Origin of the sequence: Paenibacillus glycanilyticus (assembly GCF_030161375.1) — a bacterium.
Classification (GTDB): domain Bacteria; phylum Bacillota; class Bacilli; order Paenibacillales; family Paenibacillaceae; genus Pristimantibacillus; species Pristimantibacillus glycanilyticus_B.
The window spans coordinates 173,015-230,685 of the sequence record NZ_BSSQ01000004.1 but is presented as its reverse complement, the minus strand read 5'-3'; the positions used below and the strand labels follow the sequence as shown (position 1 = coordinate 230,685).

Sequence of the window (57,671 nt, the reverse complement as noted above, 5' to 3'; positions counted from 1 at the left end):
AACACATCCGGCGCCCAGACCGAGAACCCGCCTTTGCTGTCAGAATCGTTCTCCCCCGCCCATTTGAAGGAAGTAGCCAAGTTTTGCGGGAGATTGCCGTAAAGCACATTATTCGGAGTGGCATAACCGTTGGTGAACCTCTCCCAGTTCATCAGATCGGTAGATTTGGCCGCTTCGATATGGGAACCAAACACATAATAAGTATCGCCGTCCCGTACGATCGATGGATCGTGCACGGATACGTTGGTAAACGACGGATCAGCTGGCACAGTGCCGGATCCAGCCTTGCTGCCGCTGTCTGCCGAGGCTCCAAACGCCGTGAAAGGCAAGGTTACGGTCAACACTAGCAAGAGCAAACCAAGCTTTTTCAACTTCATGGATTCGAACAAGCTCCTCTCCGTTTATCGAGTGGTCATCACCCTTTCACCGAACCAATCATAACCCCCTTCTCGAAATATTTTTGCAAGAACGGATACAACATCAGAATCGGCAGCGAAGATACGATAATAACGCCGTATTTGATTTGGTCGGCATAACGCTGGGCGTAACCGCCCGAAGCCGCGCCTCCTCCGGTGCCTGCGCCGTTCTGGAATACCTGGTTGGACAGCAAAATATCCCTTAGCACGATTTGCAGCGGCTGAAGATTATTGTCCCGAATGTAGATCAGACCGGTAAAGAAATCATTCCAGTGTCCGACCAGGTAGTAGAGCCCAATGACCGAGATCAATGCCTTGGAGAGCGGCAACGCCACCTTGGCGAAAAACATGAAATGCGAGCAGCCGTCCATCACCGCCGCTTCGTGTAGCTCTGCGGGCAGCGCGGTCTCGAAGAAAGTCCTCGCAATAATCAGGTAGAAGATATTGACGCAAAACGGCAGGATAAACACCCAGAACGTATTCGTAATATGAAGATCCTTCATCAAGAGATAGGTCGGAATCAGACCGCCGTTGAAAAACATCGTCACGACAAACAGGAACATGATCGGACGCCTAGCCTTAAACTCCTTGCGCGACAACACGTAAGCGGCGGGCATCGTAAACAGCATGTTGACCAGCGTTCCAAACAACGTGTAGAACAACGTATTGCGGTAGCCGGTCCAGACACGGCTGTCCTGGAAAATTTCCTTGTAGCCGAACAGGCTGCTTCCCTTCGGAAACAACAGCACTTTCCCGGTAGACACAAGCGTCGAATCGCTAAAGGAAGCGATCACGATAAAATAGAGCGGATACATAATAACGAGAAAAATAACCGCGCATAACGAATATAGCAAAATATGAAAGGCTAGCTCTTTGCCACCCATGCCCTTCAGTGTCATAGGGATTCCCTCCTTTCCGCGTTAATAGAGGCTTGTATTGGACATTTTCTTGGAAGCCGCGTTCATCGCAAACAGGAACACAAAATTAATCAGCGTATTAAATAAACCTATCGCGGAAGCGTAGCTGAATTGATTGGATATGATCCCGATTTTGTATACGTACGTGGCAATCACTTCGGATACGGGCAGATTAAGCGAATTCTGCATAAGGAAGATTTTCTCGAAGCCCGTGCTTAAGATATTGCCCATGCTGAGGATGAACAAAATAATAATCGTTGGAACAAGCGCCGGCAGGTCGACATAACGGATCATCTTCATTCTGCCTGCACCGTCAATCTTCGCGGAGTCATATAGCTGCGGATCAACGGTCGATAATGCCGCTAGGTAAATAATGCTGTTCCAGCCGCAATGCTGCCAAATATCCGACAGGACATAGACCGGAATAAACGTATTGGTCGAGGCAATAAGGTTGATATGGCCAAGTCCCAGCCCCTTCATCATATAACCGATTACGCCGGTCTCCGGCGACATCAGCACGTTCATCATGCCGACAAGCACAATAATCGATATAAAATGCGGCAAATAAACGGTCGTCTGCATCACGTTTTTAAACCGCTTGCGACGGATCTGGTTCAGAATCAAAGCGAGAATAATAGGCGCCGGGAATCCGACGATAATCGTCGCCAAGCTGATCAAGAACGTATTGCGCATCAGATCGGTGAACAGATAGCTGTCAATAAACTGCTTGAAATAATCGACGCCCCGCCAAGCGCCTCCGGTCAAGCCTTTCGCAAAGTCGAAATCCTTGAACGCAAGCTGAATGCCGTACATCGGAATATAGTTAAAGATTAGAACGGCGGCAATCGCGGGCGCGATCATAATCCACAGCTGATAGTCCCGCCTTAATGCCCGAAGTCCTCCTCCTAATATTCGCATCGGCCTATAACCTCCTTTGCCTGCCAGAGGCCGGCATACCGGTTCCTTCAGGGGTATGCCGGCTTCCGCAGCCTCTTATTGCTTCTTGTATTCGTCGTAATACTTCTGCATAATTTCAAGGTTTTGTTTCAGGCCGGCCTTATCGCTTTCCTTCACATAGCTGTCCCATTCCCCTTCAATGCCGCCTTTGGTCACCCATTTCGCAAAGTTGGTATTCGCCAGGTTCATGACGTTTGTATTGTTTAATCCCATCGTGCTATTGTCCGCGCTCGTGTATTTCAGGAAGCCGGGATATACGTCATTGTCCACGTCGATCTGAATCGCGTCGATCGGCTTCGATTGCTCCAATACTTCCTGCATATCTTTGCCAAGCGTCAGCTGCAGCGAATCCGGAATATAGAAAGCTCCGTTATCCGCCATAGTAGATGTCCATTTCCATGTGCCCGGGTCCATCTTCGGATCTGCCGGAGGCAATACGCTATAAGTACCGTCGCCATTATCCTTGATGTTTGGCCCAAGGGAACCGAAGAGCACTTGCATGCCCATATCCGGCGCATACAGCTCATTGATGAAGCGCATAGCGGCTTCTTTGTTTTTCGATTTAGCCGACATAACGATCTGATTAACGCCATAGTTCAAAGAATTGTAGTCATAACTCCAGGAGACTTGACTGCCCGGCGTTGCCATGAGCGGCGACATCGAGGTGTACTGCGGCGCAAGCTGCTCGCCAAACCGGTCGGATGCGACCCATCCCATCGTAAAGCCAACCTTCGCCGTATCCCCTTCGCCGCGGGCAACGGACTGGTATTTCGTATAATCATGCGTAAATACTTCCGGATTGATGAGGCCTGCCTTATAAAGTTTGTTCAGGAACACAACAAGCGACTTGTAACGCTCATCCACCAGGTAATTTTTCACGACTCCGTCTTCTACGAAATAACCTTGCGGGCTGCCGTCTGTCAGCGTCATGCCGGTTCCGCTCAGCAGGTAAGCCGCATTGAAGTAACCGCCGATTCCACCCGGCCAGTCCATTGGAATCTCGTCGTTTGGATCGCCGTTGCCGTTCGCGTCCTGTTCTTTGAACGCTACGAGCACATCGTACAGCTCATCCCAGGTTGTTGGCATTTTCAGACCCAAGTTATCCAGCCACTTCTGATTGATATATTGGCGGGTAGCGGTTGAAGGCCAATATCGTTGGTATTTCGGCAAGCCGAAAATTTTGCCGTCAGGCTGCTTGGCTATTTTCTCCGTCTCCGGCTTCGCTTCAAACATGGCCTGCACGTTAGGCATCTGATCCAAGCTGCCCGACAGGTCTTGGAACAAACCTTGGAACTGAGCCATGTCCGCATCCGTGATTACGTTAGGACCAATAAAGAGATCCGGTACGTCCCCGCTTGCTAGCATCGTTCCTTTCTTCTGATCCCAGTCCGCCGTAATCTCTTGCCATTCGATCTCAACGCCCGCCTTCTCTTCTACCTGCTGCAGCCATTCCATGTCTTTGAGAGGTTTAGTCAGCGGATGTTTGGTCATAATGGCGGTAAGCTTCACTTTCTTGCCGGTGCCGCCGCCTGATGAGCCGTCTGCCGTAGGGCTTGCTCCCGTATTGCCGCTATTTCCGTTGCTTCCGCCCGAATTCGAATTCGAGTTGCTGCACGCCGACATAATGGCCGTTGCAGCAAGCATGACGGTGATGAAGCCGACTACTTTTCTCCGCATGTCATTGCCCCCTCAATAGTATAAAAATGTACGCGCAGCGCATCTCTTGCGATGGGCTGCCCCAAGGCGTCTCGCCCGGTACATCCACAGTAATCGGGATGGCGCAATGCCGTATACGGACAGTTTTCGAACGGTTTGCATTTTTTGAAAGCGTTTAACAAAAAAGTCGTGAAAACGCTTTATTATTGTCGCTTTCAATTATTGTAGATGTTCAATTATTGACTCTTGCCAGGTCAAAACAAAAACCCGCCGAGCGAATCGGCAGGTTGTCTGCGGAGCAGTAGCTGCTTGTTTAGGAGATGAGCCTATGCGTTTCTCTGTATTGGCCGGGTGTCGTACCTACGATTTTTTTGAAGCAGCGGATAAAGCTTGACGTATTGGAGAAGCCCGTCTGCTGCGCAACGCCGTCCAACGTCTGGTCCGTCGTCTTCAGCAGTTGAATGGAGAGTTGAATGCGGAACAAATCGATATATTCTTTAAAGTTTTGGCCCATCGTTTTTTTGAAATGGTGGCTGAAGTTGGACGGAGACATAGCAAAATGGTCAGCGATCAGCTGCAACGAGAATTCCGGCTGCAAACCTCTCTGTTCTATAAAGCGCGTAATTTCATCCTGGGAAGCATGGCGAACTGTCGGCAACGTGTTCTGAATCATCAGGCACAGCCGGGCGCAGCTATCCCCGACTATCTCCGACATCTGATCAACGGTATTGCGGAATTGAAAGGCTGAATCGGATAATCTGAGCAAGTCATCGTCATCAGGGCTAAATCTCTGCAATCCGTTGAGAAGCGCGCTTACCGTGTTCATATATACGCTGCGCACCATATGAGGAGGCATGCCGTCGCTGTTCATCTGGGCAATGATCCGTTCCGTAATGGAACGGACAGAACCGGCATCGTTTTTCAAAATTGACAGTTCCAGCGACTGCAGCAATTCTGCGTAATAGGACACTGAGCTCGCTTTAGGCGTCTCCAGTTCATCAAACACAATAACGGTATGGCCACCGCGAAGCTGAAGATGCTCCGTTGCCCTAACTGCTTGCAAATACGCGACATGAACGGCTTCTGACCGATCCGGCCTGCTGGCCGTGCCAATGCCGATATGAACTTTCGCCCCTGTATTTTCTTCAAGCTTAGTCCCGGTATCCGTTAGGAATTGCTTCACCTGGAAGTCTTCCTCGTACGAGCAGACGTATATCATTTCATGACTGTAAATGCTTTTTAGAAAATACCCCGTCACTTCGCTTGGCTGCCTATCCTCCATGGAACGGAGGAACTCCGCGGCCTTGCATTCTTCGCCTTCGTCCTTCTTCGGGGATTGAATCGACATAACCGCAACGGCCACCGCTTGATGAGGGAAGGTAATGCCATACGCGGCTGCCTGGCTCCTATAAGCTTCGTCATTGCCGGCCTTCCCGCTGACAAGTTCAAGCAGAAGATTATCCCGCATCACCGGCATCGTCTGCTTCACTCTTGCATCCAAGGAGCTGTTCGCGGATACCAGTTCGCCTAGAGCAAAACGGATCATCTCGAATTCATTCATCGGCTTCCTGCCTGCTGGCTCAAACAGATTGGATGCAAAGTCCACGATCCGTTTGATCGGCTGGTAATTCCGGCGGATGGCGATATAGATAACAAGAAGCTCCAGAAGCAGCATAAGCCCAATCAGAATAACGGTATTCCTTTGGATTTCCTGAATGCCCTTCAACATCTCCGTCACAGGCAAGACGCTTGCGTATTGCCATCCGTTCTTATCCGATACGGTGTGCGAAATAATATAAGATCGGCCATCCTTCTCATACAAGCCTGCCCCTTTGCCGTCTTTATCAAGACCGGTCAAGAAGCTTTGCACTTCATTCGTTGGAATATACGAGCCTTTGCTTGAGGTTAGCAGCGGACGCCCTTCCCCGTCCAATATAAAGAAGTCCCCGCTGTACATCTCCGACATCGTATTCAACATCCGGATAATCGTATCTTCCCGGACCATAATAAGAACCGCTCCCGGCGTTTCATAACCGCCAATGGGAAGCGGCAATGCAAAGGTAAGCATCCGAACATGATTGCTTCCCGGAATAATGACATCTTCCACGGGTCTCACGATGGTCCCTTTCAAATGGTTTAATTCATTAAACATGTTCGGCCAGTCTTTATAGTAATACCCGATCCCGGGTTTACCGAAGTCGCCTACATTGTAAGCGCTTCCCGTTTTGGCGAACAAGTAACCCATACTCTCTATGTACAGCAGGGTGTTGTCAATTAATCCGTCTGTGGCGTTATATTTGCGCATTTCATTAGCGATCTGCACGCGCTGATAATCGATATCCTCGGCGTTGTACAACTTGATTTCCCTGTTCTTCAGCAGCTCGAACGGCAGATTGTACACGTAGCGCGTGAACGTATCCATCGACGTTTTGACCTGCTCCGTTAAATGGGTATTCCAGTCCATCTCCTTCTGCTTCACAACCGCCGTGGAATGAGGGTAATAGTAGACCAAGATGATCATTAGAGGGAACAATAGCACAAGAAAATAAGAAACTAGATGCTGAATAAGCAGATTCATGCGGTTCTTCTTCATCCGTTAACCCCTTTCAATCCGGCCAAACCGAAAGGATGGGAAAAGTCTCAATAATTGCTTTATTATACCACTCCCTATAAAAGCAGACCACTGTCCAAAGCAGTAAATGTCGTGATTTTACACACAAAAAAAGAGCCGCCTCTCGGCGGCTCTTCCTATGGTCGTTCTATCCTTCAACGGCAACCTTCTTGGAAGCCGAATTAGTATTTGATTCTTTCTCATCGGAAGCTTGCGCAACGCGTTTCAGGAAGAAGGTCAGAATTAGACCAATAACGCCAATGCCTACGATAACCAGATAAGCATCGTTCATCCCGCTAATCGTCGCATTCGTAATCATTTGTTGTTGCGTCACACCTTCCGTTGCCCCGGCTGCCATGGAATCCTGCAGATGGGACTTCGTCTGAGTCGTCAGAATCGTAACGAGAAGCGAAGTGCCTACCGCGCCGGCTACCTGTCTGATCGTGTTGGAAATCGCCGTGCCATGCGCATTAAGGCGATTAGGCAATTGGTTGAGGCCTGCGGTTTGAACAGGCATCATCAGAAGCGCCATACCGATCCGACGGCCGGTCGACATCAGCACGAGGTACGTGTAGCTCGTTGTATCCGTCAAATTAATGAAGCCAAGCGTCGTTGCAATGACAATAACCATACCGGAAATCGCCAGCCATTTCGCGCCAAACTTATCGAACAACTTACCGGTTACAGGCATCAGGAAGCCCATGATCAAAGCGCCTGGAAGAAGGAGCAGACCCGATTCCATTGCCGTATAACCGCGTGCGTTCTGCAAGTAAAGCGGGAGCAGCATCATATCGGCGTACATCACCATCGTAATTGCAATATTGATAAGCGTCGTCAAGCTGTACATATTGTATTTGAAGGCGCGCAGATCAAGAAGCGGATTGCTCGAAATAAGCTGTCTCCATACAAACAGGGCAAGTGAAACGAGACCGCCGATAATCGTAATCAGCACTTCCGCGCTTTCCCAACCCGCGCTGCCCGCGCGGCTGAAGCCGTACAGCATAGCGCCAAATCCAATCGTGGACAAAATAACGCTAAGAACATCGATCTTCGGATAAGAACGTTCCGATACGTTCCTTAGGAAGATCTGAGCGCAAAGGATTACGATAATGACAAATGGAATCATGCCATAGAACATAACTTCCCATTTGAAATTCTCCATAACCCAGCCGGCAAGTGTTGGACCAATCGCCGGGGCAAAGATAATAGCGAAACCGACCATCCCCATTGCGCCGCCCCGTTTCTCGGGAGGGAACAAGGTCAAGATAACCGTCATAAGAAGCGGCATGATAATACCGGCACCGGCTGCTTGAATCAACCGGCCGATCAACAGGACATTAAAGTCCGTCGCTATTGCCGACACGATGGTACCTGCCAGGAATAAAATCATCGACGTCTGGAACAATTCGCGCGTCGTAAATCTCTGCATTAAAAAGGCCGTAATTGGAATTAAAATCCCGTTAACCAGCATGTAGCCGGTCGTTAGCCATTGGACTGTAGCAGCCGAGATATTGAAATCCGTCATTAACTCCGGGCCGGCTACGCTCATAATGGTTTGGTTCAACGTCGCAAGGAAGGCACCTAAGATCATGACAAATAAAATAGGACCTTTTTTGACAGAACTGTTTGCTTGAAACTCTTTACTCAACCGCTCCATCCTTCTTTCTTGTCTCTCTAGACTAAATTTACAATGTGTCGTATAGTGAACATTGTATAAATTAAATTATAGCTCGCGCCGCATCTTTTACAAGCGACGATTCCGGGCAATACTGTAAATTAATAGACAGTAAATTATTAATGTGTAGCTTATGTAAATAAAATAATACAACAAAAACAAAAATGTAGTTTACTAGTATGCCATTTATTAGTAAAAGAAAGGTTTGTGAGAAATGGATAAGCCAACGACGCGTACGGATCCCCGGATTTTGCGGACAAGACAGCTCTTAAGAGATGCCTTTATCGATCTGCTCGAAGAAATGGACATCGAGAAAATCTCAGTCAACAGGCTCGCAGAGCGCGCGACCATCAACCGGGTTACCTTCTACCTTCATTATAAGGACATTCCCGATATGCTCGAGAAAATGGCGGATGACATGATTGAAGATATCCATCAGGTGCTTGACCGCTCAACCGTAAAATCCGATTCTCCGGATGTGATCAATACAACGATGCTGGTTAAATTGCTTGAGCATATTGCGGCTCACTCGAAGTTCTACAAGATTATTCTGGGCTCGCGGCGCACCCCCATCTTTACGGAGCGATTGCTTCGCCTTCTCACCGGGCTGATCAGTGAAGGAATCGACAAAAGAGGCAACGATTCCGTTATCGCAAAAGCCAATATCCAAAAGGATATTGCCATCTGGTACAGCTCTGCGGCGTTAATTGGTACGATCGTGTCTTGGCTTCGCGAGGACATGCCTTATACGCCTGTGTTTCTGGCCAAGCAATTTTTCTTGCTCCGGACGCTCCAGGATCCCAAAGATTAAAAATAAAATCGCCCTCAACCTGGCATACTACCGGGAGAAGGCGATTTTTTATCGTCTATTCGATTATTAGCCGCGTGCTTTGTCTCACGATAAGCTCCGGTTCCAGAGAATAGATTTTTTTGATCTTTTCCTTATTCATAAGTTCGCGCAACACCTTCACGGCGGTTCGGCCAAGTTGATTCGCTTGCTGGGACACGGTTGTCAGCTCGGGAATCACATGATGAGCCAGCGGAATATCGTCGAAGCCAACAATTGAGATATCCTCCGGCACGCGGACTCCTTGTTCAACCGCTGCTTTGATTGCTCCGATTGCGGTAAAATCGTTCACGCAGCATACGGCTGTCGGCCGGTCCTTGCGGTTCAGCAAAACTTCCATTTGCGTTCTTCCCGACTCGACGGAAAAGCTGTCCGGTAAAATCCAATCTTCCCTCACAGCCAAACCCGCGTCCTTCAACGTCTTCTTAAAAGCACGAAGTTTAACCGCGGTAGTAGACATATGGCTCTCCCCGCCGATAAAACCAATCTTCGTATGCCCAATCTCGATTAAATGCTTAACTCCCAGTACGGTTCCCGCATATTCATCCGTGACGACGCGGGTAATGCCGGAATCCTTCAAATTCCCGTTGACGAGTACCATCGGAATTTTCTGCGAATGCTCAACTACCTCTTGGATCAAGGCAGGATGGCAATCCTTCAGATTAATGCGCCCGCCCATAAACAAAATGCCGTCCACGCGCTTCTCTTGCATAATGGTCAGAAATTCCGATTCCTTATCATGAAGGCCCGTCGTATTGCAGAGGAAAAACGTATGGCCGGATTCTCTTCCTTCCTGTTCCGCTCCGGAGAATACTTCTGGGAAAAACGGATTCGTAATATCAGGTAAAATAATGCCGATAATCCCCGTTTCTTTCTTCAGAAGACTTCTCGCGTTCGCATTTGGCTGAAACTGGTATTTCTGCATAATCGCTTCGATTTTCTCCCGCGTTGAAGCGCGTACGGGAGCTGTGTCATTCAGAACGCGCGAGACGGTTGCAACGGAGACCTTGGCTTCTTTCGCGATATCGTACACGGTTATTTGCTTCATCTAATAGGTTCCCCTCTAGAACAACGGATATATAATTGAGATTATACCAAAGTCAGGTTGCTTATGAAACGGATTTCAACCGCAGCGCTAGTTCATTTTTCCTAAAGGGAAATCCAGCGTTTGCTGGACGCCTGATCATAAAGTAAACGCACATTGGACGGACTTGCGCCGTTCTCGTCGAACAGGACAAGCTCGTTGCGGTCATGCAGCCATGCCATCGGAATCTTATAATCCTCCTGGGGACCGATCTGCCAGTAGCGGCCCAGGTTAATCCCGTTCAGCCACAATGAACCTTTGCTCATGCCTGACAAACGCAGCTTCAGCTTGGCATTGACGTCAAGCGGAAGATCCGGTCTATCAAACTTAACCGCGTGCCATACCGGAGTGCCCGAACCGCCAGCATGAGGCTGACGTTCAAGCTTCTCGACATCAGCAATCCGCCAGCCGTTTAACTCTTGCGTCGAGGAAGCAACCAGCAGCTCCAGACGCTCAAGCGGCGACTTCACGTAAGCCATTTCGATCGCGTTAGTTCCTTCTTGCATATACTCGGAGACATCCAGCGTATGATGCAGGAACCAATCTTGATAGCCTTCAAGCTGAATGTCCTTGCCGTTAATGCTGAGCTTGCCGCTAATCGCGCCAACCAGTATCGCACGGTCATATCCGCCATCCACGGTAAAGGTTCTGCGGATCGTAGTACCGCTGGCAATGGCATTCACTTCGTTCAGATGGATGACGGCATCTTCATGCCTCCAACCGCCAAGCAAGTCAATCGATTGGCCGCCCGAATAGACCGCTCCGGCCATCCCTTTCACTTCCCCCAAGTACGGCGAGAAATTAAGCCTGCCCATATTTTGCACCAGAATTTGCAGGCGGTTGCTGCCGTTTGGCGTCAGTTCCACCTCTACCGCTGCCGCCCCAACTTTGTGCACCAAGGTTTGCTGGATGCCATTCACATATACTCTGGCCGTATCTTCAAGCTTGGAAATGACAAGAGGAATAGAAGTTTCATCCCCCGCTTCGATCTCACATTCGTAAAGCAAATAGCCGTAAGGCTGACCCATCTCGGAAAAAGCTTTGGGCTGCAACGATCGTTGGCCTTGTGCTGCTGACAGCACGCAAGCTTCGGTGTTCCACTCTTCCAAGACTGGAGCTTGCAAGAATACATAAGGCGACTGCAACTCGTTAGATAACTTGCCCCAATCCCCCAAATGGATCGGCTGCACATCGCACTCCGCGAGAGCTGCCCGGCATATTCCGCCCTGGAGCAGATCGAAGTCGGCATAACCTAAAGCCCACTTGGCTCCGTCTTTGCCTTCGATTCGCCATGCGCGGTCCGCATAGTCTTTGTTAATGGCTATAATCCGGTATGGCTTGCCGCCAATCGCTAGGTGAACGAACTGTGCCTCTTGGAAGTGGCAGAGATCAAACATCACTCTGTGCTCTCCGTCACGCTGCTGCCTTCTCACCCCGTCATCTTGCACGAGGATCGGCTGTTCAGATTCGAGCTCGATATACGAACGTTGCCCGTTCTCCGCATAAACGATTAGCGTGTGCTGCCCATCGATTCGTTCGTTTGTAATCAGATACGTGTTGCAAGTCAAATAAACGCCTGGTTCAAGCTCAAGTCTGTCGATCACCGGAACGATTGCATTAGGCCCCACCGTAACCGGAATCGTCCGCCCGTCTTGCAGCGTAATTCTTGTTGTTTCCCTCTCATCCTTCGAGCTTTCAACAAACCAGATCCGCTCATTCCCATTCTCGCGGACACGGGCAGAGAAGCCTTGCGACAGAACCGCTAGGGCAGCAGGTCCTTCAACCGCGTTCAGCAGCACGTTTTCCGTTGCCTTAACGAAATAAGACATCCGCTTCGCGGTATTATATTTATCCGTCACGCGGCCGTATTCGTTCAGCGGTGCGTCATAGTCATAGGAAGTGACCATAAAAATATCGCTGGCGCCTACCGTACGCCCTCCGTAACCGCCAAAGTTCGTGCCGCCAAAAAACATATAATGGCTAATGCCGGTATAACCGGTCCGAAGCGCTTCCAGCATTCTTTTCTCATAAAGCGCTGCCGTCTTTTGCGTTGCCGCCGGCGCACCCCAGTGTTCGAACCAGCCGGTCCAGAACTCGGTAACGATCTTAGGGGTTCCCGGTTGCTTCTCCACTAGATGATGGTAATGATGATCCGCGCCCGACCAGAAATTCGCACCTTCAACCGTGTCTTCAACGCCGCCGACGCAAGTGATCAGTGGGACCGTTACACCTCGCTCCAGCATGCCGTCTCTGAGATGAACCATATAATCGCGGGCAACCTCATCGGTTGCCAAATAACCGTATTCATTCTCCACCTGAACGAGAATAACAGAGCCGCGAGCTCCGATCTCGCGTTCGCGGATAATCGGAATAATACGGTCCATATAGAGGTCAACGTAGGCTAAATACTGCTCATCGTAGGCACGAAACTTCATATTCTTCTTCGTGCTCAGCCAATACGGGAATCCGCCAAAATCCCATTCCGCGCAAATAAATGGCCCCGGGCGGGCAATTACCCATAATCCCAGCTCATGGCAAAGATCCAGAAACGCGCCGCAATCGTAATCGCCCTCGAAATTCCATTGCCCTTCCTCCGGCTCGTGGACGTTCCAGGCAAAATACGTATCGATGCAGTTCATGCCTGCCAGCTTCGCCTTCACGAGTACTTCGCGCCATTCTTCCTTCGGCATGCGGAAATAATGAATCGCCGCGCTGTTCAGGAACACTTGCTCACCATTAATGTTGTAGCACAATGAGTTATATTGAACCGCCGTATTCGCATGCGGCAATCCATTGGACGGTAACATCGTCTCCTGCATTGGAAGCGCCCCTCTCTGCTTACCCTATTTATATGAAATATGGTCAATAACAACTGTCGTCACAGACTGTGCCTCTAGCGTTAACGTAAATTTGTTACTGTGCAAAGGCACAACCTCTTCAGCTAGGTTCTCGCGTTCGGATGTGCGGTACAGCCTGGCAGTGGGTTGGTCTGTCGTTAGAACGCCAAGATCGCAACAGATCTGCCTTTGTCCTTCCCCGTTATGAATCACAACCGCCAGCTGACGCTTTGCAGAATCATAAGCCGCTACCGAATGCGCATCATTCGTCCATAGAATTCGGCTTCCCGGACGAATAAACTTGCTGAATTGAGCCATCGCATAATATTGCTTCGTTATTTCATACTCGCTGTCGCCGCGTTTGAAATCGGAGTGGATAAATCCCCAGTTATTTTGCGCGCTTTCGTCCTCAACGGCTTGCCAATACACCCACGCGGAAGGCCGCAGCAACCGAAGATCCGCAATCACTCTTTCAGCCAGCTCCATGACGCAGCTCAGATCCTCATGATCATGCGGCTGTGTGCCTCCCGTGCCGTACTCCGACATCCATAGCTTTTTCCCTTTATCCTTCGCGAGCAAGCGCAGTTCCTCGAGCTGTTCCCCGTTGTAGGAATGGGTATTGATCTGCGAGATGCTGTTATACGTCTCCTCGTCATAGCCGTGAAGCATGTCCAGCGTTTCGTCCACGCTGTTCTCGTCAGGCGCGCTGACCGTTGTTTCGAATAATCCTTTTCGTTGAAGCGAACGAGCGGTCAATTGAATAATCTTCTTTTGTTTATCAAGCGAGAAATGAGCGCCTTCCTGGATATTGCCCTTCTTCCACCAGTTAGAAGCCGGTTCATTTAACGGATTAAGCGTGCGGAACATAACGCCGTACTCTTCCTTGTAGTGCTTAACAACTTCCGTCAAATAATCCGCGAAGTCCTCATAACGGTCTTCCCGCAGATTATTGCCTCCGTCTTCCGCGCCTGTAACCGAACCGCTGATCGTCATCCAGTAAGGCGGCGAATTCGAGAAGGCTTCAGCAATGTCAACTCCTCGCTTCATCGCTTCCAGCATAACGTTCCGCTGACCTTCATCGGCATTCCAATTCCATTGCCCGAGCTCCGGTTGAAAGCCCGGAACATCGCCTCCCGGACGAAGCGTGTTCGGCTGGATGGAAGGATTCTCGCCGCCGCCGATATTGTATCGGACGATGTTGAAGCCTAAACCCTTGACCGGGTCAAAGACGAGATCCAATACCTCAGCCAACTTCTCTTGATTGCTCCAGCGCCCTATAATGTGACCCCACCAGGCAAGCGAAGTGCCCCAGCCTTCAAATCCGTCGTAACCTTCTTCTAGCTTGATATAAATTGTAGGTTCCTCATCCATGATACCGTTATCAGGTCTGTTCATGCCGTTCATAAGTCCTCCTGTTCCGGCAGTTTGTGAAACCTATTTCATGAAACGGGTTTCATAATTGCCGAAAATGAATACCCTCGTCGGGTATAGGTACTTGGAATATTTTTTGAAAGGGCTTACATAAATCTGGTCTTAATTATATTCCCTACTTCTGGAAACTGTCAATACTTGTTTATTGGCGGTTTACCTGCAACAAAAAACCGCGCGAGGCGCGGTTTTTCTAGATAAATAGGCATTATCCTTTTTGGTTATGAGGGAAATAGCCGGACAAGATTTTCAAGCTTTCATCCCGCAATACACCGGCTGTTACTTCAGGTTTATGATGCGAGTGCTCAAACACAATTTGGGAAGCATGACTTCCCTGCTCGCCAAGAAGCTCGCATAAATCGATATCGCTAGCCGCATATACGAGCCGTCCGAGTTTCGTCCACACCATGGCGCCCGAGCACATGAAACACGGTTCACAGCTGGAATATAACGTGTACGCTTGCAAATCGGTAATCTGCGTTTCTGCACAAAATCTCCGCAGCAAACCTGCTTCGGCATGGAACGTTGGATCGGTCGCCGAATAGATCTGATTGGCGTTGCTATAAACAATCTCACCGTCTTTAACCAAGACCGCACCAAAAGGCTCATTCCCTTGAAGCACAGCTAGTTCAGACAATCTAATGGCTTCTCTCATGAACTTCTCGTCTAACTCTCTCATGACTATCATCCTCTCCTCCTATTTCCTAATAGATATACTATATCATTTCGATAAAGTTGAATACGGAAGAAAGGTGTTGGTTTGAAGCTGAAGGAATAAGGGTAAAAAAGCGTACAATCTACTTCCGAGGTGACAAGCGATGAACCCATTCGAACGAAGCGCTGACCGGAGGCGCCAACAGCAGGGCAAACGCGACAATCCGGAGGGAATTCCGACGGAGAAAGAGAGTCTCTTCGACAAGTTCGCGAGCGAGCGCACCGTCGATCCAATCCCAGTTGAAGACCAGTCCATCGAACAGCAAGACGAGAAGGACAAGCACCGCACGAAAAACGACTCTTCAAGTAGGCGCAAGTATCGCACGGAGATCTGACTGACTCGCATTAATAAGAAAGGAGCAAACGGCTGCCGTTTGCTCCTCTTTTCTTGTCATAAATAACTCATACCCGAAAACGAAACACATGCCAGGAATGTTTCTCAAGACTTGCCGTTAGTCTGCCATCCGTTAACGTTGCATTACGTCCCTGCTTGGGAATAACTTCATTAGGTTGTTCTGCGGAATTGACGGACTTGGAATTCTCATGGCTTAGCGTAATATGCTCCACTAGCGAGATTTGCTCGAAGCTTCGTAGGTCGCATTCGAGTTCGAGAGATTCTTCCAAATGACGGTTAACGGCAAACACCGTGACTTCTCCCGCTTCCTCATTATAAATCGCAACCGACTCCAAATAATTGACATCCGTGAAGTCCTTGCAATCATATTTAGGAGAGTTCACCAGAGTGTGAAGCACCGTACCCCTTCCATACAGGGAAGCGTGCATGTAAGGATAATAAATAGTCTGCTTCCACGCTTCGCCGCCTTTTGTTGTCATAATAGGCGCAATGACGTTAACCAGCTGTGCTTGGCAGGCGATCTTGACCCGGTCGGCATGTTTGAGCAATGTGATCAGAAGCGTACCTACCACAAGAGCGTCTTCCAGATTGTAGACATCCTCAAGGATAGGCGGTGAAACGGCCCAATGCTTATCATTATTAGCGCTTGTATGATACCAGACATTCCATTCGTCAAATGAAAGCATCAACTTTTTCTTGCTTCGTTTCTTCGCTTTCACATAATCGCAGATGGACACAACCGAAGAGATGAATGAATCCATCCCAAGCGATTTGGCCAGAAAATTCGCAGAATCGCCAGACCGGTTCCCGTAATAACTATGAAGCGATAAGTAATCGACATGCTCATAGGTATGGTCTAGTACAGTAGCTTCCCACTCCGCGAACGTATCCATCTCTTGGCTAGAACTGCCGCAAGCGACTAGTTCAATGCTTGGATCCACCCACTTCATCGCTTTGGCTGCTTCCGCAGCAAGACGCCCATATTCCTCCGCCGTTTTTCGCCCGATCTGCCACGGACCATCCATTTCATTGCCCAGGCACCAGGTTTTAATCCGGTGAGGCTCACGCCATCCATGCGATATTCTTAGATCGCTATAATAGGAACCGCTAGGATGATTGCAGTATTCAACCAGATTGCGAGCCGCATCGATACCCCGAGTGCCAAGATTAACCGCCATATTCACTTCGGCGCCAACCTCTTTGCACCAAGCCATAAACTCATTGGTTCCAATTGCGTTGGTCTCGGTTGATCTCCAGGCGATGTCCAGCCTTTTTGGACGTTCCTCAACCGGACCAACCCCATCTTCCCAGTTGTAACCGGATACAAAATTGCCGCCCGGATAACGGATGAACGGAACTTGTAATCCCCGAACGAGCTCCATGACGTCCTTGCGGAACCCTCTTTCATCCGCTAAATGGTGGCCCGGCTCATAGATTCCTTCATACACCGCTCTTCCCAAATGCTCAACAAAGGAACCATACAACCGCTTGTCTACTTCCCCAACCGTATATCTACGGTCAACAACCATCGTTGCTTTCGCTAATTGTGCGGACATGAATATTCTCCTTATCTCAATGGCGGCTCAAGCCTGAAGTTGAATGGTTCATCGCGATGGCACATTATTTCGCCGTTCTCTACCGTAAGTTTGGCCACTTGAATCGAAGTTCTCCGGTATTTATAAGGCTCCATCTCTTCTATTGTATAACCCATTCGAATATACTCTTCATCCCGCTCCGGATGCGTAAAATAGAAGATAAACGCCTGATCGCCTTGGACGAGCACATCGGCATGTCCGCCTTTTGCACCGTCCTCTTTGCGGGCGCCGCGACCTTGAAGAATATTAGTCGATTGCCTATGCCATTCATGCAAATCGTCGGAACGGTAAACGCCTAATCCGTCCCAAGGATCCGTAATCATCCAATAGCTGCCCTCATAGGCAAATACATTAGGCCCTTCATGATTGCAATCCGTGATGACCGGACCAACCACTTCCCAATCATACAGATTCGAACTGTCCGCAGCATAAGTATGCAGGCCTTGATCGCCGTCATTTCTATACCACATTCTCCAGTTGCCCGACGGAAGCTGATGCACGCAGGCATCAATAACATGGTCGCCAAGCGGAAGGAGCGATTCAAAATTCCAATCAAACAGGTCTCCGCTTGTATAATGAGCCATGTGGCATGGCCCCCCGAACATGCTCCGGACTCCCCGGATATACGTCACGTACATATGGTATTTGCCTTCATGCCAGATCACTTCAGGTGCCCAGAACGTATTTCTCCCTTTCTCGAATTCGAGCCCCTGCATAACGCCGCGATAGATCCATGTCTGTCCTTCATCGGGCGTTGACGCAAGTCCAATATCAAGTCCGTAACACCAAGAAACGGCTTGCGCATCCGCATTAGCTCTTCGGCTTGTATAAACAAGCCACCAGCATTGTTCTTCATGATTCCAAATGACCGTAGGATCCGCTGCCCCATCGTAAATCGGATCTCGGAATAAAGGAGCTTTAGGGGGGCGAATAGTTTCCATCGTTATCTGTCCTCTCTATAAATAACTGGATTAAGCGGGCTGTTAATGAGATCTCCGCCTTGTAGTCCTGGCATCCATCTCGCCAGATCGTTCTTACGCGCATTCGTGTCCGGTTCCAATACTCGCGTATCATCCGCCACATAGATAATGGTCATGACTTCCCGCGTGTTACTCGTCGGATTCCCTGGCGCGCTATGGAGCGTCCATCCCGCATGAAAGGTCGCATCGCCGGCTGCCATAGCCCCATAGCCGATCTGCGGAATACCTTCCGCCTCGATATATTGTTTTAACGTTTTATGCGACTGGTCTGAAATTTCCAGCTTGCTTATATATCCGCGATGATGCGATCCGGAAGCAAACGTCATAGAACCCACTTCTTCGGGAACGTGAACAAGAGGCATCCATAACGTAATCGTCTTCTCCGTATCAACCGGCCAATAAATCTGGTCTTGATGCCAAGGGGTATGACCGCCGCCCGGCTCCTTAAACAAAGCTTGATCATGGTACATGCGAACGCCTGCAACTCCCATGAGTTCCGCTGCTACTTTCGCGAATCGGCGGGCAAAGACGAAAGGCTTGACGGCATCACTCTGCTCCCACAAGTTTGAAATTTGCAAAAATGCTTTGCCATACGTATCCCGTTCTTCAAGCGGTCGCGTCTCCTGATTCAGGCGATGCACTTCGCTCAAGATGATCGGCCGGAAGCAATCAACAATTGCTGGCGTAGCAAGCTGCCTTAACAACAAATGCCCATCTTTCTCGTATTGCTTCCGTTGTTCCTCCGTTATGAGGTAGTTGGTCTGCAAATCATTCTCTACTTGAACATTTCCGAGCATTGTGCCATCTCCTTGTCATTAAGATGACCTTATGATACTATGACTTCCAGAAAATAGATTTGAAGAATGGAGAATAAAATGTGGACTTATCCGATATCTCTTTTCCGGTAAAGCAACTCACAAATTTCTCTGCGTTATCCCCTAGCGTGCATTGGGCACAACTGCATCAGACGATTAAAAACAATGAGTATCCTTTGCGCCAAATCTATGATTTCGAATTATTGTATGTACTGGACGGGCGGATTACCGCGCATCTTGGAGAGTGCGAGTACACACTATCGACCGGTGAGATGTTGTTTATCAGTGCGGGCGTGCCGCATAAGCTAGACATTCAATCGGGACAACAAGCATTGTTCCTTGGCATCCATTTTGATTTTTTCGATGAATTCAATATTGTTGTCGATCAGGATATTATCGTTAAGAACGAGGAAGCCGTCGCGGCAGACTTCTGCCTTGAAGCGGTCATTCCCGGCTACAGCCCGCTAAGCGCGAATCCGGTAATGATACCGTCGAAGGAAATCGTGAAAGAGATGGAACGGATCATAGCGGAGTTTTCTGAGCAGCAGCCGGGATTTGAGGTCGTGTGCAAAGGGTTAATGCTTAACGTATTAATAGGTCTATACCGCTCTCAAATTACGACCGTGCCTCATTCTTCAACAACAAAGGAACGACTGGCTCCGGTAGTAGAATGGATCGAGCACCATTATGCCGCAGACTGTTCGAATCAAACCTTAGCTAAGCAACTGAACATTCACGAGGATTATCTAGGCAAACAATTCAAATCGGTGTACGGCATGACGATGAACAAATACGTCCAAGCCATAAGACACCGGGAAGCCAAACGTTTATTGCGCGAATCTGACCACTCCATCGAACAAATCGGGCGTGAAGTTGGTTATGAGGATATGCATTATTTCAGCCGTATCTTCTCCAAGTGGGAGGGGCTTTCTCCCCGTGAGTATAAGAAAACTGTACAGTTTTATTGAGTATAAATGTGACGAGGGGTACCTCTTTTTTATCTAGGCTAAGAAGCCGCCTACGCATTAAATGTTCTTCCGATCGCCATTGCTCGGGGATTCCATGAATTAATTTTTCAGAGGTAGGCAATCCCCTTACAAAAGCGAACGCTTCGCTTCTCCAGAATCATTTAATGCTCCGTCTGCCTTTACCTATTCAGGAAATGCTCAAACAAAAAGAAGCCGACCCTTGTTAAAATGGAGGCACCATCCAACCATTCTAAGTAAAGAGAGGCTTCTTATTATTTAATTATCCTTCAAGTTTGGTTCGTCTTAAAAAAATACCGAATCCCTTTACCCGCCATCTTCTCGTCTGCATATCTGGGAATGACATGCAGATGTGAATGGAAGATGTGCTGCCCGCCTACCTGACCACAATTCCATCCAACATTATAGCCGTCAGGCTTGTAATGAAGATCCAGATATAGCTTAACTTCATGTAATAAGCGATATGTAGCCAGCCATTCTTCTTCCGTCAGATCAAATACGGTCTCCCTATGTTCCCTTGGGACAATGATCCCTGCCCCTCGGATCTCCTGTTCTTGTAAAAGAGAATACGTACATTTATCATTGCTTATTATAATTTCATGGTCGTTGCCATTATTAGAAATATTGCAATAAGGACAGTTATTCAAGTTAGCACCTCATCATACCCAACCTTTGATATGGTAATGGACGTGAAACACGTCTTGCCCGCCTTTTTCCTCGCAATTCACATTCATGCTCATTCCCTCGAGCTTAAACTGCCGATACATTTCCTGGGCAATCTTATGAATATGAGAGATGACCGGCAGGTCTGCTTCTTCCACGTTCATCACCGTTGGAATGTGTTTTTTGGGAACAGCTAGTAAATGCACGGGGGCTGAAGGGTCTTTACAGTGAAATACGATAACCCGGTCGTCCTCGTATTCTACTCTTGCCGGAAGTTCTCTGCCGATAATTTTACAAAAGACGCAGTTCGATTCCATTCACTATCGCCTCCGCTTCGCTCCCGCAAATTCCCGTTACCGCAATTCAGTATATTACGCAAGATACAGAATATGAGGCAATCTTAGCGTACGGAGAGAACGTTCTTATTCTCCCAATCCTCTAATAGTCCCCATGTGATTTCAGGCTCATTTTCAAATGACTTCATCGTCCCAACATAAATGTCAGATGAACTTTTGTGATTCAAATAATGCTCCAAAATATATTTCGTGGTCGCGGTAACGTTTAAATCTTTTGCCGTTCTAGCGTCAACCCAGACGAGTTTACCCTCTTCGCTTTCTTGCACGTTTAAGTGCTTCACGTTTGAAAAGTAGACATATTGGATTCTTATTTCGGACTCTTTAATCCGTAAAACAATGTATTTAAGCTCCAGCCCTGACATGTCACCGACTGTCAGTCCCGTCTCTTCTTCTACTTCCCGCAAACAGGCTTCTCTTGGATTATTCATCTCTTGCTGCTCCATGTGTCCGCCAATGGGTACAACCATTCCTGCCACAAAACTGTTGTTGTTCGGTTTCTCCATCATCAACAACTTATCTTCATGAATGAGAAATGCAACCGACATTTGCCTAAGCGTTATCATTTGCTCCTCCCTGGGATTAAAGCATTTTCTTGTATCCACGAACGCAATTTCGCAGCATAGAAAGGACGTTCCTCCTGATCAGACTGAGAACCCTTTGTCAGGTATAACTGATCATTCTCATATCTAGGGTAAACATGAAGGTGATAGTGCCAGACGTCTTGATTGCCCGCAGGTTCATTATGTTGCCGCGTGGAAACCCCATCACATCCGTATGTATTTTTGAATCCAAGCGCTACCAACTGCGCCGCGCGGTGGATTTCAGCTGCGTATTCGGCAGGTAGATCAAAGATATTCTCGAAATGTTGGTTAGGAACAACAAGTACATGTCCTTTATTGTTTGGCCACCATTTGCTCGCTATAAATGCCGTAACATATTCATTCTGATAGATGATGTCCCTCTGTTTTGTTCCTTGATTAGGTCGCTCGATCCCAGACACCACACGGCAAAATGGACATTCGTAGCCTGCGGGCTTATGCGTAATAGTTGTTGTCATCCCCGGTTCCTCCTCAAATCTCTAGATGAGTGGAGCATATTTAAATATCATATCTATAAAATTCTCCAGATAATTTCCCATCGGAATTTTTCTTTATCTCTACTATTTCCCATCCATCTACGGGGAACCAAATCCCGTATTTTTTATCTTTCGTTTGATAGGATACCGACCAAGCATTGTTCTTATGATCATGAGGTCGTATCTCAATAATATTTACTTCATTATGTTTGACATGATCATGTTCGGCAATGGCTGAAATGGCAGCCTCTTTCACTTCATCAGTAGTTACCTTAACAGAAGTACAAGCTGATAGTGCTAGAATAACGAATAGAAATATCGCGAATAACAGATGAGTTTGTTTCGCCATACATTCGCCTCCGCTTGAAATAAGTTTCCCTTTAAACTTAAATGGAACTACTGTGATACTAATGTTCTCAGCTCAATTAAATCATCTATAACTAGATCAGCTTGAGACAGTTCATCTTCTTGCGCAAAATCAAAATTACATCCTACTGCAATTAAACCATTGTCTTTGGCCGCGTTAATGTCCGATAGACGGTCCCCTACTACCGCTCCATTGGTAATGCCATACTTTTTCATAATACTCTTAACTAGATCGGATTTATTTAACGATTCAATTTGCTGGATACTAAAAGTTTCAGTGACCCACTGATCCAAATCATAGTAATTCACAATCGCTTCCAGGTAATCCGTTAAGCCGTTACTTGCTATGTAAATGGAACAATTTCTCTCTTTCAGGTAACTAAAAACTTCCCGTACATTAGGATACAAAGCGCCTTTCCCGCTTCTAATATTGTGAATTAACCGTTCCAGGAAATAGGCGTCCGTTCGCTCTCTCATTTCTAATGAATGATCGGGCAATAATGCCTCCCATACTTTGGGCAGAGGTACGCCCATAATTTTACGGTATGTATCAATTGGAGTAGGTTTATCCCACTCATTTCGCGACCTTAAATCATTAAAAGCATCTTCTAGCGATATTTCTAAAATTTTATCCGTTTGAAATAGAGTTCCATCCATATCAAAGATGAGTGATTTAACCATTTCGGCTTCTCCTGTTCCGTTCGTTATTTTCACCAAGCTTTTACGTTCTTTCCGTGTTCGAAACGCTCGAAAAGAAAAGTAAGAATTCTGTCTGCCGCATATTCCGGTGATTTTAGATCTTTCTTATTTAATGTATCCGCGTGCATCTCTGTATTGACCATACCGGGTCTAACAGACATGATTTTAACATCGGATTGTTCCATTCCAATGCTTTTGGTGAATGTTTCTAACCCGGATTTCGATGTGGAATAGCAACTTCCACCAGGAGTCAAATTGAAAGAAGAACCCGACGAAACATTCAAAATTCTTTTTTCTATATTTAACGGTTTGGAATACTTTATGAAACTGGAAGTTAACATCATCGGTGCAACCAAATTTATATTCATCAGCCTAGCGATTGAATCCGGCTCTGTTACCTCAATAGCCTGATTAAAATGAATTGCCGCATTATTGATTAAATATAATGCAGAAATACGAGAACTTAAATTCTCAAAAATATTTCTCATCAAGTTATCAATTTCTGTAACCTGATTTAAATCAAATTCGAAATAATCGACAATGCCTTGTTTCTCTGACCTTGCCAAAGAAATTAGCGCTTCATTCTTTTTTCTTGAGACACATATTAGATGATGATTAGCGGATATCAGTTTTTTCCCAATTGCTTCTCCAATTCCGTGTGAAGCACCCGTTAGTATAAAACATTCCAAATCAATCACCTCATATCAAGTTATTCAAACCACTGCCTTGGTCCAATGACGTGAAATAAATGGTTACTGTCAGTCTTGATAGCTTCCTGTATTCGCGCTATAGTAAAATCGCTAATCGGTCTAGGCAAATCGTCTATGCTGTAATATTTACACTCAGTTACCTCCGCGGCATCAGGTTGTGGTTGCTGATTTCCGACTACCTTACATAGGAAAGCAAAATGATGCATATCGTAATTAGGCTCATAATAGACGCCAGTTAATCGACCTACTGTAACTTCCAGACCGGTTTCTTCTAGCACTTCTCGCTTTGCAGTATCCTCTGCGGATTCATTCAGCTCCGATAACCCGCCTGGAAGTTCCCAATTATATTTTCCATAGTTATGTTTGACTAGAAGAACTCGCCCTTCAGAATTTATAATAATAGCAGCTGCTCCAACTGATTTTTTAGACATTCGTTATCCTCCAGTTTTTTACAAATGAGTTCCTTCATTTAGACGTTAATTACCGATATATGTTGCGGCTATGATATCAAATATTAGGAGGTATGCACTTCAATGAACGTCTCATTATGCAAGGCCGGTTTACAGGATGCAGGCACTATTCATGCCATGCAAGTCGTAGCGTTTATGCCCCTGCTGGAAAAGTATCAGGATTTTGAGACAAGCCCTGCCAATGAATCGGTAGAAAGAATTATTGCTCGCATCGAGCAATCTTTTACTGATTATTACTTAATCAAAAATCATGAAGATATTGTTGGTGCAGTTAGAGTCGTAAAAAAAGATAATAAAAATTATCGAATTAGCCCCATCTTTATTATTCCGGAACACCAAGGAAAAGGAATAGCCCAACAAGTCTTCTCCTTGTTAGAGCAGCTATATAGTGATGCAACGTCATGGAAACTTGATACGGTCATGCAAGAGGCGGGACATTGCTATCTCTATGAAAAGCTAGGATATGCAAGAACGGGCGAAACAAAAGCAATAAATGAGAAGATGACACTCGTTTTTTATGAAAAAAAACTTGAAGACATTACTGCATAAACTACTGCCAGCAATTATTCGCCTGCATCCATATAATTGATCCAGTCATGACCCGCCGGAAACTGGACTCGCAGAGAGGATTTCAACCATTCTTTTTCAGCAGGTTCTAACAAAGGAAGGTGGGTCATTAAATCTTTGAAGTCTTTTTCCCTTACTTGCGACGAGCCGCCTTTGTGAAGCAGTTGAATTTCCGGCCGTAAATAAGGAATTCCTTCAGGCGTCGTTAGAAACAGCTCGCTTGCGGGCCTTTGAATGGCGTTATTTCTTTTGTACAACCATTTATCATTCTCTATATTTATAATCATCATTTGAAAAGCAAATGGGCTCGCTTCGTCTCTGCTAACCCATATATCATTGGTATCATGCAAATACTCGCCCTCCCACAGGGTTAGCTTGCCTTTCTCTGCCCGATACAAGATCCAATCAGGTTTAAGGTAATGATATACCATTTCTTGATCAGCTCGTGATAGGATGACGTCCGTATCGCTATGCTCTCTTGTTTGTTTGCCATAATGAAGGTCTAAAGCCCAGCCACCCGCAATTCCCCATCTGATCGGTAATGGACTAAATAGATGAGCTACATCCAATACGCTTAGTGGACTCCAATTCTCTACATCTGTCCTCACTACAGTTCCTAACCTCCTTGAATAAGAAATGGTTAAGCATCAAAAAACACTCTACTATATTAACACATATTGGAAGATGTCTATCTTTCTATTTGTAATAAACAGGAATATACTAGCCTCACATCGAATTCTCCTCTATCCATACATTCACAGGGGGAACAAGATGACTAGTTTAAACATGAAAAAACGGGTAACGCCGCTGCTACTTGCCGCAATCTTGCTGGCCGGTACGATTGCGGCGCCGGGCAGCGTTCTCGCGGAGCAATCCGGCGGATTCACATTAAAGGACGGCGAGCCCGGTTATTACGCCTTGCAGACGATGCAATACTTAAGTTCCACGATCGGCACTCGGGTCGCCGGAAGCGAAGCCGAAGCTAAGGCGGGCGAATTCATCCTGCAAGAATTTGGCAAAATCGGCTTATCCGCGCAAATGCAGCCGTTCGACTACACGGATGACAACGGGCAAACCGTTCACTCTGCGAATGTCGTGGCTACGTTACCCGGCAAATCCACCCGCGTTCTGTACGTAGGAGCCCACTACGACTCGGTAGGCGTCAGCCATGGCGCCGACGACAACGCATCTGGCGTAAGCGTTATGCTCGAAGCTGCGAAAGCCGTCTTGAAATCGGACATTCCTTACACCATCAAGTTCCTCGCGTTTGGATCAGAGGAGGTCGGACTTGTCGGTTCAAATTATTATGTATCCCAAATGTCTTCCGATGAGATTAACAACGCCATTGCAATGATTAACCTGGACAGCTTGGCGGTCGGAGATCATATGCATATTTACGGCAATAGCGGTACCGACGGATTCGTACGTGAACTCGGACTCAACATTGCCGAGCAGCTTAAGCTCAACATTACAACGCAAACCGGCCTTAATCCTCTGTACCCAGCCGGTACAACCATTGATGCCAGCGATCATGTTGCGTTTAAATATGCCGGAATTCCTTACGGGTATTTGGAAGCGACTAACTGGGAGCTCGGCGATATGGACGGATATACGCAAACGGAAAAAGACGGCGAGATTTGGCATACGCCAAAAGATACGACTGATTACATTGCTGCTAACTATCCAGGACGCATCGAGGAGCATCTCAGCTCCTTCACTCGCCTGCTTACGCAAATGCTTCTCGAAATGAAAGAACCGCTTGCCGGTCCCGCTTTTTCCGATATTTCCGGAACGGCTTGGGCTGTCGATGCTATTGATTCGCTTGCATCTATGGATATCGTTCTTGGTGACCGGGACAACCAATTCCATCCCAATCGGCAAGTAACGCGCGCCGAATTTGTTGCGATGCTCGCAAGAGGCTTGGGACTGCTCGATCCAACCGCAACCGTTCAATTCTCAGATGTCCAGCCGGGCGATTGGTATTATCCTTATATCGCATCGGTCGTTCAATGGAAGCTTGCCAAAGGCAACGGTAACGGCACCTTTAATCCAAATTCGCCAATTACCCGCGAACAAATGGCCGTGTTAGCGGCGAATGTACTCGAGGTCTATGGCCAGGATAGTAAGTCCAAAGATCCCGGAGCCGCTCTGGCGAAATATAAAGACCAATCGAACATTTCGGGATATGCGCAAGATGCTGTAGCTATCATATCGGAGCTGCAAATCATGCAAGGTATGCCGGGCAGCACGTTCGCCCCTCAAAAAGCCGTTACCCGAGCGGAAGCTGCGGTTATGCTGCACAACCTTCTATTCCCTCAATAAAAGCAAACAACCTTAGTCTGGCGGACCGCCAAGCTAAGGTTGTTTTTCTGATCTGTAGTTTTCTGGTCCCGTTTCATGCTTAAATGCGATTACTTTCTCCGTATAGTGGAGGTCTAATTTTCTGCTTATGCCAAATGCTCCCGGATATTCGACGGTCACATGTATGCTGTAGGACGAAAACCAGCCAATGTGGAACTGAACAAATTTAAATTGAGGCACAGAAGCATCTGTCTGCAACAAGTACAGGGCTTCCTTTTCAACAATAAATGGATTCTTGTCGATCCGAGCAAAATAATAAGGCATATTATGCTTTGATCCGGATACATGGGTACGTTCAACATTCCACTGAGAATCATATACGGCATTGTGTACCGCCGCATTCATTTTACTCTCCATAAGCTGGTCTCTTGATGAGTTATACGACATCCAACAAAACCAACCAACCGCCAAGATCACAAGCGATAGGATGGTTATTACCTTTTTTACTGTAATGTTCTTCATAAATACCTTTCCCGCTAGTTCAATTCCGAAATGCGTCAGGGTAAAGCAAATAGCTGTCTTTCGATACAGCATCAATAACTTCAATCGTTGAGACAGTAGGCAAAATAACCTCAACCCTGTTGTAATTCTTCATTTGAGCATCCGTTTGAACATAGATCTGCGCTTCCTTTTTATCCTTGGAGAAAATAATATGATTAACAGCAGGTTTGCCAAAACCATTATATATGCATACCACGGAACCGGCAAACATCATGTTTGTATGAACGCCAAACCCCCAAGCTTTGGTTTCGGCGGGAGATAAGTTGTCAAATATCCCGGTATCATTGCACATTTGCATCTTTGATGGGTTACTGATAACTTGCGTTTTCTTGCTGTGATTGAAAGTCAAGAATCCGGCAGCGATTACAACAATCAGAATTAAGGCTCCCGCCAAATAGATGAAACGAAAGTTTCTTTTCTCCATTAGCATTATAAAGTCCCTTTCATTTTCACTTCGTCTTTCTATTTCTCTTCGCGAGGCTATAAACAAAGTAACCCACACCAGAACAGAGCAGAAAAATTCGGTCAACCTTAAGGTTCCGCTCCGTATTGTCTCCAATAAAAATATATTCATTGTAGAAGTAATGATTTGCAATCGTAAAAGAGCGGCCTGAAGCATCCATAACGATTTTACTGCTGATAACATCAACCCACCAACACGCTAATAAATAAGCAAGTAGTAATGCGGAAGTTACGACGAACTTTTTATACATATTGCCCCTCCATTCCAACTTTTCCAATAATTAGACGGAAACCAATAGGAAATGTTGCAAGAATGAATTTAATCTCTACTTTATTCCATCAAAAGCTTTAAAACTATTGCGAAAATTTATTGAACTTCAAGGGAATAGTAAGCTATAATGACTTCAACATTCTATTTTTAGAAACACTGTTTCTATTATCGGTACACTCGACAAATAAGGAGGGATAGTCCTGTTAAAAACGTTGGATAATTCACTCGAATTATTGAATTATTTCACGAAGGAGACGCCGCAGTGGGGTGTGAGGGAATTGGCAAAAGCCATGGACATGAATCATTCTATCGTGTTCCGGATATTGGCAACCTTCGAACATCATGGATTTCTGATGCAAGACAAATCCACGAAAAAGTATTCCTTAGGCGTGAAATTTATGGAGTTGGGATCGATCGTGAGAGACCAATTTCAAATCTCTGATGTCATAGTGCCTATCATGCAGCGCTTGTCCGCCGAAACCGGAGAGTCCATCTATTTGACATGGCGGGACGGTCTGGAAGGTATTTGCGTCGAGATTGTGGAAAGCTCGCAAACGATTCGTTACGGGGTTACCGTTGGAAGCCGTTCGCCGCTTTACGCCGGAGCGTCCAACAAAGTGATTTTGGCTTTCTTGCCGGAGGACGTGCAGGAAACGTTGCTTAACCAGAAGCTCCAGTCATTCGCTAGCAAGACAATTACGTCCAAGGAAGAACTTCGTCATGACCTCGATCAAATTCGTGCAACGGGTTGGGCTTACTCCGTAGGCGAATATACGGAGTCTGTCTTTGCCCTATCCCTTCCGTTATTTAATGCTTCCAATGAAGTCGTATCTTCCTTAGCGGTTGGCGGTCCGGAGTTCCGGATGCCTCAAGAGAAGATCGAGGCTACTCTTCAGAAGTTAATCCAGGGACGCGACGAGATTCAAGCTCTGATCAGCAAACATGCCGGAGCAACTACATTTCGGCAATTTATTACGTAATAACTTCATCATGTACAACGTAGGGGGAACACCATGAATACCGAGCCTAACAAAAAGCATCCATCCGCATTTGAACCTCTCACTTTATTTCTGACCGTTGTAACCGCTGTATTTGGTGCCATTATCGGCATGCAAATCATCGTAACGCTTGGCGTAACGCCAAGCACATCTATCATCGGCGCGCTTGTTGCGATGCTGATCTCCCGCATCCCCATTATGATCATGCGCAAATTCCGGTCTGTTCAGCGGCAAAATCTCGTACAGACCTCTATCTCTTCAGCAACTTTTGGCGCAGCCAACAGCTTGTTGATCCCGATCGGCATTCCGTTTGCAATGGGCAACACGGATCTCATTATCCCGATGCTGATTGGCGCAGGTTTGGCGATGCTTATCGACGCCACTTTACTGTATAAATTGTTTGATTGGCGTATTTTCCCTGCCAAAGGTACATGGGCGCCGGGCGTTGCAACGGCAGAATCTATTCTTGCCGGCGACAAAGGCGGCAAACGTGCTGGCTTGCTCGGCATTGGTACGGCCGTTGGTCTTATCGGTTCATATTTCGGCATCTCGATGTCGGCATTTGGCGTAGCGTTCATCGGCAATATTGCGGCTCTCGCGATGTTTGGCATCGGCCTCTTGATCCGCCAATATTCCCTTCCTTGGTTCGATTACGATTTGAGCAAGACATATATCGGACATGGCTTCATGATTGGCGCAGGTATGGTCGCGCTTGTACAAGTTGCCTTTATGATGTTCAGGAAACCAAAGAACGATGACACTCAAACCGAACAAAGCAATTCCGTTGCTAAAGTAGACGAGCAACAATTCACTCGGACGACTGGCGAAACCAAACGCGTACTTGGAATCGGTTTTGTCGCTTATCTCGTCGTTGCCGTTATTATTGCCATCGCCGGCGGGTTGCTCACGGATATGTCGGCGGGCATGCTGATCGGATTTGTCCTGTTTGCAGCCTTTGCCGCATTCCTTCATGAAATTATCGTAGGTATTGCCGCTATGCACTCGGGCTGGTTCCCTGCGTTTGCCGTTGCTTTCATAACTCTACTCATCGGCATGCTGATCGGATTCCCTCCAACTGCGCTTGCTTTGCTTGCCGGCTTCAGCGCGGCAACGGGTCCTGCTTTTGCGGATATGGGTTACGATCTGAAGACTGGATATATTCTCCGCGGCAACGGCGAAGACCGCGAATACGAAATTCATGGCCGACGCCAGCAATATATTACGGGCATGATCGCATTTGGCGTATCGATCGTAACGGTTTTGATCACGTACAACGGTTATTTCTCGGACAATCTGTTCCCGCCAATCGATAAAGTATACGCTTCGACGATCTCTGCCGGTACCTCTCCGCATGTCGCGAGAGAACTTCTGCTCTGGGCAATTCCAGGCGCTCTTCTGCAGTTGATTGGCGGATCCAAGAAGCAGCTTGGCATCATGTTTGCGACCGGTTTGCTCATCACCTCCCCTAATGCTTGCTGGGCGGTTCTTGCCGGTATCGCGATTCGTTTGATCGTACTCAAAGTAAAAGGCAAACAAGCAGAAAGCACGATGAGTATTCTTGCGGCTGGTTTTATTGCCGGCGATGCGCTGTATAGCTTCTTTAATTCCGTATTTAAAATTAATAAATAGGACAGCAGGTGATCAACATGACGACAATACCTTTAGATAAACAAACCGTGGAATACGCCGTGTTTGGCGGCACTATTCTTGGCGGCGGCGGAGGCGGCTGGATCGAACAAGGGCTGGAGGTCGGACGGCTGGCGCTTGAAGCAGGAGATCCAAAGCTTATTACGGTAGATGAATTAAGCGATGAAGATTTGCTCGTAACGGTGGCCTTGGTTGGCGCACCGGCTGCCAAAGACAAATACGTCAAGCCTATGCATTACGCCCGTGCGCTTGAGATCGTTGCCCGACTTGCCGGCAAACCGGTTCAAGGGTTAATCACGAACGAGAACGGTGCGGAGACAACCGTTAACGGCTGGTTCCAATCCGCCTTGACCGGCATTCCGGTCATCGATATTCCTTGCAACGGCCGGGCACATCCGACCGGAATGATGGGTGCCATGAACTTGACCGAGCTGGACGATTACGTCGCGCATCAAGGCGCGGTTGGCGGCAAAGGCAACCGCTACATCGAGATTGGCGTGTCTAGCTCGCTAGAAAAATCCGCCTCCATCGTCCGCAATGCTTCCATTGAAGCAGGTGGCGTTGTAGCCGTTGCGCGTAATCCGGTAACGGTCGCATACGCGAAGCAAAACGGTTCTCCTGGCGCCATTCGCCAAGCGATTGAAGTCGGACAAGCACTCCTATCGCATAAAGGCGAATCCGCAATTGATGCGGCCGTGAAGCAGCTCGGCGGTAACGTGGCCGTTACGGGCACCGTGACTGACTTCCGTCTGGAGACAAAAGGCGGCTTCGATGTTGGTGTCGTAACGTTGAATAACAACGTTGAATTAACTTTCTGGAATGAATATATGACGCTGGAAATTAACGGCGAACGTTTGGCATCTTTCCCGGATCTTATCATGACGCTGGATGCGAAGACAGGTAGACCTATCATTACCGCAGCTGTAGAGAAGGGACAACATCTCGCAGTCATCACCGTGCCAAGAGAGAAACTGATTCTGAGCACTACGATGCGAAACGCAAAGCTGCTTAAACCTGTAGAAGAAATTATCGGCAAAACGATTCTATAACACATAACAACCGCCCCGTTATATACGGTGAGCGGTTGTTTTTTTGTAATATCTAACGGAATCAAGGTCCGGTTCCTACGCTGGATACGATCCAGAAGGGACCAAATTGTTTGAGATAAAAGACACTGATTGCATCTCCTGTAGTTCTGCTAACGAAACCCGTGACATCATACAGATGCCCATATTTACGGTCAAATTGATTCTTGTCGGTAATTTTCGAGGTAAATACGCTGCCCCAGTGAAAGCTTGTCAGCATATACCTTCTGGTCGTTAGTTGCGGGGACAAAAAGCTAATCACCCATAATAATACAAGAATAAGAATTACCATTCTGATCATCGTTTGCTTCTGAATCTTGATATGCCATCACCTCGAAAGCTATTGTCCATTATTCCATAATTAGGATATAACTCTAGTTGTTAGACGATAGATTGGAGGGAATAGTTTCTCTACTTACTTAAAAAAGCTATCAATAAGTCCGAACCCAATCGAAACATCTGCACACAAAAGAAAACGCATCATACTCTGCTTCTTTTACTTGGAAATTTATATTTTCAATCTGATCTGCGGATAGATCCTGAATTCTTATATCTAATCGGAACGCGCCTTGGAAACTGCCTATTCTTAGATCCTTCACATCCTCAAACGTAACTATTAACTTCTCGCCTTCCGGAACAAGGGGCAGTGCGCTAAGCGTAACCATCAAGTTGTCCGTCAATATGCCAATTTCATTCTCGCAACGAACGAGGTTGAAAGATTGTATGTAGCATAGCTTGTACTGTTTCTGATAAAAACTTTGAATGCGATCAATCGTATTTTTCATAACTGGAGCCTCCTAATCTGAATGACCTCACAAAAAATAGATTCCTTATATATATACGTATCGGATCAATAGAAAAGGACCATCTTTTTGAGATGGTCCCTTGTATCACTTACACAATCTTCATCAACGGCTTTCTTCAATCAACCATTGTTCAATTTCATCTATACGATCCGCATATCGGACTAGAGCATCTATCGTTCCAATAACCTGCTCAGTACCTACCTGCTGTTCCTGCTCGTCATTGCTTCCAATGGGCAGTGAACGCTTTAAGTTATATGCAAGCCAACCTAACATTCCTGAGTATCCACTCTCTAAAACACTTCTCCAATCTCCTTGTATAGCTCCTATGCCGTTTTTATATCCTCTTACGAAAGCTATAAATCTATCCCTCTCTATCGTTCCTAACTCGGTCTCTGACCAGTATAGGGCGGTTTCCGTCAAGCTTCGCATAGGGTGAATATAGCCGGACGCTTCCCAGTCAATTAGAATTGGTCCGTCCTCGTTCCACAATACATTTTTCGCATCTAAATCCAGGTGGCTAATCACGTTGTTTAATTCCAGCAGGTTTGCCGAAGCATTCGCCCAGGAATCCCAGTCATATAGCCGTTCTATGTTGTCGTGCAACAATTGAACCCATGCCGTTTCATATTGGATGCCTTGCCTGAGCAAGCTATTCCAGTCAATGGGGTGAGCACGGCTGTGCTCTACCTTAACGAGTCCAAGCTCCGAGAAATCCGTTTTGTGGATCTCAGCCAATATTGAGCCCATTCTCTCACTATGGGTCAAATTCACTTCATTTAGCTTTAAACTTCTCCCTTCAACCCAATCAAATACAAGATAATATTGTTGATCAAGCAGTTGCAGGGACGAGCCGTGAAATTGCTTTGCGGGCTCAGCGGGAACATGTTTTGCGGCAATTTGAGCAATGTCCTCGGCATTTCTAAAATTATTTATGGCTTGCGGTCGTTGCATGACCTCAGGATTAAGAGCTTTTATTGCATATTTCCCAAGTGTCGTTTTAACTTCATATATTCGATGCAAGAGCCCGCCAGTTAGCCTTTCAGGCGTACCGACAAGATCTCCGAGCTGCAGATGTTGACATAATTGTTCGAATTTCAGATTATACTCATTCTCTGCCATAGCGCCCCCGCCAACCTAATAGTTTCTATTTCTATAATAATTCAACCCTTCATGAACATAAGTCTTTGTAATACCACCGCTCTCCATCATGTAAGGACAAACTGCCTCATGTTCCTCCATCACATACATCATAAAGTGCTTCAGCAAGAACTGTCCGAACAAGTTGAACAAGTCTTCGAGATCTTCCTCCATAATAGGCTGCCGCATGATTAATCCGGAATCATAGAGATGAACAATACCAAAGGGCGGAAGAGCGTCCCAATAATCAAAGTCTTCATCGCTTGTATCCTCAACGATCGTACTCTTGATAGAGTCAATCATCGGAGATTTTTCCTGCCACAAATCACAAAGGCTGCATGTAAGCAAGAACCCCATACTTTCGCTTTGAATCGTCAAATCCGCGTAGTTTATATTACTGCCTTGTTGAACGGCAATGGTCACACTCTGTGCAATTTGCTTTACGGCTGGCGACGCTTCTTCCCATGCATCCAGTCGGTAATATTTCTTTTCAAGCAATACGCTTACTCTTGTCATGAATCCTCCTCCTTGCCCTTATTGTGAGATTAATCCATGAACATAATCCCTTCTATTATTACTAGCCTCTGCTAGCCATTTGCCAAGCGCATCGCGATTCACATAGATGGTATCGTTGATGGTGATATACGGGAACATGTCGCCGGTAAAAGAGCCTACTGTTTCTAGCGTCCTATTCTCGCTCGTAATGATATATTCCACTTCTTCTTTACTCAGATGAAGATAAGTTGCCGTCTCCTCAACCGTCATCAATGGATGGCCATCCGTGCTTGTCGCGTTACTCTGGTTATCGCCACTTCTTAACACGAAGCTGCTTATTACGATCGACGCACCGATAATTAAAGTTCCTATTATGATGTTCAAGCTGCTCTTCATCACTTGCCCTCGTTTCCATTCGATTTCTTCCAGCTATCCTTCAAAGGCACAATCCGGTTAAACACCATTCGATCTCGAGCTGCGTAATCCCTGCTGTCCATACAGAAATATCCATGGCGCAAGAACTGAAATTTGTGTTCGGGATCTACGTGCTCCACGAGCGCTTCCATAAGCACATTCTTGACTTGCACCAGAGAATCCGGGTTCATCTTCGAGATCCAATCTTCGCTGTCCTTCGGGAGCTCCTCATCCAGAAGCAGCTTATCGTACAAATTAACATCAACCTTCATGTTATGTTCAGCCGATACCCAATGAATTGTACCCTTAACCTTGCGTCCGGTAAATCCGGTACCGCTCTTCGTAAGCGGATCGTAAGTACAGTGAAGTTCGATGATTTCACCGGATTCCGGGTCCTTCACAACATCCTCGCACCGGATAAAATAAGCCCCTTTCAACCTCACTTCCCCGCCTGGAGTAAGGCGATGGAACCCTTTCGACGGCTCCTCCATAAAATCTTCCCGCTCAATATATAGCGTTCTAGTAAAAGGCACTTCTCTTGTTCCAAGCGTTTCGTTTTCGCTATTATTTTCGATCGGCAGTTGCTCAACCTTGTCTTCGGGATAGTTCGTAAGGATAACCTTCAAAGGCCTCATGACCGCCATCACGCTTGTCGCCTTCTCTTTAAGATCCTGCCGGATTACATGGTCCAGCAAGGAGATGTCTACCGTACTTTGGCTTCGGATACTCCCGATTTCCTCTATAAAACGACGGATGCTTTCCGGTGTATAACCCCGGCGCCTTAATCCGCGAATCGTTGGAAGCCTTGGATCGTCCCAGCCATCGACATAGCCGCCTTCCACCAGTTGCCGCAAAAACCGTTTGCTTGTCACGACACCCGTTAGACTAAGCCGGCCGAACTCTCTTTGACGCGGAGGTTGAGCGGTCCCCAGCTCGTTCAGAACCCAATCGTACAAGGGCCGGTGATCTTTGAATTCGATCGAGCACAGTGAATACGTAATTCCCTCAATCGCATCTTGAATGGGATGGGCAAAATCGTACATCGGGTAAATGCACCACTCATGTTTAGTCCGGTAATGCTCGGCGAAGATGATCCGATACAGAACCGGATCCCTCATATTCATATTAGGGGAGGCCATGTCTATTTTGGCTCGCAACACTTTGCTTCCAGCTGGAACATCGCCGTTTTTCATTTGTGAGAATAGCTCTACATTCTCTTCGATTGAACGGTTCCGATAAGGGCTATTCCGCCCCGGCTCCATCAAAGTCCCGCGGTAGTCCGTCAGCTCGTCAGAAGTCAGATCGCATACATACGCTTTTCCCTTCTTGATCAATGAGAGCGCGGCGTTGTAGATTTGTTCGGCGTAATCCGAGCCGTAATAAATATGTTCTCCGGGATCGTAACCAAGCCACTTGATATCTTCGATAATCGCGTTCACGTATTCCAAATCCTCTTTGAGCGGATTCGTATCGTCGAAGCGCAGATGAAACGTTCCGTCAAAACTTCTCGCAATTAAATCGTTCATATGGATCGCATATGCGCTCCCTATATGAAGGTAACCGTTGGGTTCGGGAGGGAATCTTGTGCACATTTCTCGGTTGAACGGCTGCTTCTCAAGCTCCTCCGTAATTAGTCTATACATGTGATGCTCTGCTAATTTTTCCTTAAAATTGTCCATTGCCCGCTCCTCCTTATTCAATAGGGTGTGACCCTTGCTTGCTTACATCGGCAACAAAAAAAACTCCACCCCCAAGACCGTTAAGTCTTGGGGACGAAGTTTCGCGTTGCCACCCCAGTTTATTAATATGTCGCCATATTAATCTCTTCAAGTACGGCATGATACAAAATGCTTATACTCTAGCTCTGTAACGGGAGCTCCCGTCATGCCATCACCTTTGAAGGATCCAGCATGCTGCTCAGAGGCTTGTTTCGGGGAAGCATGCTCCACTCCTTTTCAGCTGCCGGAGCTCTCTGTTCGAAGAACGTTATTCCCTTACTCTTCTCGTCATCGCGTTTCGTTTCACTTATAATACGAATTTTTCCCTATTTTGTAAACGGGTATCCGCTTTTCATCCTGTCATACTCTTCCATCGTGATGGACAGCACGGTACCATGCTTGAATCGGTAAGGGAAGCTGAAGTTGTCATCCGAACGGATAAACCTTCCGCTGGCAAACTCGTCCGCAATAAACGGCACATAACCTTGTCCTTCGCCTACAACTCCAAAAAAGTCCAACATCAGGCACCATTTTCCGTTGCTTAGCTTATATGCGGTAGGTGCTTCATAAGCGCTGCTTCCGAGCTTCTCCATCTCATGATTAAAGGCATCAAGCGTTGTGTATGGACCAAGGAGCGAATCCCCTTGCTGCAGGATAACCCCATGAGGATTTGCTTCGCTTTTCACAAACCGGTAAAACTTGCCGTTATCTTCATAAATCGCAGAATCGATAACGCCGCTGTCTTCTTTTTGATACATCAGCCGTGGCGTGGTGAAATGCTCGAAATCCTTGGTACGAGAGTAATAAATGGCTTTATTCCCGAATTGATTGGAGGAATGGGAAGAGGACCAGTGAAGGACGTAATCTTCTTCCGTAGGGTCGTAGATCACATCCGGAGCCCACAAACAACCGTAATTGTCGTCTCCGAGCGGAACCATTCTTTGCTCTGACCAGTTCAGAAGATCGTCGGATTCCCACAAGGAGAGGTTTTTACTTCCGTCTGTCGTAATTTTCCCCCAGCTGCCTTCATACTTGCCGTGAAAATGGTTAGCAAGGCTGAGATCCGTAGCCATAATGTAAAACTTGCCGTAATGGGTTCGAACAATGGTGTGGTCCCGAACTCCCTTGTCCCCTTGATCGCTCCAAAGCACGGGTTGCCCATCGTTCACCTGCTCCCAATTAAAACCGTCTTTGCTAAGCGCAAAATAGACCTGCTCGCCGTCCGGCGTTGGCTTCTCCTTGAAATGCACAAACAAATAGGCGTCCATTGATCAAATACTCCTCCCAAATTTCAAAGGTAATACCTTGATTATAGTCACCCGTCCATTCCGCAAACAATAAAATATAGTCTGTAAAAGCTGACCTATCGTGCTATTACCACTCTTAAGATCCATTAGAAGCAAATAAGCTCCTGCACGGCATAATCTTGTTCCTCTTGCGGAAGATGCCAATTAAGAGATTTAAGGAGTTTACTAACTTTTTGATCCATTGCTACCCCTCTTTGAGTTAATCCATAAAATACTTATATTCAATATCAACCTGTTGTCCGGTTCGGGCATCCACATAAACTTTGGTAACCCGCTCGGAACCAGTAACCGGAATGGCATAAACCAATTTGCCGTTACGGATCGTCAGCTTGGCTTGATTGGCAACAGATAACTCTGTGCTGATCTGTTTTCGCGCATCTGCAGGCGATACGGCTGCCTCCGTTTTAATGCTCCGATTTTTCATTAAATAATAGCTGGTTGAATCAAAAAATTGAAGAATTCCTTTATCTGTATCTATTGTAATATCCACTTTAGCGTCCGATTGATGAACGCCACCTGCCTGCGGCACAAATGAAACGGTCAATAGAGACCCTTTCGTAACCGAATGATCAATGACTAATGGCGCTTCCCCCCATCGGGTTATCAGGCTTTGAGCAAATGCGGTAGCCTCTTCCTCTGACATTGGCCCATTATTAAGGTTGTTTGGTCCATCTTCGTAGGGATATATCCGCAACAAATGCGCTCCCGCCACGCTCATTTCAACTTCATAATTTAATAGCTTGCTATTACCAGACGAAAACTTTAAGCTATCGCCCCACTCTGGCGAAAAGCCACCACCACTAGAAGTAATGCGGTTATCCTGCTCGTTCGTCCAAATTAAGCTCATGAACGACTGCACCTTCGATTGAAGTTGTTCTTTGTGGACTCGCTTTTCCTTACTAAATATTTGATTGCGATTACTTGCTTGATAAGGATGCAATTTATACAGATAGTTATTGAATGATGGCTCATTATCTCCTATGTCAAAACGGAAAGTCATGTTTTCCCTCAGATTGGTGATGACTTGGCTTAATTCTTTCTCGGGTACCGACTGGACATGAGGACCAAGAAGGATCGTATTACTTATATTCTTCAAGACCGGGAGAGTTTGAAGCGTAAATTCGCGCATCATTAACAGATTTTTTCGTTGAACCTCCGTTAATGTCTCGGCCTGATCGTCTATCAGATAGCCTAAATAACTTTCCGTTTGGCTCCAGAATGTCTCAGCACGATCGTTATATTCGGACAGGCTTATTGAGGAAGGAACCGTCCAATGCGCGTTATCCATAGAAATAGCCGTGTTATAGGCTGTTTTCAAATGTTTTTGGCGGTAAGAAGCCGAGTTCGAAGACAAGATATTAGCGAGCTCATAGTCGAGTGTCTGAGTATCATAATATTGCATCAGCACCCACCTCTGCGCGCTGTAAAGCTGTTCCTTCTCTAATTGTTCAAGTTCCCGTTTCGTTGATTTATGTACTGTATATCCATACACAATGAGCCCTATTAATACGACAGTTAATAGGAAAGCTGCTAACTTATAAATTTTTTCACGTTGCAATTGCAAAAGCTCCGTCCCCGTTTCAATTAATATGTACTTTTCCATTAAACGTCACGGATGGCAGAAAGTCTTGCTCCAATATTTTCATATCCCTCCACACTTTAGTTTGCAGCACAAAAAAAAGAGGGTTGCCCCTGTTCGGACTCCCCCCTATCACATGTACCTATCCTAAATAATCCTTCAACTTCCGCACCGCTTCCGCGATTGTAGCTGCTTCAATCTCGACCCTATCTTGTTCATATTGTTTCATCGCATGCTCGTAGCGAGGATCGTAATAATGCTCAAGCAGCAATCTGACGGCTACCTCGAATTGGTCCTCCTTCATAGCCGACATAATCTGAGCTGCGATTGGCGTATGGATTCTTTTCTCGATCTGCTTAAACGCTTGAACGAGCTCTTGTTTATGTTCGTTAGGGTTGTAATCCTCAACAATATGCCTCACCCGCTCCTCAATGGGAAGCCGGATGTAAATCTGCTTGGCATTTTCCTTCTTCTCGATGAGAAATTGCGGGATGACGGACTTGCCGATCCGCTTGCTTTCCCCTTCCATCAGTACATAAGGCGACTGTTGCAGCTTCAGCAGATCGGTTACCAATAACGACTCAAACGTCTTCTGGTTATTCGCCTTCTGCCCGACTTGACCGAAGATGGAACCGCGATGTCCGGCCATCCCTTCAAGATCCAGAACCGGATAACCTTCCGTTTGCAACTGGCGCAAAATAGACGTTTTCCCCGTACCCGTATGACCCAGCAACACAATAGCCTGCGGCTGTAGTTCGATCTGTTCGAGCATCTCTACGATCCACTTCCGGTAAGTCCGGAAGCCGCCTGTCAGCCGATAAGCCCGAATGCCCATAAGGGACAACACCGTAGCTGTCGTCTTGCTCCGCATGCCGCCTCTCCAGCAGAATACGGCTTTTGAATCTTTAATCTGCTCGAAGGTTTTAATAAAAGCGGGAAGCTTGGCCGAAAACAATTCAAGTCCCCGGTCCTTGGCTGCCTGCACGCTGACCTGTTTATAGATCGTGCCGACTTCCGCACGCTCCGCGTCATCAAACAGCGGTATATTCAAGCTGCCTGGAATGGTAGCATCCGCGTATTCAGACGGTGAACGTACATCGATCAAGACTATTTCTTTCTTATCCCTTAATGCAAGCAATTCCTCTATGGTGATGTCCTGAAACAAGTCAACCGCTCCTTATAGGTTCAACTACAGTACAACGATCTGTCCCGGATGCTCGGCAACCACTTCGCCGATCAACGCCGCTTCCACGCCAGCACCTTTAAGCTTGCCAAGAAGCTCTTCCGCCTGGCTGCCTTCCACCGAGATCAGAAGCCCCCCGGAAGTAACGGCATCGCACAAAATCCATTGCCCAATCTGATCCAGCGTATCCGGGAACGTGATGGAACCTTGAACATGGGCGAAGTTGTTTTTTGTACCCCCGGGAACAAAACCTTCCTCTGCAAGCTCCCTCACCCGAGGCAACACCGGTACGTTATCCGCATAAATGCGAATGCCTGCCCCGCTTCCTTTGGCCATTTCAAGCGTATGTCCCATAAGACCAAATCCCGTTACGTCCGTGCACGCATGAACATCGTACGTCTCCATCGTCTCCGCCGCTGTCTTGTTCAGCGTAGCCATTACGTCCGTTACGCGCTGAATCTCTTCCTCCGACAGCTTGTCTTTCTTAATGGATGTCGTCAGGATTCCTACGCCAATCGGTTTCGTCAGAATGAGCTTATCTCCCGGAACCGAACCCGCGTTAGTTCGCACTTTGCCTGGATGAATAAGTCCCGTTACGGCCAGACCGAATTTCGGCTCGTTATCGTCAATGGAGTGTCCGCCCACCAGCGTAATGCCAGCTTCCTTCATTTTATCGCCCGCACCGCGCAAAATATCCGCCAACACCTGCTTGTCCAACGTTTTGATTGGAAAAGCAACAATGTTCAGCGCCGTCAGCGGCTTGCCGCCCATCGCGTAAATATCGCTGATTGCGTTGGCAGCCGCCACTTGTCCGAAAGAGTATGGATCGTCAACAATTGGCGTGAAGAAATCGACGGTTTGCACAAGCGCCAGGTCATCGCTTAATTTGTATACTCCGGCATCATCGCTTGTATCGATGCCAACGAGCAGATTGGGATTCGCCACTGACGCGGGCAGCGACTGGATGACTTGCGACAGGTCGCCGGGACCAATCTTACAGCCGCAGCCGCCTTTCGTGGAGTAGGAAGTCAGTTTGATTTTTTCTGAATTGGGCATTGGCTCGTATCCTCTCTGTATATAAAAAGTTTCTTAATGGAAATGAAATCGGTATAGCTTCATGATAAAGGATTATCCTTATAAAATCTAATGACAAAGACAATAAAAACACCCTTAGAAAAAGTCAAAGTTTCTGACTCCTTCCAAGGGCTAATTAGTCGCTATGCGATCAGATAAGGCTTGCCTGCTTCCCAGCCAATCTCGGCTTTGGATAAATACCACGTTTGCCCGTGATCATTGTTCCCTTGGTAGAACAGATACGTTCTGCCGTCTTCATCCGTGAACACAAAGGGATGTCCGGATTCGCTGGCATTCCAGCTGCCCGGACTTCCGCTTGGGAGGAACGGCTCCTGGAATACTCTTTCCCACCGGATGCCGTCTTCGCTTACCGCACAGCCAATCTGCTGCGGACGGTTATTATAGGCTCCACCATAGAACATATAGAGCTTCCCGTCACGCCGGCATACGGCCGCTGCTTCGATACATTCTTCTTCCCAGCCAAGCTCGGGCTTTAGGATCGATTCCGAGCAAGCTTGCGTCCAATCCGACCGGTTATAACCCGATTGCAGTGGCGCGGAAGCTACTCCTTGCATCTGAATAATTCCTTCCGGATCTCTTGTTGCAAAATAGAGGAGCAATTGATCGCCATGCACAATCACGTCCGCATCGATTGCACGGCCGTTATTCCATTCGCCTGTTGGAGCAAACACAGGGTTGGTTTCGTTTTTCGCAAAATGAAGGCCGTCCTCGGACACCGCGTGGCAAATCGCGTCCTTTGGTCCGTTGCCATACGTCTGGTAGAACAAATGAATTTTATTGTCCAATACAATAGCGCCCGGCGCACAAATCCCGTTTGCCTCGCAAGGTTGCTCCATCGGCACTTCTCCGATTTTGTCCCAATTGTCCAGATCCGTGCTGGTTGCAACCCCAATTCCCCAGCGCCCGTCTTCCTGCGGTCTGCGAGAATAGTACAAATAATAAGTACCTTTAAACTTAACAACGGCAGGATCCTTCGCGTAAGGAATGCCTCCTGTGTGGTCTGCAAATAACATTCTTATGGTTCCCCTTTCGCTCTAGCCTGATAGGTAAGTAATCCATGCTTCATCATAGCACAGTAAAATTTGGAACATAGAGGCCAAAAGGGCTAAACTGGAAGATTAATAGCCACGAGCATCCGTCCTTAGAAGACCATAATGCCTCAAATCCTCGTAGCACTCTCCTTTTCGAATATGGCTGCGGAGAATACCTTCGAATTTCATGCCGATCTTCTCCATTACCTTATACGAAGCCGGATTTCGGGTCATGGCCGCAGCATAGACTCGGTTCAGCATTAACTCATCAAACGCGAATTGGAGAACCCGTTCTGCAGCTTCCGAGCAATACCCGTTTCTCCAATAAGGTTTGCCAATCCAATAAGCGAGTTCCCCCATATGATGCGTTTTGTTCACATGCAGCCCGACTATGCCTAGAAACGCTCCATCCTCCTTACGCTTGACTGCAAACGAATACCCATCTCCACGAAGCGCAGCATCGCGCCGTGCTTGGACAAAATGAAATGCCGCTCCTTCCGGATAAGGATGAGGAATGCCAAGCGTCGTATCAGCTAGTTCCTTATCATTTGCCAGACTTTGAATCGCTTCCGCATCACCCGGCTCCAACAATCTCAGAGTAAGACGTTACGTACCTAAAACCGTGTTCATTCGAATCCCTCCAATGTAATTATGAAGCACAATTCTGTCATTTCATATTTTCCGTAAGCATCAATATAACCGATCTAGTGGTTTGGCTCGGCTCACCTTGTGTAATACTATATTGATCCATAAATTTTAACGGGGTGATGAGAATGCATTCAAACGTATCCGATCAGGAAGCCATCGAGAAAGTTAGGGAATTAATTAAAGACATCGAAATTGCCATGTTGACGACGGTCTCCGAGGAGGGTCTCGTGTCACGCCCGATGAAAACGCAAGACGTCGAATTCGACGGGACTTTGTGGTTCCTTACCAAAAAAGACACGGAAAAATTCCATGAATTGTTCCGGAACAAGCAGGTTAACGTAGCTTATGCAGGCAAATCCTATGTTTCCATTCGCGGCGAAGCAGAACTAGTGGAAAGCACGGAGAAAATTAAAGAGTTTTGGAACAAAGCCTACGAAGAAATAATGGAAACGACCTACGACGATCCTAATCTCGTTCTGATCAAGGTAAATGCCGAGACCGCCGAATATTGGGACTCCGGCAATATGTTCAAGATGGCGAAGTTCTTATTCAATCGTTTGATGGGCAAAAACACGGAAGGCACGGAGCTGAACCGGATTGTGGAGATGAATTGATTCCGAAATAAAGCTGCAACAAACAGAGCTTGCTTGAGAATATCTCAACAAGCTCTGTTTTTAATTAAAGACCCAATCTCTCATATTGCTCCGGCGGAGCGTCGTGAAGAGCCATGGTCTGTATTAATAACCCGATCATGCGCTTTTCGATATCGGCATCATGAAGCGGTTGCTTCTGCTCCGGATCATTCTCCAGGTCAAACAGCAAAGTGCCAAAATGATGTGCCGGAATGTAAGAAGTTGCAGGAATCTTAAGCGTTCGAATCCCTTTCGTAAACGTGAATGGCTCAGCCAGCTCCAAATTGCGCAATTCTTCCACGCTGAACAGCGAAGCCATATGGGTCGGCATTAGCGTGTAATTATAGAGCGGGGCGTTATCCGGGCGTACCGGCGCACGCATATAAACATACCTGCCATCCGTGCAATTAACATGTCCGCCATGAATGCCAAACAAAATGGCTTCCCGCTGATCTTTCTCCGCAGTGGATTGCAATGATACTCCAACCATATCTCCCGGTACCGCAGCTCCGAAATACTCCAATAACGTTGGCGCCAAATCGATGAACTGCGTTAAGTCGCCGCATCTTTCATTTTTCCTCTTATCGCGGGGATCCCATACGAATAGCGGCGTTCTGGCAATCTCGTTATAGAAAGGCATAATGTTCTTGGCCCACCAATCATGCTCGCCCAGCAGGAACCCGTGATCGGTCGTCACGATCAACATTGTGTCCTTCCATAGATCGCATTCGTCCATAACATCCATCACCTTGCCAAGGTAAGCGTCGCACATGCTGAGCAATGCCGCATACTCGAATTTGCAGTGCTCAATCTCCTCCCTCGTTTCCTTAACAGGTTGGTAACCGGGCCAATCAAAATGTTTGCCGGTATAATCATGCGGATACAGGTCTTTGTAGGTTTGCGGAGTAAAAAACGGCTCATGCGGATCAAAAGCTTCGATTTGCAGTAGCCATCTGTCCTCCTTCCGATTCTTCTTGATGAACTCGATACCTCTGGAGAACGTCTCGGACATCGGATGTTGATGTTCCTCCGTCATATAGTTGCGGTTAATCCAATCCTGACGGAACAAGTGGCTCCGGTATCCGCTGAAGTCCCCCACATGCTCGGGAATAATCGGATCCTCGACTTCTCCTTTCCAAGGATCGCCTTCCTGCCCGCGAACGAAATCCCAAGTTGTATATTGGCTATGGTAGGTTGCTCCTCCCGGTTCCCAATAATGATAGTGGTCGCTGACCAAATGCAAATATACCTTGTTGGCACGCAGAAGAGCAGGCAGAGAATCATCAAAAGGCTCCAGCGGTCCCCAGCTTCGATGCAAGAAATTGTATCTGCCCGTCAATAAATCGCGCCGTGCAGGCATGCAAGGCATGCTTCCTACCCAATGATTATCATAAGTTACGCTTTGCTCGGCCAGCCTGCTGAAGTTTGGAGCATGTGTCCAATCCGCTCCATACGGCGGCAGCATATGCCTGTTCAAAGAATCAAACATGACGATGACGGCTTTCACAGCAATTGCGCCTCCTCCTGAAGAGACTCGTACCACTGCCTGACATCCCTCTCCAGCCTTTGAACAATTTCCGGATATTGCCCGGCGAGGTTGATTTGCTCGCTGATGTCCTGTTCCAAATCGGATAAGTGTACAGAATCGGCTGCCATGCGTCCAAAGTCCAGCTTGCCGTTCAGCACTAGCTTCCATTTCCCTTCGCGCACCGCCAATTGGCCTTCGTACTCCCAGAACAGCTGCTTATGCGGAGACGGCATGGCGTCCCGAAGCGCTTCGCAAATGCTTTTTCCGTCCAAGTCACAGCCCTTAGAATCCATTCCGGACAACTCAAGCATCGTCGGGAAAATGTCCATCATCGCAAACACTTCATCCGATATTTGCCCTTGTTGATCAGCAAGCCCAGCCGGATAGCTAAGAATGGCAGGTTCACGGATGCCGCCTTCAAACAGGCTTCCTTTATGACCGCGGAATCGTCCGGCACTGCCTCCATAATACAAATCCTCCGTGCCATCCAGCCAATTGCGGGATTCCGTGGACGGACCGTTATCGCTGGAGAAGAAAATGACGGTATCTTCATACATGCCTTTCCGTTTCAACGCTTCCACCACTTCGCCTACGCCGTCGTCAACAGCCGCTATCATCGCAGCCATAATTCTCCGGTCAGGCGGCAGATCGGGGAACCGGTCCAGGTAAGCTTTGGGCGCGTGCATCGGATAATGCGGCGCATTATAAGCAACGTACATGAAATAGGGTTCATCTTCGGACGCGGCATCGATAAAAGTTGTGGCTTCTCTCGTAATAGCCTCCGTCATATATTCGCCGTTTTCCCATACTTCCGTTTCGTTCCGCCACAAGTCATGAACAGGATTTATGCCCCCGCCTTGCCCCCAGTAAAAAATATGGGAGTAGTAATCAATGCAGCCTGCTCGGAATCCATAGAATTGGTCAAAACCGTGAGCATTAGGTCCATATTCAGCCGATGCGCCCAAATGCCATTTGCCGAACAGGGCCGTTTGATAACCTTGCTCTTTCAAAACGGATGCCAGCGTAGTTTGTTCTTGAGAAAGCCCCTTTGTTCCTCTCTTGCCGCCAAGAATAGAAGTAACTCCTGCTTTCGCCGGATATTTGCCCGTTAATAGAGAAGCTCTGGACGGCGAACAAACGGGCGAATTGGAATACCAATTCGTGAATCGGATACCTTCGCTAGCCAATTGGTCGAGATGCGGCGTCTTCATGGCATCGGAGCCATAACATCCCAAATCTCCGTACCCCAAATCATCGCAATAAAAAATAATCATATTAGGTCGTTTCATCGATTCTTCCTCCTATCAGGCATAGAGATGACAGCGAACTTGATGTCCGCTATCCGTTTGAACGGCGGCGGCCGGTTTGGTCTTGCAAATGTCGGTCGCGAATGGGCATCGCGGCTGGAAGCTGCAGCAAGATTCCGACACGGCTTGCCCTTGCGCATCCGATAGGTCAAAGTGATCCGCCTGTTCTCTCCACGGGTCGGGAGAAGAATACAGCAGAAGCTTGGTATACGGATGTTGCGGATTCTGGATAAGCTCCTCCGCTGGCCCGTACTCCATCACTTGCCCCGCATACATGACGGCAATATGGTCAGCCATGTACCTGGCACTGCCCAGATTATGGGTAATCATCAACAACGCCAGATTCTCTTTCTCTTTCAAATCCAGCAACAGATTCATAATGTCGATCCCGATGGAAACGTCGAGCATCGATGTCGGTTCGTCGGCTATGATCACTTTTGGTTCAAGCCCCAACACTTTCGCAATAATAACCCGTTGCTTCTGTCCCCCCGATAGCTGATAGGGATATTTATCAATAAAGTCCTCTTCCGGCGTAAGCCCTACCTTCCTAAGCAATGCAAGAACGCGGCTACGGGTATTGCCTTGCACCATTCGATGTACTTGCAAAGGCCGGCCAATAATATACCCGATCGTATGATGCGGGTTTAAGGCGGCAAAGGGGTCCTGAAAGATCATTTGAACAAAGGTTGGCAGTTTCTTGCGCAGCTGCCGGTTGTCGCGCAAAGATTGTCCGTTATACGCAATATCCCCTGACGTAGCAGGAATTAGATTGGTCAGCATACGGGCAATCGTACTCTTGCCGCTCCCGGATTCCCCGACGATCGCCAACACCTTTCCGGCTTCCAGCGTAAAGCTGACATCGCGAACCGCTCGGACCTGTTTCTTGCGAAACATCGTTCGCGAGCTAAATACCTTCTCAAGATCGTTCACATGCAGCAGAGGCTTGCTCACGGGCTATTCCCTCCTCGGAATAAAGATGGCAAGCGATCTGGCCTCCTGCATCCTCTACTAATGGAGGCGGCAAGGTCTGGCACTCTTGAATCGCTTGCGAGCAGCGCGGACAAAACCGGCAACCCGCCGGAGGGCGGATTAAGTCCGGCGTATGTCCCGGAATGCCGGACAGTCTTTGCTTCGGACCGGATAATGACGGGAAAGAGTTTAGCAACCCCTGTGTATAGGGATGCCGGGGCTTTTGCAGAATCTGCTCTCTGGAAGCCACCTCAACCAACTTGCCCGCGTACATAATACCAATCCGACCGCACATTTCCAGCATGAGAGGCAGATCATGCGTGATAAACAAGATCGAGAAACCAAACTCTTTCTGAAGCTCCACAATCTTGCGGATGATGCCATTTTGCACAACCACGTCAAGGGCTGTAGTTGGTTCATCCATGATAACAAGACTTGGCCGCAAGGCCAGTGCCATAGCAATAACAACCCTTTGGCGCATACCGCCGGATAATTCATGCGGATAGCTGTCGAGCCGGTCAACCGGCAAATCTACAAGCTTCATCAATTGCTCCGCCCTTTGACGGGCTTCTTTACCCATGGATGGATCATGAGCCAAGATCGCATCTATTAACTGATTGCTAATTTTAAGTACGGGATTCAAATTGTTCATTGCGCTTTGAAGCACAATGGAAATTTTCGACCAGCGCAGCTTATCAAACTCATCATTGCTGAGTGTTGTTAGTTCTTGCCCGTCCAAGACCACGCTCCCGCCCGAGATTTGAGCCGGATGTCTCAGCAGCCTGGATATGCCAAATGCCGTCGTTGATTTGCCGCAGCCGGATTCGCCGGCCAGACCAAAGATTTCTCCTTTGCCAATGGAGAATGTAACGTCGTCAACCGCTTTGACTATACCGCGCGGTGAGGCGTATTCGATACTTAAATGACGGACCTGGAGTAAATCAGACAATCTAATCCCTCCTTCTACAAGGCTGCGTTGCCGCGATTCGCCCGGTATTTCTCCAATATGCCGTTACCGATCAAGATAAATCCGAAACAGAAGAACGCAATGGCGAGTCCCGGCGGAAGAATCCACCACCAAGCATGGAATAATACCGCATTATTTGCGTTGGCGAGCGCCAGTATCGTTCCCCAGCTGACATTGGTCGGATCGCCTAGCCCAAGGAAGCTAAGTCCCGCTTCCGCAAGAACGGCTTGCGTCGTAACAAGCACGAGATTCGCTAGAATAACCGGCGTGATATTAGGGAGAATTTCCTTGAACATGATCTCCCAATCTTTCATCCCTACCATGCGGGCAGCCTCCACATAGCCGCTTTGTCTCTCGCTCATCGTCTGACTTCTGATGCTTCGCCCCATATATAGCCAGCTAAGCGAACCAATGATCAGAATCGTGCTCATGGTTCCCATAGACGGGAGAAACGAAGCGAGAATAATCATCAGCGCAAGCGTTGGGATAATCAGGAACAGATCCACGATCCGCATCAGCGATTCCTCGATCCAACCGCCTTTAAATCCGGCAACAATCCCTACCGTTACGCCGATCACGGTCGTAATTAAGCCGGCGAGGATGCCTACCCAGAACGAGGTTCGCGTTCCGTAAATCATTTGGCTTAAGACATCCTGCCCGTAACTGTCCGTCCCGAGCCAATGGCTGACCGACGGGGGGAGCCAGGAATCGAAGCCGATGAAATTTTTCGGATAAGGGGCTACCCAGGTACCGAATAACGCAATTACCGTAAAAAATAATAAGATGACAAGTCCCAGTTTCCCTTTGACGCCGGGAAAAGCATTCCAGCATGCTTTCAACATTTTTTTCATAGATTCATGTCAGCCTCCTATGCCAGTTAATTAAGCGCCACGCGGGGATCAATTAACGGATAAACAAGATCGGCGATCAGATTGCAGACGATAACCGAAATGGCAATACACAAAAATGAGCCTTGAATTAACGGAAAATCATGATTCAGTATCGCATTGAAGGTAACCATCCCCACGCCTGGATAAGAAAATACAATCTCCGTCGTGATGGCCCCGCCAATCACATGCCCGAGCGATGTCATTAAACCGGTGAAGGAAGGCAGCAACGCATTCCTCGCGCCATACATGTACTTTCTTCGGCTTGCGCGAAGCCCTTTGGCCTTCGCTAGCAACATATAATCCTCCGACAAGACGCGCATCAGGTTGTTGCGTAACACCAGGATATGTCCGGCAAGCGTTGCAATAATTAAAGTAAACACAGGCAAGAAGGCATGATACAAGACGGACTTCGCCTTATCGAACCACGCAAAGCTATCATAGGCGGGATCAACGGCCTGCCCTAACGGGAACCATCCCAAATAGAAAGAAAAGATCATGATGAAAATAATCGCAATCCAGAAGAATGGGACCGAACTGAGAAAAAAGGAAGAAAACAAGGTTGAATTATCAAATAGCGACCCTGGTTTCCATGCCCCGCGAATGCCGATCAGCCACCCGATTAGATAGCTGAGCAGGGTTGCGGTTAGAACCGTTCCTAAAGTCCAGGGCAACGCCTTCAGCATGACATCCGCTACAGGCGACGGAAAGTTGGCGTACGATACGCCAAGATTGCCATGAAGCAGCTGCTTGATATATTTCGCATATTGGTACCAAAGGCTGGGGTTATCCAGCCCGAATTGCGCTTTAAGCGCGTTTGCGACTTCCTGGGATCCAAGCGCCTTTTCCGAAGCAAGAGCGCTCGCCGGGTCGCCTTTCATAAGTCTCGGCAGCAGAAAATTCAAAGTTACCGCAACGTATAGCGTAACGAGGGCAATACCGATTCGCTTCACCAGATATACCGAATTGTAACGCATGGAATAGGCCTCCTCTCCGGATTACTTTTTCTTGACTTGCATCAGCGAGAGAGCGGAAGTTACCGGCAAATCCTCGTTATAATTCGTGAATTGATCTGTACGGTAAGGGATATGTCCGCCAACGTTATACATAACGGCTACAGGCGCCTGTTCGGAAATTCGGGCCTGCACTTTCTGGTACAACTCTTTGCGCGTGGCAGCGTCCGCGGAAGAAGCTTGATCCAGCCATTGATCGACTTCCGGATCCCGGAAACGCATGTAGTTCAGACCTGGCGTATTCTCGCCGGTTGGCGCAGTCATTTTGCTATGGAATATCTCCAGTTGCGCTTGCGGATCAGGCGGTGTTTGAAGACCATTCTGCAGCAATTCATAATCACCAGACATCAAGAGCTTCGTGAGCTCCGGCCAAGTCACCAGCTTAACGGTTGTTTCAACGCCGATGTTTTTCAGCCATTCCGTAATCATCGCGCCTTCTTTGTTCTGGGCTGGTGCGTTCGCTGCCATATGATAAGTGAACGAAAGCTTCTTTCCGTCCTTCTCGTAAATGCCCTTTGAATTTTTCTTATAGCCGTCCGATTCCAGCAGCTTTGTAGCTTCGTTCACGTTATAGGCGAATGCCGCATTATCAATTAGCCCCGTATCTGCCATGTCGCTGAATACGGAGGACAAGAATCCCGGATTAGCGGGGAATACGCCGTTGGATTCGCCTTTTTCAATAAGCGACTTGCGGTCGATTGCGAGTTGAATCGCCCGCCGCACGGCAGAATCCTTAAGCCCCGGCTTCTCGTTGTTCATAATAACGGAGAACGTATTTAAGCCCGGGTACACCTGCAATTTATTTACCGGGTTCTCAAGCAATTTCGGAACGCTAGGCATGGCGACCGTTCCGGTCGAGCCTTGCACGTCGCCTTTTTCCAGCGCGAGCGTAAGCGTTGACGAGTTGTTGAACCGGTCTACGAACAATTGGTCGATGTTTGGCGCGCCGAGGAAATAATCCGCGTTCTTATCCAGGACTATAGCGCTTTCATTAATGCTTTTAAATTTGAAAGGTCCCGTGCCGATCGGCTGTTTGTTCAAGAACTGGGATGGATCTTCTTTTTCGAACTGATGTTTAGGTACGATATAGACGGTTGTTAAATAGAAAGGCAAGGAAGGGAACGTATTGCTCAATTTGAACACGACCGTGTCGCTGCCTTGCGCGGTTACTTCCTGCAGCCTTCCTTCTCCCCACAACTGATAGCGGTCCAGTACTTTGTAGTCTTTCAAAGTGTTAAAAGAATAAAGCACATCGTCAATCGTCAAAGGCGTGCCATCCTGCCATTTGGCTTCCATATTCAGCTTGACGGTATACGTTTTGTTATCCTCGGACCAGCTTCCTTCGCTATCCGCCAATCGGGGAACCAGCTCGCCTTTTACGGGATTGAAATAATATAAAGGATCAAATACATAATCGAAGAAAGGCGACCAGTTGCCTGTGGCAAGAAACGGGTTAAAGTTAGTCACTTGCTCCGGATTTACCGTTTCTCCGAGATGGTAGACAACGGTATCGCCTTTACTAGCAGGTTTAGAGGAACTTGCCGTATCCGTCTGACCATTCGTACCGGATTGTGATGAAGACGAAGAATTGCTGCAACCGTTCAGTACGCCAACAAGTACAACCAACGCGCTAAACAACATGACGGACGTTTTTCTGGAACCCCACTTCATTTGTATCTTCCTCCTAAAATGAATAATGATGGTGTTGTAGCCTTGCGGATCTACAACTCCGATCATAAAGACAAGACCGGAATTCCGTATATAGACCATTTCCGAACTATGTATCCTAGGGCTCCCGGTGCACCCAATTAGGGGATGGACCTTTTCTGATATCGTTCACATTCCGCGTAAAATCAGTATATTTCGTCTTGATTCAGCTTCTTGGGAGCATGGATATCCCTATACTCGCCGGGTGTCATCCCTTCGACCTTTTTGAATATCCGGTTAAAGCTTCGCTGATTGGCATATCCGACCGAAGCTCCAATGTCCTTGACCGTCATCTCGCTGGTCTTGAGCAGCTCCTTCGTCTTCTCCAATCTCAGCGAGATGACATAGTCCATAAAGGTCACGCTGATCTCCTGCTTGAATAAACGACTGACATAGGAAGGATCAAGATGCAATTGATCGGCTATGCCGCCTAATGAAATTTCCTTATCGAAGTTATTCTGAATGTATTCCAATATTTGCTTCGCGACAGACTCCGGCCCGTTTCTCTTCTCGGCGCAAAAACGCCGGTTCGTTTCGCGGATATATTGCTGGGCAGCAAGCACAACATCGTCTACGGTCTCCAACCGCAGCAGCTTCTCCTGAAGCAGAGCAAGCTCATTATCGCTTTGAAGAGGCAATCCAAGATCGACGGATCGGTGAAAGACTTCAATGATCAACTGAAAATAGGCATGCTGGATAAGAGGAAACGGCAATCCCTCTGCCCCTTCAGCTACCTCCCTCAACCTCCGAAGTTCATCTTCAAATTTCTCGGAAGGTTCTTCTCGGATCATTAAGACAATTTCGCGTTTTAATTCCGACAGCCTGCGGATCAGCAGATGGTCAACGGGCTTCTTATCTAACGAGATCCAGCTTGGCGCTATGCTGCCGTAACCCTTAAATGCACGGCTTTCCAAAGCTTCGATTGCTTCATGATAGGATGCGCTGATGTCGCCGGCCTCGAGCTTAAGTTCGCCGATTCCAATACTGACGGTTAATTGCAAATATTCGCGAACAGCTGCCAGAATCCGATCGGCCAATGCCCGAGCTTCCTCGTAAAAAGCTTCCAGGTCCATGCTTTTATCCGGATTGCAAATCAGGATCACGTCTCTGCTCTCCGTATGCAGGGAGTAGCTTCTGCAAAGGGGGCTGCTTAGCTCTCCGGCAAGCTTCGCGATAAAATAACGGATCAGACTTTGATCAAAGCTCTCGTATTTGTTGATATAGCCGTGATAGTTATCGATGCGGATGACCATAACAAAAAATCCGTTGCGCGAGACCGGCAACTGGTAATACTCAAATTTGGCAAATCGCTCCTCATGCAGTTTTGTCCGCTCATGGATTAACTGCAGCAGGAAACTCTGCTGCAATACCGGCCAATTCTCCTTGAGCTGGCTCTCCATTTCCGCCCCTTGTTCCTTCATTGATATAAACGCGCTGAATAACATCGCCATCTCGCTCCGCTCCCGAAGCGGAACGGCAGACTTCCAATCCTTCTTGTTATTCACCATTTGCACTAAAGAGTGAATTGGACTATAGATTCTAAGGGTTAAATAAAAAGCAGCCAGCACGGCAATCACGATGCTGATTGCCATAAGAATCAGCATAAATCGCTGAATTTCATTGCTGCTTTTGTATAAAGAGCTATTGGGTATAAGGTCGACGTATTTCCAACCCGTGTAAGGAGATGAGACGGCCGTAAACGAAAACTCGCTGCCGCGGAAATCGGTTGTAAAGGCAGATATGTCGCTGCCAAGTTTGTTCTGAATAACCGCAAACTCATCGCTAGGCACCTGTCCCCCGGTATTGCTGTTGAAGGCCAACGAGGAATCCGGACTCACCATCCAAATTTCTTCCCCTTGCCTCATCAGCCGAAATGACGGAATTTGAAACAACGCTTGCTGATTCATATTGACCACGATGGCACCTTTTACGGGAGAGCTGGCCCAAGGCGTTGTTCGAATCAAAGTAACCTGCGTCTGCGATAAATTTTTATTCTCGTCCGGATAATTGCGGACGAGCCATTTCCCTTCCGTACGGCTCATCTTACGATAATAGGACAGCCAGTCCGTATCGTCCGTCTCCCCGGACTTCACCGGTCCAATCAGCGCGGATTGCACTTGATCGCTAGCCGCATAATACGCATAGATCGATTCGATATAAGGTGAAGTTACGTATGAATCGAGCAAATAGCTTTTGATCTCGTCCACATCTGCTTCGGAGGGGCCGTTGCTGCCTGCTTCCATCGCCTCCGAAAAAGCTTGGTTTTGCGCTAATCGGATTGTAATTTGATCGACATCATTCAGAATGGTGTCCATTAACCGCCTTGTCTGTTCCAGCATCTGAAAGCTTGATTGCTTAACCTCGGCCTTCACAACATTCTGGCTATAGCGGTTTGCGAGCATCCCTACCGCAAATACAGTGACAACCACGAGTAAAACCAGCAGAAACAAAATCCGGAAAAATAAGCTCCGAAATTTAAAATTAGAAAACGCGAGCCTTATAAGACTAATCATTCCGCTCCTCCTAAATCCCACTCAAGTTAGACATCGTCCCACACTTCTTTCCATCCCGCCCATTAAATCCCCTTTCCGCGGATAGGATTTTTTTCGTTGCGGACAAAACACAATAAGACCGGTACCCCTTTCGGAGTACCGGTCTATCTACCCGTTGCGCTGTTACATCTCGATCTTAATCCAAGCGATCATCGGCTTGGAATTGCCTGCTTTCACGGCTTTGACCACAATCTCGCCGTTCGCGGCGGAGATGTTCTCGAACACTTTCGCTTCGCGATTTGAGCCAATCACATAATTGCTAAGCTTCGTCTCGCCGTTAATCGTCAGATTCATGTTGCGGTCGCTTGCTTTCCACGGGTCATAGAAACCAACCGTTACTTTGTACGTTCCGTCCGGCAGCTGGAAGCGGTAAGCAAGCCCTTTGCCGTTCTCGTTGCCGTCGTATTGGCGGATCGTTTCGTAAGCATCCACCGGAGAAGTTTGCGCCCATGTTTGTCCGTTATCCGCTTCGTAGCCCCATTTCATGCCCGTAATGGGATCAAGGCCGTATTCCTGCTCTTCCTGCGACTGGAACAGGCCAAGCACTTCGCCTGCCTCTAGCGTACCGGGCGTTCCGTCCCCGGCATCGGCATAATAGACGACTTTATTATTCGAGTTTGGCGTTGCTTCTACCGAAGGCGACTCGAATTCTGCACCGCCGCGAATCGCTGCAACCTTAAACGAATAGGCCGTATCGTTCTGAAGGCCTGTTACGACCGACGAGCCCGGCGTTGCGGCAACCTCGGCTGCGGCTCCGCCATTGCTTGGAGCATAACGGATGACGTAGCTGTCAGCACCGTCAACTTCTCTGAAATGGAGCACAACTTGCCCGTCGCCTTCTTTGATCTGATAGATTTCGGGAGCAGCCGTCAGGTTCTCCGGATTACGGGCAACCTGCAAATACGCGAATTGCGCATCCGCCCAGCTATGCAGGCCAACGCGTCCTCTTGTGTACGCCTGATCTTTGACGTCAAAGATCAGCTTGCCATCCAGATAGGCTTGAATATGTTGACCGTCCAGCCGGACATCCATTTTGTAATACTCGCCTAATTTTGCGGTGAAAGGCACCGGTTCGGCTACATTTGTACCATCGCGGCGCAGAACCAAAATGCCGTTCTCATAACCGAACATATATCCTTTAGAGTAACTGTTGCCGCGGAATGTAACGCCCCAGTCTGCTTCGCCTAATGCATGCTTAGCAACAGCTGTGATCGTGCCGTCGATGACTTGAAGATTATTAACGCCAAGCTCACCTCGGTTATTGCCGCCGGAAACATGCTTCAGCAAGCCGTCTTCCATCACCCACTTGCTAACGTCCTGCGTATAGCCGGCCAGACTACCGCTCGCAAAATCATCCTTCAACCGGATTTCCCCGTTCTCGGGAGTCACCACGGTTTCGCTAAAGCCCGTTCCTTTGCCGCCTTTGCCGATTGTGGATACGCGCACGGTTACCGCTTTCCCGTTTGTCAGTCCGGTTAATACGGTCTTATTGCCGCTGATCTGCTGGACATTATTGTTCAGCGAGGTTTGAACCGTGTAGCCTGCAGCTCCTTCAACGGAGCCAAAGGCAAGCCATGCCTCGCCATTACCCGGAATGGCAACCAGCTTGCCCGGTGCGGCAATATCCGGTTTTGCCGTAAACTCAGCCGTAGGTTTGCTCGAGTTGTTGCCGTCTACGGCTTCAATAACTCCGTAATAGGCCGTTCCGTTCGTTAGCCCGCTAACTTGAATTTTCCCATCAACGGTCTGGGTTAAGGATTGATTATCGTATTTGCCTGGTTTGGTGCCATAACGGACGCGATAAGCAGATACGCCGATCTGAGTATTATAGGTCAGAACGATGCCGCCATCCGTACCCGTTGCTTTGACGCCGGTTGGCGCCAGCAGCTTTGGCGTGCCGTACGCTTTTTTGGATGTTGGGCCAAAGCCGTTGTTATTGCCTCCTCGAATGGTCACTTCGTATTTCTCGTCATTTTTCAATCCTTGCAGAATGACCGAATCGGTGGACAGGTTCGACAGCTTCAGTACCTTTTTGCTGTTTTTATAGCCGTATTCTACCTCGTAATTGTAGGCGCCTTTCGGAGCCTTGAAGTCGACTTTAAGACCTTTGTTGAGCGATTCGACCTTCACGATTTGAGGAGCATCCGGTTTTTTGTTTTCTTTTACAACATCGCCATTTAAAGTCACGACGGAACGGGCTGGAATAACCGCGTCAAACGAACCGTCAGCCGAAGCCGCGATATCCGCGCCTCTTTCCAGATCCTTGTCTGCGGAAGTGACATATGGCTTCAGAACATTAACCGCATCATGGCTGTCGTTCCCTTTTAATTCAACCTTGATATGTTGTTCCGTCTCGCTGTCATTCACGAATACGGCGGTTACGGTATGCTCGCCGTCATGCTTGTAGGCGGAACCAAGCAATGCTCCGTTGCGGGCATTGTCATCCAGACCCGAGAGCGCGATGCGTTCCGCGCCCGGTCGGATGAATTTGCTATAGTTGCCAAGCGTCCAGAACATTTTGGAGGTGAGGATATTTTGCTCGTCCCCCGGGTTATGGTAGTCGGTGTAAATCAGGCCGTCCTTATAGTCGCC

54 protein-coding genes and 1 other annotated feature (2 of these 55 running past the window's edge) are annotated in these 57,671 nt (G+C 47.7%); of the genes, 9 read left to right on the top strand and 45 right to left on the bottom strand.

What is annotated here, in order from left to right; all coding sequences use genetic code 11:
- From QQK89_RS05635 to QQK89_RS05610, 6 genes are all read right to left on the bottom strand, one after another.
- Positions 1 to 377 carry the start of a LamG-like jellyroll fold domain-containing protein gene (locus tag QQK89_RS05635; protein ID WP_284237502.1) on the bottom strand. Its footprint begins 2,149 nt before the window's first position, so the window shows 377 of its 2,526 coding nt (coding positions 1–377); its start codon is at positions 375 to 377; the stop codon falls past the left edge of the window.
- 38 nt (positions 378 to 415) lie between these two features.
- Positions 416 to 1,315, bottom strand: coding sequence for a carbohydrate ABC transporter permease (locus tag QQK89_RS05630; RefSeq protein WP_284237501.1), 900 nt, complete (start codon positions 1,313 to 1,315; stop codon positions 416 to 418).
- 21 nt (positions 1,316 to 1,336) lie between these two features.
- Entirely contained in the window at positions 1,337 to 2,251 is a 915-nt protein-coding gene (locus tag QQK89_RS05625) for an ABC transporter permease (RefSeq protein ID WP_284237500.1), read from the bottom strand.
- A gap of 75 nt (positions 2,252 to 2,326) precedes the next feature.
- A complete protein-coding gene (locus QQK89_RS05620; protein ID WP_284237499.1) occupies positions 2,327 to 3,967 on the bottom strand; it encodes an ABC transporter substrate-binding protein in 1,641 nt (546 codons plus the stop codon).
- Positions 3,968 to 4,259: 292 nt separating this feature from the next.
- Positions 4,260 to 6,539 (bottom strand): AraC family transcriptional regulator, encoded by a 2,280-nt coding sequence (locus QQK89_RS05615; protein WP_284237498.1) that lies wholly within the window; start codon positions 6,537 to 6,539, stop codon positions 4,260 to 4,262.
- A 166-nt stretch (positions 6,540 to 6,705) separates the two neighbouring features.
- The gene (locus tag QQK89_RS05610; RefSeq protein WP_284237497.1) at positions 6,706 to 8,214 is read right to left on the bottom strand and encodes a DHA2 family efflux MFS transporter permease subunit; all 1,509 of its coding nucleotides are present in this window, start codon (positions 8,212 to 8,214) and stop codon (positions 6,706 to 6,708) included.
- A 232-nt stretch (positions 8,215 to 8,446) separates the two neighbouring features.
- On the opposite strand from QQK89_RS05610, the gene QQK89_RS05605 reads away from it, so the two are divergent.
- Positions 8,447 to 9,043, top strand: a complete 597-nt coding sequence (locus tag QQK89_RS05605) for a TetR/AcrR family transcriptional regulator (protein ID WP_284237496.1) — start codon at positions 8,447 to 8,449, stop codon at positions 9,041 to 9,043.
- A gap of 55 nt (positions 9,044 to 9,098) precedes the next feature.
- Here the strand turns inward: QQK89_RS05605 and QQK89_RS05600 are convergent, their stop codons facing one another.
- The 4 genes from QQK89_RS05600 to QQK89_RS05585 form a co-directional block, all read right to left on the bottom strand.
- Complete coding sequence (locus QQK89_RS05600) at positions 9,099 to 10,127, bottom strand: LacI family DNA-binding transcriptional regulator (RefSeq protein ID WP_284237495.1); 1,029 nt, start codon at positions 10,125 to 10,127, stop codon at positions 9,099 to 9,101.
- A gap of 101 nt (positions 10,128 to 10,228) precedes the next feature.
- Positions 10,229 to 12,982, bottom strand: a complete 2,754-nt coding sequence (locus QQK89_RS05595; protein WP_284237494.1) for a beta-galactosidase — start codon at positions 12,980 to 12,982, stop codon at positions 10,229 to 10,231.
- Positions 12,983 to 13,006: 24 nt separating this feature from the next.
- Positions 13,007 to 14,395 carry a glycoside hydrolase family 30 protein gene (locus tag QQK89_RS05590; RefSeq protein ID WP_284237493.1) on the bottom strand — a complete coding sequence of 463 codons (1,389 nt, stop codon included), beginning with the start codon at positions 14,393 to 14,395 and terminating at the stop codon, positions 13,007 to 13,009.
- A gap of 241 nt (positions 14,396 to 14,636) precedes the next feature.
- The gene (locus tag QQK89_RS05585) at positions 14,637 to 15,107 is read right to left on the bottom strand and encodes a nucleoside deaminase (protein WP_284237492.1); all 471 of its coding nucleotides are present in this window, start codon (positions 15,105 to 15,107) and stop codon (positions 14,637 to 14,639) included.
- Between the two features lie 139 nt (positions 15,108 to 15,246).
- Here QQK89_RS05585 and QQK89_RS05580 point away from each other — a divergent pair, with 139 nt between their 5' ends.
- Positions 15,247 to 15,477 carry a hypothetical protein gene (locus QQK89_RS05580; RefSeq protein ID WP_284237491.1) on the top strand — a complete coding sequence of 77 codons (231 nt, stop codon included), beginning with the start codon at positions 15,247 to 15,249 and terminating at the stop codon, positions 15,475 to 15,477.
- Positions 15,478 to 15,544: 67 nt separating this feature from the next.
- Here QQK89_RS05580 and QQK89_RS05575 read toward each other — a convergent pair whose 3' ends face one another.
- From QQK89_RS05575 to QQK89_RS05565, 3 genes are read right to left on the bottom strand one after another with little or no spacing between them, the layout of a single operon-like run.
- On the bottom strand, positions 15,545 to 17,053 hold the full coding sequence (locus QQK89_RS05575) for an alpha-N-arabinofuranosidase (RefSeq protein WP_284237490.1): 1,509 nt from the start codon (positions 17,051 to 17,053) through the stop codon (positions 15,545 to 15,547).
- Positions 17,054 to 17,064: 11 nt separating this feature from the next.
- On the bottom strand, positions 17,065 to 18,033 hold the full coding sequence (locus tag QQK89_RS05570; protein WP_284237489.1) for a glycosyl hydrolase: 969 nt from the start codon (positions 18,031 to 18,033) through the stop codon (positions 17,065 to 17,067).
- Positions 18,034 to 18,035: 2 nt separating this feature from the next.
- Positions 18,036 to 18,869, bottom strand: a complete 834-nt coding sequence (locus tag QQK89_RS05565) for a phytanoyl-CoA dioxygenase family protein (RefSeq protein ID WP_284237488.1) — start codon at positions 18,867 to 18,869, stop codon at positions 18,036 to 18,038.
- Positions 18,870 to 18,949: 80 nt separating this feature from the next.
- Between QQK89_RS05565 and QQK89_RS05560 the strand changes: the two genes are divergently transcribed.
- Positions 18,950 to 19,855: a helix-turn-helix domain-containing protein gene (locus QQK89_RS05560; RefSeq protein WP_284237487.1), complete on the top strand. Its 906-nt coding sequence runs from the start codon at positions 18,950 to 18,952 to the stop codon at positions 19,853 to 19,855.
- A gap of 287 nt (positions 19,856 to 20,142) precedes the next feature.
- Here the strand turns inward: QQK89_RS05560 and QQK89_RS05555 are convergent, their stop codons facing one another.
- From QQK89_RS05555 to QQK89_RS05520, 8 genes are all read right to left on the bottom strand, one after another.
- Positions 20,143 to 20,469, bottom strand: a complete 327-nt coding sequence (locus QQK89_RS05555) for an HIT domain-containing protein (RefSeq protein ID WP_284237594.1) — start codon at positions 20,467 to 20,469, stop codon at positions 20,143 to 20,145.
- A 63-nt stretch (positions 20,470 to 20,532) separates the two neighbouring features.
- On the bottom strand, positions 20,533 to 20,853 hold the full coding sequence (locus tag QQK89_RS05550; RefSeq protein WP_284237485.1) for an HIT domain-containing protein: 321 nt from the start codon (positions 20,851 to 20,853) through the stop codon (positions 20,533 to 20,535).
- Positions 20,854 to 20,936: 83 nt separating this feature from the next.
- On the bottom strand, positions 20,937 to 21,455 hold the full coding sequence (locus QQK89_RS05545; protein WP_284237484.1) for an NUDIX domain-containing protein: 519 nt from the start codon (positions 21,453 to 21,455) through the stop codon (positions 20,937 to 20,939).
- The gene (locus QQK89_RS05540; protein WP_284237483.1) at positions 21,452 to 21,949 is read right to left on the bottom strand and encodes an HIT family protein; all 498 of its coding nucleotides are present in this window, start codon (positions 21,947 to 21,949) and stop codon (positions 21,452 to 21,454) included. Before QQK89_RS05540 ends, QQK89_RS05545 begins: the two co-directional genes overlap by 4 nt.
- 40 nt (positions 21,950 to 21,989) lie before the next feature.
- Positions 21,990 to 22,316, bottom strand: coding sequence for a hypothetical protein (locus QQK89_RS05535; RefSeq protein WP_284237482.1), 327 nt, complete (start codon positions 22,314 to 22,316; stop codon positions 21,990 to 21,992).
- 47 nt (positions 22,317 to 22,363) lie between these two features.
- Positions 22,364 to 23,014: an HAD family hydrolase gene (locus tag QQK89_RS05530; RefSeq protein ID WP_284237481.1), complete on the bottom strand. Its 651-nt coding sequence runs from the start codon at positions 23,012 to 23,014 to the stop codon at positions 22,364 to 22,366.
- A gap of 29 nt (positions 23,015 to 23,043) precedes the next feature.
- Positions 23,044 to 23,721 (bottom strand): SDR family NAD(P)-dependent oxidoreductase, encoded by a 678-nt coding sequence (locus tag QQK89_RS05525; RefSeq protein WP_284237480.1) that lies wholly within the window; start codon positions 23,719 to 23,721, stop codon positions 23,044 to 23,046.
- 20 nt (positions 23,722 to 23,741) lie between these two features.
- Positions 23,742 to 24,173 (bottom strand): NUDIX hydrolase, encoded by a 432-nt coding sequence (locus QQK89_RS05520; RefSeq protein ID WP_284237479.1) that lies wholly within the window; start codon positions 24,171 to 24,173, stop codon positions 23,742 to 23,744.
- Positions 24,174 to 24,275: 102 nt separating this feature from the next.
- Between QQK89_RS05520 and QQK89_RS05515 the strand changes: the two genes are divergently transcribed.
- Positions 24,276 to 24,761, top strand: a complete 486-nt coding sequence (locus QQK89_RS05515) for a GNAT family N-acetyltransferase (protein ID WP_284237478.1) — start codon at positions 24,276 to 24,278, stop codon at positions 24,759 to 24,761.
- Between the two features lie 14 nt (positions 24,762 to 24,775).
- On the opposite strand, the gene QQK89_RS05510 is transcribed toward QQK89_RS05515, so the two are convergent.
- Complete coding sequence (locus QQK89_RS05510) at positions 24,776 to 25,387, bottom strand: nucleotidyltransferase domain-containing protein (RefSeq protein WP_284237477.1); 612 nt, start codon at positions 25,385 to 25,387, stop codon at positions 24,776 to 24,778.
- Between the two features lie 163 nt (positions 25,388 to 25,550).
- On the opposite strand from QQK89_RS05510, the gene QQK89_RS05505 reads away from it, so the two are divergent.
- On the top strand, positions 25,551 to 27,101 hold the full coding sequence (locus QQK89_RS05505) for a M20/M25/M40 family metallo-hydrolase (RefSeq protein WP_284237476.1): 1,551 nt from the start codon (positions 25,551 to 25,553) through the stop codon (positions 27,099 to 27,101).
- Positions 27,102 to 27,134: 33 nt separating this feature from the next.
- On the opposite strand, the gene QQK89_RS05500 is transcribed toward QQK89_RS05505, so the two are convergent.
- A complete protein-coding gene (locus tag QQK89_RS05500) occupies positions 27,135 to 27,602 on the bottom strand; it encodes a hypothetical protein (RefSeq protein WP_284237475.1) in 468 nt (155 codons plus the stop codon).
- Between the two features lie 19 nt (positions 27,603 to 27,621).
- Positions 27,622 to 28,287, bottom strand: a complete 666-nt coding sequence (locus QQK89_RS05495) for a hypothetical protein (protein ID WP_284237474.1) — start codon at positions 28,285 to 28,287, stop codon at positions 27,622 to 27,624.
- A 299-nt stretch (positions 28,288 to 28,586) separates the two neighbouring features.
- On the opposite strand from QQK89_RS05495, the gene QQK89_RS05490 reads away from it, so the two are divergent.
- Genes QQK89_RS05490 through QQK89_RS05480 form a run of 3 tightly spaced genes read left to right on the top strand, consistent with a single transcriptional unit; the run spans position 28,587 to position 32,068 of the window.
- Entirely contained in the window at positions 28,587 to 29,354 is a 768-nt protein-coding gene (locus QQK89_RS05490; protein ID WP_284237473.1) for an IclR family transcriptional regulator, read from the top strand.
- Positions 29,355 to 29,387: 33 nt separating this feature from the next.
- Positions 29,388 to 31,001, top strand: a complete 1,614-nt coding sequence (locus QQK89_RS05485; RefSeq protein ID WP_284237472.1) for an OPT/YSL family transporter — start codon at positions 29,388 to 29,390, stop codon at positions 30,999 to 31,001.
- 17 nt (positions 31,002 to 31,018) lie between these two features.
- Positions 31,019 to 32,068 (top strand): DUF917 domain-containing protein, encoded by a 1,050-nt coding sequence (locus QQK89_RS05480; RefSeq protein ID WP_284237471.1) that lies wholly within the window; start codon positions 31,019 to 31,021, stop codon positions 32,066 to 32,068.
- A gap of 61 nt (positions 32,069 to 32,129) precedes the next feature.
- Here QQK89_RS05480 and QQK89_RS05475 read toward each other — a convergent pair whose 3' ends face one another.
- The 12 genes from QQK89_RS05475 to QQK89_RS05420 form a co-directional block, all read right to left on the bottom strand.
- Positions 32,130 to 32,405 (bottom strand): hypothetical protein, encoded by a 276-nt coding sequence (locus QQK89_RS05475; protein ID WP_284237470.1) that lies wholly within the window; start codon positions 32,403 to 32,405, stop codon positions 32,130 to 32,132.
- A 130-nt stretch (positions 32,406 to 32,535) separates the two neighbouring features.
- The gene (locus QQK89_RS05470) at positions 32,536 to 32,889 is read right to left on the bottom strand and encodes a hypothetical protein (RefSeq protein ID WP_284237469.1); all 354 of its coding nucleotides are present in this window, start codon (positions 32,887 to 32,889) and stop codon (positions 32,536 to 32,538) included.
- Positions 32,890 to 33,012: 123 nt separating this feature from the next.
- The gene (locus QQK89_RS05465; RefSeq protein ID WP_284237468.1) at positions 33,013 to 34,029 is read right to left on the bottom strand and encodes a phosphotransferase; all 1,017 of its coding nucleotides are present in this window, start codon (positions 34,027 to 34,029) and stop codon (positions 33,013 to 33,015) included.
- Between the two features lie 15 nt (positions 34,030 to 34,044).
- On the bottom strand, positions 34,045 to 34,563 hold the full coding sequence (locus tag QQK89_RS05460) for a hypothetical protein (protein ID WP_284237467.1): 519 nt from the start codon (positions 34,561 to 34,563) through the stop codon (positions 34,045 to 34,047).
- Between the two features lie 18 nt (positions 34,564 to 34,581).
- The gene (locus QQK89_RS05455; protein ID WP_284237466.1) at positions 34,582 to 34,938 is read right to left on the bottom strand and encodes a DNA-binding protein; all 357 of its coding nucleotides are present in this window, start codon (positions 34,936 to 34,938) and stop codon (positions 34,582 to 34,584) included.
- Positions 34,938 to 36,635: a glutamine--tRNA ligase/YqeY domain fusion protein gene (locus tag QQK89_RS05450; RefSeq protein ID WP_284237465.1), complete on the bottom strand. Its 1,698-nt coding sequence runs from the start codon at positions 36,633 to 36,635 to the stop codon at positions 34,938 to 34,940. The genes QQK89_RS05455 and QQK89_RS05450 overlap by 1 nt, the downstream gene beginning before the upstream one ends.
- 86 nt (positions 36,636 to 36,721) lie before the next feature.
- Positions 36,722 to 36,975, bottom strand: a binding site (T-box leader).
- A 25-nt stretch (positions 36,976 to 37,000) separates the two neighbouring features.
- Positions 37,001 to 37,942 (bottom strand): glycoside hydrolase family 43 protein, encoded by a 942-nt coding sequence (locus QQK89_RS05445; RefSeq protein ID WP_284237464.1) that lies wholly within the window; start codon positions 37,940 to 37,942, stop codon positions 37,001 to 37,003.
- Between the two features lie 238 nt (positions 37,943 to 38,180).
- Positions 38,181 to 39,539, bottom strand: a complete 1,359-nt coding sequence (locus QQK89_RS05440; protein ID WP_284237463.1) for a PepSY1/2 domain-containing protein — start codon at positions 39,537 to 39,539, stop codon at positions 38,181 to 38,183.
- Positions 39,540 to 39,702: 163 nt separating this feature from the next.
- Positions 39,703 to 40,725 (bottom strand): tRNA 2-selenouridine(34) synthase MnmH, encoded by a 1,023-nt coding sequence (gene mnmH, locus QQK89_RS05435; RefSeq protein ID WP_284237462.1) that lies wholly within the window; start codon positions 40,723 to 40,725, stop codon positions 39,703 to 39,705.
- Positions 40,726 to 40,749: 24 nt separating this feature from the next.
- Positions 40,750 to 41,799 (bottom strand): selenide, water dikinase SelD, encoded by a 1,050-nt coding sequence (selD, locus tag QQK89_RS05430; RefSeq protein WP_284237461.1) that lies wholly within the window; start codon positions 41,797 to 41,799, stop codon positions 40,750 to 40,752.
- A gap of 161 nt (positions 41,800 to 41,960) precedes the next feature.
- On the bottom strand, positions 41,961 to 42,851 hold the full coding sequence (locus tag QQK89_RS05425) for a family 43 glycosylhydrolase (RefSeq protein ID WP_284237460.1): 891 nt from the start codon (positions 42,849 to 42,851) through the stop codon (positions 41,961 to 41,963).
- 105 nt (positions 42,852 to 42,956) lie between these two features.
- On the bottom strand, positions 42,957 to 43,466 hold the full coding sequence (locus QQK89_RS05420) for a GNAT family N-acetyltransferase (protein WP_349816713.1): 510 nt from the start codon (positions 43,464 to 43,466) through the stop codon (positions 42,957 to 42,959).
- A gap of 176 nt (positions 43,467 to 43,642) precedes the next feature.
- Here QQK89_RS05420 and QQK89_RS05415 point away from each other — a divergent pair, with 176 nt between their 5' ends.
- On the top strand, positions 43,643 to 44,131 hold the full coding sequence (locus tag QQK89_RS05415) for a pyridoxamine 5'-phosphate oxidase family protein (protein WP_434481626.1): 489 nt from the start codon (positions 43,643 to 43,645) through the stop codon (positions 44,129 to 44,131).
- A 64-nt stretch (positions 44,132 to 44,195) separates the two neighbouring features.
- Here QQK89_RS05415 and QQK89_RS05410 read toward each other — a convergent pair whose 3' ends face one another.
- The 9 genes from QQK89_RS05410 to QQK89_RS05370 form a co-directional block, all read right to left on the bottom strand.
- Positions 44,196 to 45,656, bottom strand: coding sequence for a sulfatase (locus QQK89_RS05410; RefSeq protein WP_284237456.1), 1,461 nt, complete (start codon positions 45,654 to 45,656; stop codon positions 44,196 to 44,198).
- Entirely contained in the window at positions 45,653 to 46,966 is a 1,314-nt protein-coding gene (locus QQK89_RS05405; RefSeq protein ID WP_284237455.1) for a sulfatase family protein, read from the bottom strand. The genes QQK89_RS05410 and QQK89_RS05405 overlap by 4 nt, the downstream gene beginning before the upstream one ends.
- Before the next feature lie 15 nt (positions 46,967 to 46,981).
- Positions 46,982 to 47,935: an ABC transporter ATP-binding protein gene (locus QQK89_RS05400; protein ID WP_284237454.1), complete on the bottom strand. Its 954-nt coding sequence runs from the start codon at positions 47,933 to 47,935 to the stop codon at positions 46,982 to 46,984.
- Positions 47,901 to 48,902 (bottom strand): ABC transporter ATP-binding protein, encoded by a 1,002-nt coding sequence (locus QQK89_RS05395; protein WP_284237453.1) that lies wholly within the window; start codon positions 48,900 to 48,902, stop codon positions 47,901 to 47,903. The genes QQK89_RS05400 and QQK89_RS05395 overlap by 35 nt, the downstream gene beginning before the upstream one ends.
- Before the next feature lie 14 nt (positions 48,903 to 48,916).
- On the bottom strand, positions 48,917 to 49,771 hold the full coding sequence (locus QQK89_RS05390; RefSeq protein WP_284237452.1) for an ABC transporter permease: 855 nt from the start codon (positions 49,769 to 49,771) through the stop codon (positions 48,917 to 48,919).
- A 26-nt stretch (positions 49,772 to 49,797) separates the two neighbouring features.
- The gene (locus tag QQK89_RS05385) at positions 49,798 to 50,784 is read right to left on the bottom strand and encodes an ABC transporter permease (protein ID WP_284237451.1); all 987 of its coding nucleotides are present in this window, start codon (positions 50,782 to 50,784) and stop codon (positions 49,798 to 49,800) included.
- 21 nt (positions 50,785 to 50,805) lie between these two features.
- A complete protein-coding gene (locus QQK89_RS05380; RefSeq protein ID WP_284237450.1) occupies positions 50,806 to 52,491 on the bottom strand; it encodes an ABC transporter substrate-binding protein in 1,686 nt (561 codons plus the stop codon).
- A gap of 182 nt (positions 52,492 to 52,673) precedes the next feature.
- A complete protein-coding gene (locus QQK89_RS05375) occupies positions 52,674 to 55,040 on the bottom strand; it encodes a helix-turn-helix domain-containing protein (RefSeq protein WP_284237449.1) in 2,367 nt (788 codons plus the stop codon).
- A gap of 162 nt (positions 55,041 to 55,202) precedes the next feature.
- Positions 55,203 to 57,671, bottom strand: the 3' portion of a protein-coding gene (locus tag QQK89_RS05370; RefSeq protein ID WP_284237448.1) for a glycoside hydrolase. Its footprint extends 1,203 nt past the window's final position; the window shows 2,469 of its 3,672 coding nt (coding positions 1,204–3,672); the start codon falls outside the window, past its right edge; it ends in the stop codon at positions 55,203 to 55,205.

Coding starts and splice junctions, on each gene's coding strand:
- QQK89_RS05605 (WP_284237496.1), top strand. CDS start 8,447: ATGGATAAGCCAACGACGCGTACGGATCCCCGGATTTTGCGGACAAGA.
- QQK89_RS05535 (WP_284237482.1), bottom strand. CDS start 22,316: ATGGCGAAACAAACTCATCTGTTATTCGCGATATTTCTATTCGTTATT.
- QQK89_RS05385 (WP_284237451.1), bottom strand. CDS start 50,784: ATGCGTTACAATTCGGTATATCTGGTGAAGCGAATCGGTATTGCCCTC.
- QQK89_RS05475 (WP_284237470.1), bottom strand. CDS start 32,405: ATGATCAGAATGGTAATTCTTATTCTTGTATTATTATGGGTGATTAGC.
- QQK89_RS05515 (WP_284237478.1), top strand. CDS start 24,276: ATGAACGTCTCATTATGCAAGGCCGGTTTACAGGATGCAGGCACTATT.
- QQK89_RS05590 (WP_284237493.1), bottom strand. CDS start 14,395: ATGAACAGACCTGATAACGGTATCATGGATGAGGAACCTACAATTTAT.
- QQK89_RS05600 (WP_284237495.1), bottom strand. CDS start 10,127: ATGAAGCAAATAACCGTGTACGATATCGCGAAAGAAGCCAAGGTCTCC.
- QQK89_RS05545 (WP_284237484.1), bottom strand. CDS start 21,455: ATGATAACGCTTAGGCAAATGTCGGTTGCATTTCTCATTCATGAAGAT.
- QQK89_RS05455 (WP_284237466.1), bottom strand. CDS start 34,938: ATGAAGAGCAGCTTGAACATCATAATAGGAACTTTAATTATCGGTGCG.
- QQK89_RS05520 (WP_284237479.1), bottom strand. CDS start 24,173: ATGTCTAAAAAATCAGTTGGAGCAGCTGCTATTATTATAAATTCTGAA.
- QQK89_RS05595 (WP_284237494.1), bottom strand. CDS start 12,982: ATGCAGGAGACGATGTTACCGTCCAATGGATTGCCGCATGCGAATACG.
- QQK89_RS05375 (WP_284237449.1), bottom strand. CDS start 55,040: ATGATTAGTCTTATAAGGCTCGCGTTTTCTAATTTTAAATTTCGGAGC.
- QQK89_RS05465 (WP_284237468.1), bottom strand. CDS start 34,029: ATGGCAGAGAATGAGTATAATCTGAAATTCGAACAATTATGTCAACAT.
- QQK89_RS05575 (WP_284237490.1), bottom strand. CDS start 17,053: ATGTCCGCACAATTAGCGAAAGCAACGATGGTTGTTGACCGTAGATAT.
- QQK89_RS05565 (WP_284237488.1), bottom strand. CDS start 18,869: ATGCTCGGAAATGTTCAAGTAGAGAATGATTTGCAGACCAACTACCTC.
- QQK89_RS05485 (WP_284237472.1), top strand. CDS start 29,388: ATGAATACCGAGCCTAACAAAAAGCATCCATCCGCATTTGAACCTCTC.
- QQK89_RS05480 (WP_284237471.1), top strand. CDS start 31,019: ATGACGACAATACCTTTAGATAAACAAACCGTGGAATACGCCGTGTTT.
- QQK89_RS05495 (WP_284237474.1), bottom strand. CDS start 28,287: ATGTTATCAGCAGTAAAATCGTTATGGATGCTTCAGGCCGCTCTTTTA.
- QQK89_RS05505 (WP_284237476.1), top strand. CDS start 25,551: ATGACTAGTTTAAACATGAAAAAACGGGTAACGCCGCTGCTACTTGCC.
- QQK89_RS05445 (WP_284237464.1), bottom strand. CDS start 37,942: ATGGACGCCTATTTGTTTGTGCATTTCAAGGAGAAGCCAACGCCGGAC.
- QQK89_RS05570 (WP_284237489.1), bottom strand. CDS start 18,033: ATGGAAACTATTCGCCCCCCTAAAGCTCCTTTATTCCGAGATCCGATT.
- QQK89_RS05620 (WP_284237499.1), bottom strand. CDS start 3,967: ATGCGGAGAAAAGTAGTCGGCTTCATCACCGTCATGCTTGCTGCAACG.
- QQK89_RS05615 (WP_284237498.1), bottom strand. CDS start 6,539: ATGAAGAAGAACCGCATGAATCTGCTTATTCAGCATCTAGTTTCTTAT.
- QQK89_RS05540 (WP_284237483.1), bottom strand. CDS start 21,949: ATGACAACAACTATTACGCATAAGCCCGCAGGCTACGAATGTCCATTT.
- QQK89_RS05585 (WP_284237492.1), bottom strand. CDS start 15,107: ATGAGAGAGTTAGACGAGAAGTTCATGAGAGAAGCCATTAGATTGTCT.
- QQK89_RS05470 (WP_284237469.1), bottom strand. CDS start 32,889: ATGAAAAATACGATTGATCGCATTCAAAGTTTTTATCAGAAACAGTAC.
- QQK89_RS05425 (WP_284237460.1), bottom strand. CDS start 42,851: ATGTTATTTGCAGACCACACAGGAGGCATTCCTTACGCGAAGGATCCT.
- QQK89_RS05415 (WP_434481626.1), top strand. CDS start 43,643: ATGCATTCAAACGTATCCGATCAGGAAGCCATCGAGAAAGTTAGGGAA.
- QQK89_RS05380 (WP_284237450.1), bottom strand. CDS start 52,491: ATGAAGTGGGGTTCCAGAAAAACGTCCGTCATGTTGTTTAGCGCGTTG.
- QQK89_RS05460 (WP_284237467.1), bottom strand. CDS start 34,563: ATGACAAGAGTAAGCGTATTGCTTGAAAAGAAATATTACCGACTGGAT.
- selD (WP_284237461.1), bottom strand. CDS start 41,799: ATGCCCAATTCAGAAAAAATCAAACTGACTTCCTACTCCACGAAAGGC.
- QQK89_RS05610 (WP_284237497.1), bottom strand. CDS start 8,214: ATGGAGCGGTTGAGTAAAGAGTTTCAAGCAAACAGTTCTGTCAAAAAA.
- QQK89_RS05580 (WP_284237491.1), top strand. CDS start 15,247: ATGAACCCATTCGAACGAAGCGCTGACCGGAGGCGCCAACAGCAGGGC.
- QQK89_RS05630 (WP_284237501.1), bottom strand. CDS start 1,315: ATGACACTGAAGGGCATGGGTGGCAAAGAGCTAGCCTTTCATATTTTG.
- QQK89_RS05390 (WP_284237452.1), bottom strand. CDS start 49,771: ATGAAAAAAATGTTGAAAGCATGCTGGAATGCTTTTCCCGGCGTCAAA.
- QQK89_RS05550 (WP_284237485.1), bottom strand. CDS start 20,853: ATGGAATCGAACTGCGTCTTTTGTAAAATTATCGGCAGAGAACTTCCG.
- QQK89_RS05405 (WP_284237455.1), bottom strand. CDS start 46,966: ATGAAACGACCTAATATGATTATTTTTTATTGCGATGATTTGGGGTAC.
- QQK89_RS05500 (WP_284237475.1), bottom strand. CDS start 27,602: ATGAAGAACATTACAGTAAAAAAGGTAATAACCATCCTATCGCTTGTG.
- QQK89_RS05450 (WP_284237465.1), bottom strand. CDS start 36,635: ATGGACAATTTTAAGGAAAAATTAGCAGAGCATCACATGTATAGACTA.
- QQK89_RS05625 (WP_284237500.1), bottom strand. CDS start 2,251: ATGCGAATATTAGGAGGAGGACTTCGGGCATTAAGGCGGGACTATCAG.
- QQK89_RS05530 (WP_284237481.1), bottom strand. CDS start 23,014: ATGGTTAAATCACTCATCTTTGATATGGATGGAACTCTATTTCAAACG.